We start from the raw sequence: 57,671 nt of genomic DNA on the forward strand, positions 1-57,671 counted from the left end.
GCCAGATCAGGCCGGCGGCAAGATCGGAAATGCCGAGCGGAATGGCGAAGATATAGAGCGCTGCACTGCGCCCCGTCTCCAGTCGCGACACCACCGAGGCCATCAGCAGCGCCATGACGAGCTGGATCGGCACGACGATGGCTGCGAGCAGCAGCGTGTTGCGCACCGTGACCGGGAATTTCCAGCTGCCGGCCATGGCGCGGAAATTGTCGAGGGTGAAGGCACCGTCGCGGGTCACCGCTTCGAAGGCGACCAGCACGAAGGGGTAGAGGAAGAAGACGCACAGGAACAAGGTCGCCGGCATCAGCAGCAGATAGGGCAGAGCCTTGCCGTGCATGGTATTGATCCTTTGCGATCGGATAGCGCGGTCTGGGCGCCCGGAGTGCAACAAACTCCGGACGCCCCCTCGGGAGGATCTGATTGTTACTCCACCGGGCAAGCGCCCGTGGATGGCTTGTCGGGCGCCCAGCATGGCGCCTTGGCCTGGTCGATCAGCGCCTTGAGCGCTGTCGCCTGCTCTTCGAGCACGCCATGCACGTCCTCGCCGCCGAGCACGATGCGCTCGAAGGAGTCGGTGTAGACCTGGTTGAACTTGCCGCCGAGATCGCCAAGGCCCATCGGCAACAGCGCCGGCAGCGCATCGGGCGCGCCGGTCATGGTGGCGATCGCCGGGCCGAAGGCCTTGACCGAGGCCGGCATGTCGTCGGGCAGCTTGACGTCGATGACCGGGAAGAAATTGGTCGCCTTCAGCGTCGCGATCTGCGTCTCGGGCTTGAGCATATAGGCGACCAGCGCCTTCGCCTTGTCGACATCCGGCGAGGTCTTGGGGATGGCGACACCGGCAACCACCGGCATGAAGCCGCGACCGGCAGGACCCGCAGGCGCCGGGAAGGCGACAAACTCGTCCGGCTTCTGGTTGAAGGCATCGGCAAGCCGCGCGACATGGTCGAACGCCACCCACACTTCACCCGACAGCAACGGCTCCTGCATGAAGGCATAGTTGGTCGAATTCGGATTGGTGTACTGCCAAAGCTCCTTGAACCTGTTCCAGGCGGTCTCGGCCTCCGGCGAACGGAACTTGGTCACCATCGAACCGGTGTAGGACGGATAGAGAAAGCCTTCGAAGAAACGGTGCTTCAGCCCCTTCGGGCCGGCGGGAAAACCGAATTTCGGCGAGCCGGTTTTCTCGGCGATGTTCTTCGACCATTCGATCAACTGGTCGTAGGTGATGGTGTTGAGATCGACGCCTTGCGGCAGATATTGCAGCGCCTGCTTGTTGGCCGCCATCAAATAGGTGGCCTGCATCCACGGCATGTATTTCTGCTCACCGGTGCCGAGCGTGCCGAGCTTCTTGTAGGCCTCGTTGACCTTGACGCCGCCGACATCGACAGCGGATAGATCGACAAGGTTGGCACCGACGGTGGAGAAGTCGCCATGCAGGCCGCCAAGCAGGCCGATGGTGCCGGTGCCGGCCTGCAGTTCGGCCTGCAGGCGGGTAAGCCAGGGACCGTCCTCGGCGACCTGATAGTCGACGGCGCCGTCAAAGCCTTTCAGCACCGCGTCGCGCATCTTCTGGGTTTCCTCGACCGGGCGCGCCTGCGTCGACCAGAACAGCACCTGCTCCGCCTGCGCGGCGCCGGCGGCTAGCGACAGCGCCAGCGCGGCGCCCGCCAATGTCCTCAACATCTTCATCATGGTCTTCCTCCCTATATGCGCCGACGTTGCGGCGTCAGCGTCTTGCCTGCGGTGCTGGGCCATGGCTCGCCCGCGACACCAGCGTCGGCCGGATCAACCGCGTCAGCGGCGCGGCAGGCCGTTCGGCGATGACGGTGAGCAGCATGTCGGCGATCTCGCGCGCGCATTGGCGGATCGAGGCGTCGAAGGTGGTGAGGCCGGGCGGCGCATAGGCCGAGGCAACGACATTGTCGAAGCCGATGACCGAGATATCGCGCGGCACGCTGAGACCGGCGCGGGCCGCCTCCTCCATCACCGTCAGCGCCAACTCGTCGAAAAGGGCAATGACAGCGGTCGGCTGGTCCGGTCCTTGCAGCATGCGGTTGATCGCCTGGATGCGGGCGCCGCGATCGAAGCGCGGCGCCGTCGCCACGTGGAGGCGCACGGATGGATCGCCGCGGCGGCCGATGGCGGCGGCAAGGCCATCTTGCCGCAGATGCCGGAAGGTCATCGGCTCGGAAATCGTCACCAGGCCGAAATGCCGATGGCCGAGATCGTAGAGCATGTCGAAGGCCTCGCCGAAGGCATGCGCGCCATCGGTGTCGAGCCAGTTGTAGGCAAAGTCGCTGTCGAGCAGGCGGCCGTGGGCGACGAAGGGAAAGCCGCGCTGGCGCAGGTAGGCGAGGCGCTCGTCGACCTCGGCGATGCGGGTGACGACGACGCCGTCGGCGCGTCCGGATTCGACGACATGGCGCAGCACCGACAGTTCGGAATGGCCAAGCGCCGCGGTGGCGAGGATGAGGTCGGCGCCATGCGACACCAGCCCTTCGCCAAGCCCGGTGATAAACTCGCCGAGGAAGGAATCGACCAGATTCGGGCCTCTGACCGGCAGCACCAGTCCGACGAAGCCGCTGCGGCCGGAGACAAGCGTGCGCGCTGCGGTGTTGGGGACATAGCCGGCCTGGCGTGCCGCCTGCGCGACCCGCTCGCGCGTCTTCAGGGCGATCTGCTCATGCCCGGCGAGTGCCCGCGACACCGTCGTGATCGACAGGTCAAGGCTCGCCGCTAGCTCCTTCAGCGTGGTGACGCGGGGTGGCAACTGTTCCTCCCGGAAGAGTAGTTGAAACGTTTGTAATGCCCTCTGGGAAAATTGCAAACGTTTTAAATCGCCTCTGAAAGCGGAACAGCTGTGTCGAAAATCGGCGAAACGCTTGGATAAAAAAGGCCGGGCGCGAAAGCGGCCCGGCCAAAAGAAGGCCAAGAACCTTCAGAGGGGAACACCGTCCAGCGGAATGGGAGGAGACCGCCAAACGATAATTCCTATATGCGCACATTCGCTGCGGTTGACGACGAACGGCTTTCTAAAACAACGCGAGATTCAGAAATTTCGTTCTCGTCGTCGAAGATTCAGCCGGCTGAGGTGCCAGTCTCGAGCAGATCGGCATAGTGCCGGCGCGCCACGTCGGGATGGGAGCGCAGGCGGCTCTTCAGCACGTTGGTGCCGACATAGCGAAACAGCGGATTGTCGGGATCGCTGGCCGGCCCGCGCGCCTCAGCCGCCAGCTCCTCGGACAGGTCGAGCAGCGGGATGGTCGCGTCGAGTCGGGCGCTGAAGAAGAAGGGAACCGAGATCCGCTCGACGCCAGCCGGCGGCGTCACCACGCGGTGCACGGTCGCGCGGAGATAGCCGTTGGAGGCCAGTTCGAGCAGTTCGCCGATGTTGACCACCAGCGTATGGGGGAGCGGATCGACATCGACCCAGCTGCCGTCATATTCGACCTGCAGGCCCTTGTTCTCATCCTGCAGCAGAAGCGTCAGGAAGCCGCCATCCTTGTGCGCGCCGACGCCCTGGTCGTCGCCGGTGGCGTCGCGGCCGGGATAGCGAACGATCTTCATGCGATGGTTGGGCTCATTGCGGTAGATCGGATCGAAGGCGTCCTCGGCCTGGTCGAGCGATAGAGCGAAAGCCCTGAGCAGACGGATCGCCACGGCGGTGGCCTTGGCCTGCCATCCCAGCAGCGCCGGCTTCAGTTCGGGCAGTATAGACGGCCACTGGTTCGGCCCTTGCAACCGCGTCCAGGCGGGCACGCCGGGGCCTTGCGGGATGGCCGGGCGTTCGACGCCGATGTCGAGCTGTTCGCGCCAGTCGGCCTTGCCTTTGGTGAGCTCTCCGCCGGCGCGTGTATAGCCGCGGAACTGCGAGGACTTGACCATTTCGATCGCCAGCTTGTCGGCTTCCGGCAAGGCAAAGAACCGGCGCGCGGCGTCGAGCACCTCGGCGGTATCCGCAGCCGATATGCCGTGGCCGGTCAAATAGAAGAAGCCGACGTCGCGCGCGGCCGTGCGCAGGTCGAACAGAAACGTTCGATGCTCCGAGGCGCCCTGTTCGAGGCGGCTGAGATCGAGCACGGGTACGATCCTGGGCATGGTCAAGCTCCTTGTTTGCCGGCCCCGCTTTCACGGTGGCACGCAGGCTGGTCCAATCAAAGCAATGCGCAATCCAATCTCGAGGCGAATGAAGAAAGCCGGCGCTGCCTTTTGCAGCCGACGGGCAAAGAATGTTCGCGGCCGCTCATACGCGGCGATCCAGCTTTGCGACCAGCCGGTCACCGATCCACTGGATGCCGCAGACGAGGATGATCAGCACGATGACCACGGCGACCATGACGCTGGTCTCGAAACGCTGGTAGCCATAGCGGATGGCGAGATCGCCAAGCCCACCGGCGCCGATGGCGCCAGCCATGGCCGAGGCGCCGATCAGCGTCACCAGCGTCACTGTGAACCCGGCGACGATGCCGGGCAGCGCCTCCGGCACCAGCACCTCGCGGATGATCGTCCAGCGATTGCCGCCCATGGCGCGCGCCGCCTCGATCAGTCCACGATCGACTTCGCGCAGCGAGACTTCGGCGATGCGGGCATAATAGGGCGTCGCGGCGATCGACAGCGGCACGATGGCCGCCCAGGTGCCGATCGAGGTGCCGACGATCAGCCGCGTCACCGGGATCAATGCCACCAAGAGGATGATGAAGGGCACCGAGCGAAAGCCGTTGATGACGGCGCCGAGTGCGCGGTTCACCCATATGTTTTCAGCAATGCCGCCGCGCTCTGTGGCGATCAAGGCCAGACCGAGCGGCAGGCCGAAGACCAGCGAGATGAGACCGGAGGCGGCGGTCATCAGGACCGTCTCCCAGATCGAGCGCAGCAGAAGCTCAAACAGAACCGGCGACATGGCCAAGCACCTCCACCCGCGCTTCGCGGGCCTTCAGGAAAGCGATTACTTCAGCGAGATGGCGGGCATCGTTGCCCGCCACCGCCACGAACAGCGTGCCGACAGGCTGCTGCTGGACATGGTCGATGCCGCCATGGACGAGGCGGAATGGACCTGGCACCGCAACAGCGAGATCTGATAGCAGTGGGCCCCGCGCGGCTTCGCCTGATACATCGATTCTGAGGATGAGCTCGGCGCCGGCGCCCGGAAGAAGCCGAACGGCAATCTCGACCGGTAGCTGCGGGCGGATGGCGCCGAGCAGGCTCCTGGTGATTTCGGAATGCGGCTCGGCAAAGACCGACCACACTGGGCCCTGCTCGACGATGCGACCGGCATCGATCACGGCGACGCGGTCGGCGATCGAACGGATCACCTCCATCTCGTGTGTGATGAGCAGGATGGTCAGGCCGAGCTGCCTGTTGATGTCTTTCAGCAAAGCCAGGATCGCGCGTGTCGTCTCCGGATCGAGGGCCGACGTCGCTTCGTCGGAGAGCAGCAGCGCCGGCCGCGCGGCCAGCGCCCTGGCAATGCCGACGCGCTGCTTCTGGCCACCCGACAGCGAGGACGGGTAGGCTTTGGCCTTCTCCGACAGGCCGACGAGATCGAGCAGTTCGGCAGCACGCGCCAGGCGCTCTGCCTTGGGACGGCCCTCGATCTTGAGCGGCAGCGCGACATTGTCCTCGACCGTCTTGGCCGACAAAAGGTTGAAGTGCTGGAAGATCATGCCGATGCGCCGCCGCAGCGGCTGCAACTCACGCTCGCCAAGCCGACCGATCTCGCGGCCCTCGATGAAGACCTCACCGGAATCCGGCCGCTCCAGCCCGTTGAGGCAGCGGATCAGCGTCGACTTGCCGGCGCCGCTGCGGCCGATGATGCCGAGAATCTCTCCCTTGCGCACCGTCAGCGAAACGCCGTCGAGCGCAGGCGTCGCGCCGAAGCGGCGCTTCAGGTCGACAAGGCGGACGACATCCTCCTGCCCGGCGGCAGATATGTGGACCGGATCGGCCGTTGCGGCCGTGACGTGCTGGTTCATCTCACTGTCCGTTTCAACGGCGCTCAAATGCGACAGCGGCCCGCTCAAAAGCGGGCCGCCTGTTCCTGAAAGCCAGGCGCCGATCAATAGGCGCTGATCCCGGTGCCCTTGTAGACCTTGTCGAACTCGGCCTTGACCGCCTCGTTCTGGTAGGACGCGACCAGCGTCTTCACCCAGGCCTCGTTCTCATTGCCGGATTTGACGGCGATGAAGTTGCGGTAGGGATTGTCGGCCACCGGCTCCTGGGCGATGCGGCTGTCCGGGCCGAGGCCGCTCTTCAGCGCCCAATCGGTGTTGACGACCGCCGCGTCGAGATCCTCGACCGAGCGACCGACAATGCCGGCGTCGAGCTCCTTGATGACGACCTTCTTCGGGTTCTCGGCAATGTCGGCGGTGGTCGCCAGGATGCCGGTGCCGTCCTTCAGCTTGATCACGCCTTCGTTCTGCAGGACGCGCAGCGCGCGGCCTTCATTGGAAGGGTCGTTGGGCAGGCCGATGACGGCGCCTTCGGGCAGGTCGGCGACCTTGGTGTACTTCTTGGAGTAGAGACCGATCGGCCAGACGCCGGTATAGCCGACGCGCACGATATGATAGCCTTGCGTCTTGATCTGGTTGTCGAGATAGGGCTGGTGCTGGAAGGCGTTGGCGTCAATCTCGCCGCGCTCGAGCGCCTCGTTGGGCTGGGTGTAGTCGTTGAACACCACGGTCTCGATGGCCAGGCCCTTTTCGGCGGCCTGGGCGACGACGACGCGCCAGACGTCCTCATCCTCGCCGCTGATGATGCCGACCTTGATCGCCTTCTTGTCCTCGGCGAAGGACGGCGTCGGCTGGGCCAGGCCGACAAGTGTCACGGCCGAGGCGAAAAGTGCCGCAAGGGCAGCTCGCCGGCTGATGGCCGAAAAAAGAAGAGAATTGGAAGCGTTTCCGCGTTCGGACATTGTCGATCCCTCGTAATCCTGAAGTCATTGCGGCTTGGTGGAATACCAAGCCTTGACGACATCATCGGCAATGCTGTCTGCCGGATCAAAGAACCGCATTTCTTCTCAAACACGAAGCTGGGAATATTCTCTCAAAGATTTCACGTTCGCGAGAACGGCCACGCCCGGTCGATCAGAATGTCTCGACCCAGGGCCGCAGCTCGACCTCGAAACTCCATGCGCTGCGATGCTGGCGATGGACCGCGAAATAGGTCTCGGCGATCGCATCGGGCGACAGGTGGCTATCCGGCCGCTCGGACGTCCGCCCGGCCGCCTCGATCTGGCCGTCGATGATGAAATGCGCGACATGGATGTTTTTCGGGCCGAGTTCACGCGCCATGGATTGCGCCAGGCCGCGCAGGCCGAATTTCGGCATAGCGAAGCCGGCCGAGTTGGCAAAGCCCTTGATGCTGGCGGATGCGCCGGTGAACAGGATCGAGCCCGAGCCGCGCGAAAGCAGCCGCCGCGCCGCCTGCTGGCCGACCAGGAAGCCGCCATAGGCGCCGACGAGCAGCGCCTGCTTGACCGCATCGGCATCGATCTCGGCGATAGGACCGCGCGTGCGGCCGCTGGCATTGAAGACGGCAAGCGCCAGCGGGCCCTGCTTGTCAGCCGCCTCGAACAGGCTGGCGACGGAGGCCGGATCGGCGACATCGGTTTCGACGGCGAGCGCTCCGGTCTCCTCGACCAGCGCTGCGAGCTTGCCCGTGTTGCGGGCGGCCAGCACCACGCGAAAGCCTTCTTTGGTCAGAAGGCGGGCCAGCGAGGCGCTCAGGCCCGCGCCCGCGCCGGCGATCACTGCGACTTCGGATGGCATGTGGTTTCTCCCTGGCGATTGTGTACGGACTTCGGCATATGCCGATGTCGCTCGTCCCATAGCTGGCGTCTTGAGCCGCAAGAGACAAGAACGGTGTTGCTCCATTTTCGCTGTTCGGCGAAAAAGGCTGCCGGCATACCATCAGGATCCAAAGCAATCGCCTCGGACAGGTGGCCGATGTCAGCGCCGCCCCTCATTGCCCTGCCGGGCATTTCTCCCCGTATAGTGACGGGGAGAAAGGGCTGACCGCAGCCTCGGCGCCCTTTTTGCAACGTTGGAGATTGGCGAAATCATCAATGAGAGCGCCCCTCTCCCCGTCACTATACGGGGAGAGGATGCCGGCAGGCAGGTGAGGGGCAGCGCTAGCGCCGGGGGAATTCAAATCCTGAAACGCTTGCCTTGATCAATACAGGCAAAAGACTTGCCTGCCCGACCGATCCGTCCGACACGTGGTTCAACGGCGATTCGAGAAAGCGACCATGGAACCAATCTGGGCCGTCGGCCTGATGACCGGCACCGTGCTTGACGGCAATATCGACGTCGCGCTGATCAAGACCGATGGCGAGCGTATCGCCGATTTCGGCACCTATACGCTGGCCCCCTACCCCGCAGAGATTCGCGCCCTGCTGGAGGAGACGCTGCGCCAGGCCAGGGCGTGGAATTTCGACGGGCCGGAGCCGGCGATCTTCGGCGAGGCCGAAGAGGCGCTGACGCGGGCGCAGTCGGCGGCGGTGAAAGACCTTGTCGAGAGCTACGGCCTGACCATGACCGATATCGGCGTGGTCGGCTTTCACGGCCAGACCGTGCTGCACCGCGCCCCGCAGCCGGGACGGCGCGGCGATACGCGCCAGCTGGGCGATGGCGAACTGATGCATTCGATCCTCGGCGCCAAGGTCGCATACGACTTCCGCTCGGCCGATGTGCGCGCCGGCGGCCAGGGCGCGCCGCTGGCGGCTGCCTATCACGCGGCGCTGCTCAGGGAAGCGGACGCGAGCGGCGATACCGCAGTGCTCAATCTCGGCGGCGTCGGCAACATCACCTGGTGGGACGGCAAGGACAACATCATCGCCTTCGACACCGGTCCGGCCAATGCGCCGCTCAACGATTTCATCAAGGTGAAGGGTCTCGGCGAGATGGACCGCGACGGCAGGCTGGGTGCAGCCGGCACCGTCGACGAAGCGCGGCTGGCCAGATTGCTGCAGCATCCGTATCTGACAAAACCTTACCCGAAATCGCTCGACCGCTTCGACTTCACCGCCGATATGGCCGACGGCCTCAGCGCCGAGGACGGTGCGGCGACGCTGGCGGCCTTCACCGTCTCGGCCGTCGGCAAGGCGCTCGACCTGTTGCCGCGCCGGCCGAAGCGGCTGGCGGTCAGCGGCGGCGGCCGACACAACCCGACGATGATGGCGATGCTGGCGAGCCGCGGTGGCGTCGAGGTCATCCAAGCCGAAACGCTGGGCTGGAAGGGCGATGCGGTCGAAGCCGAATGTTTTGCTTTCCTGGCGGTGCGCGTGCTGCGCGGCCTGCCGATCAGCTTTCCCAGCACCACCGGCGTGCCGCAGCCTATGCAAGGCGGAAGGCTGGCGGGTTAGGCCACCAGCTTCTTCTGCAGAAAGATGCGGCTGCGGCCGACGGGAAAGTCCGGCAGTTCGCCGAAAGGCCGGTAGCCCTGCCGCTCATAGGCTTTGGCCGCGACGGGATTGAAAGTGTCGATCCAGGCGTTCTGACAGCCGCGCTTGACTGCTTCGCGTTCGGCGGCATCCAGCATGTCGCCGGCGATATGCCGGCCGCGCAGGCGTTCGTCGACCCAGAGCCATTGCACATAGAGCCAGCCCCAGGCGGTGTAGCCTGAAATGCCCGCGACGACGGCGCGGTCCTCGTCGCGCACGAAGACGGCAAGCGCTTTGCGGCCGGAGGCGCCGACATCGCCGTCATTGAACGCCGTCAGCCGCTCGGCCAAAAAGGTGAGTTCCTCTGGCGAGGGATCGGCGGTGGTCTCAAGCGTCGTGTTCATCCTGATACGGCTCGCATGGTGAGCCGAACCTCTAGCGAAGGACAGGACAGGGACGCAAGCTTTGCCGCCGCCGCTTATGCCCTGACGGGCGAACGCCAGGTCCCCGCCGCGGCTGCAACCAGCATCAGCAAGGCCGCGACGATCGCGCAGGCGGCAAAGCCGAATGTCGAATAAAGCGGCCCGAAGCTCGTGGTGCCGATAAAGACCGCGAGATAGGTGACCGAGCTGTTCAGTCCCATGATGGTACCGCGGCGCGACGGATCGAGCGCGGTCAGGCGCATCACCAGCACGTTCAGACCGAAATGATTGGCAAGGCCCCATATGGCGATCATGGCCAGGATCAGCGCGAAATTGCTGCTTGCGAGCGCAATCGCGACATAGACGGCGGCGACCAGCAGATAGGCGAAAGGCATGACGCGTCGCGCGCCGATGCGGTCGATGACGCCGTCGAGAAAGGCTGCCGTGCCGAAGCCGGCGCCATAGGCGAGAGCGGCGAGCGCATTGGCGCTGACGGGCTCACCGAGATCCTGGTGCAGATGATCGCCGAGATAGCCGTAGACGCCGTAAAAGGCGGTCATGAAGGCGGTGCAAGCGATCAGCAGCGGCACGATGCCGGGAATGGCCAGCGCACCGAACGGCGTCGGCGCCGGGCCGCTCTTCCTGACGTCGCTGAGCGAGGTCATCGACAGAGCGGCGAGCGCAATTGCCGAAAGCACCGCGACTACCGCGAAGACGGCGCGCCAATGGACGAGATCGGCAAGCACGGCCGACAGCGAAACGCCGGCGACCATGGAGACCGTCCAGCCGGTCAGCACGACGCCGATCGTGCCACTTTCGCGGCCGGGCGGCGCGATCGCCGCCGCACTGGCATAGATTGCCGGCATGGCAACGCCGGCGGCAATGCCGGCAACGGCTTGAGCCGCGACCAGCGCGATCACGGTCGGCGCCAGCGCACTGGCTAGAAGTGCAACCGCCAGCAACAGCAGCGCGCCCTGCAGCATGCGGCGGGCGCCGACGCCGTCGATATAGCGGGCGAGGAACAGGGCGCTGGCCGAGGTGCCGAGACCGAATGCAGCCGACGCGGCCATCACCGCCGGCACGCTGGTGCCGAAGGATGCAGCCACTGCCGGGGCGATCGGACCCAGAACCAGTGAGTTGGAGCCGATGACGGCGATGCAGCCGGTCAGGAGATAGGCCAGCGCCGGGATCGGCGCTGTTGTTGGGAGCGTTGCTGCTTGATGCGCGTTCGTCATAGGGGCATACTGGCCGAATTAAATTCCGCGACAACAAGGAATTTCGATATGGATGAAGAAACAGATGGTGTTCTGCAGAACAAGCCTGTCGCCCGCGAGCTGGACGCGATCGACCGAAAAATATTAGGCGTGCTGGTCGACGACGCCACGGTCAGCTACGCTGAACTCGGCGAGCGGGTCTGCCTTTCGCCCCCGGCGGCGCATGAACGGGTGAAGCGGCTGCGGCGCAGCGGCGCCATCCGTGGCACAGCCGTGATCATCGACCCCAAGGCGGTGAAGAAGCCGCTGCTTACCTTCGTGCATATCGACACCAAGGGTTGGGGCAAGACGCCGGAGCTGATGGCGGTTTCCCAATATCCTGAGGTCGAGGAGATCCATTCGGTGGCCGGCGACACCTGCATGCTGCTCAAAGTCCGCACCGAGGACACCAGGGCGCTTGAGGGCTTGTTGGCGCGTCTCTACGAAACGCCCGGCGTCACCTCGACGCGAAGCTATGTCGTGCTGTCGACCTATCTCGAACGGCCGGTGCAGCCGGGCGTCACGACGGAATGGCCAACGCCCCGGCACATGGCAACGCCGCTGTACTAATCTGGGCCATCTTTGTCTTGCCGGAGCCACAACAATCCTTCACAAACGGCACCCTATACTGATTTCAGGCATTGATTTGGGGTGACGAGAGGCGCGGCTTGGAATTCGACCTGAAAACCATCGAGGCGCTGGCCCCCGATCAGGCGTCGCTGAGCGCCGCCTCGAAACTCACCAAGCGTTCGAACTGGCCGAGGCTGGAGAAGAACGAGCAGCAGGCGCTGATCTGGGGGGAATGCCAGGGCTCCGGCTCCAATCCCTATCGCACCGTGGTCGACACTGGCGACCACGGCTACAAATGCACCTGCCCGTCGCGAAAATTTCCGTGCAAGCACACGCTGGCGCTGATGTGGATCGCCGCCACCGCGCCCGCCAGCTTCACCGCTGCCGAATCGACGCCGGAGTGGGTGAATGACTGGCTTGGCCGGCGCCGGAAGACGACGGGCCAGCCGGCCACTGCAACGCCGGGCGCGGGGGCCGGCGCGTCCGGCAAGAGCATCGGTGAGGCCGCGCAGCCGGATGAAGTCACCGCAATCGAGGACGCTGCCGCAGCGGAGCGCCGCGAGGCGGCACAGCGCAAGCGGGCGGAAGACACGCGGACAGCGGTGGCGGGAGCGCTGGACGAACTCGACCAGTGGATCGCCGACCAGTTGCGGCTCGGCCTTTCCGCCTTTGCCGATGCCAGCAGCGAGCGCTGCCGCCGGATCGCCGCCAGGCTGGTCGACATGAAGGCGACCGCGCTTGCCGGGCGCATCGACGAGATACCGGCGCGGCTGATGGCGCTGCGCAGCGAGGAACGGCCGGATGCAGCGATCCGCGAACTCGGCAAGCTGGTGCTGCTGGCCAAGGCCTGGCGCTCGGCGCCCGATGATCCGGAGCTCAAGCGGATGGTGTCGGCGTCCGAGACCCGCGACCAGGTTCTGGCCAATCCCGATGCAAAACAGGTCGACAGCCATTGGGAAGTCATCGGCGAGAAGATCGAGACCCGCCGCGACGGTCTTGTCAGTCATTCGACATGGCTGCTCGACCTCAAGTGTCCGACACCGCAATTTGCGCTGCTGCTCGATTTCTTTCCCGCCTCGGCCGGCCGTCGCTCGGCTGCGTTCACGCCCGGCGACCGGTTCGATGCAAGGCTGGTGTTCTATCCGTCGCGCCAGCCGCTGCGGGCGCTGGTGGCGGAGCGCAAGGGCGATGTCGTGTCCGGGGCGTGGCCGGATTTCGGTCTCGACACAATCAAGGATCCGCTCGCCGCGCATGCATCGCATCAGGACGCAGCGCCATGGTCCACCGACTGTCCGCTGATGCTGCCGGCCGGCGCCATCCTCCTCGATGAGCGCGGCGCGGCCTGGTGGCAAGCGGCGCACGACCCGAAAGGGATTGCCCTGCCTGTCGCCGGAACCGTCGATCAGACCGTACTTGGCCTCGATCTCACGGCCACGGCAGCACTTTGGAACGGTGCGCGGCTCGATCTGCTGGCCGCGCAAAGCGGCTTCGGGAGACTCGACCTGTCATGAACGAGCTCGAGCAGACCGGCCTGGCGACGATGCGCGACTGCTGGATCACCGGCGGGACCACATTCGATCTGGCGCCGGCCGCATGGAAGGAAATCGCCGCCGGCGCAAGCCCGGACGAACGCGAACGGCAACTGCTTGCGATCGCGGCGCAAGCGCTCGACGTCGGCTTGCGGCCCGCCGCGCCGAAGACATTGAAGCGGCGCCCGCCGCTGCCAAGGCTTGGCCTGCCACTGCTGCCGGAGCGATTGCGACCACTGTTGCGGGCAGCCCTGAAGAACGCCGCCGATGCACGGCGCAAGGCGCGCGTGGCCACACTTGTCGCCAGCCGAGGCTATGTGCTCCATCCGATGGACTGGATGCCCCCGGCATCGGATCAGAGCAGCCCTGACGTCTATGCGCCGTGGATCGACTGGCAGGCCAGCGTGGAGTGGCTGAAGATCGCCCCGCAGGAGCAGCTGACGGTGCAGAACTGGGATGACTTCTATCCTGCCGCGCGCCGCATCGCGCTGGGCGAGATGCGCCGCCGCGATCCGGCGGCGGCCCGTTCGCTGATTGAGACCAAGGCGCCGGGCGAACCGGCGGAAGTCCGGCTTGCACTGATCGAACTCATGCATTTCGGCCTGACGCCCGCGGATGCGCCGTTCCTGAAAAGCCTTGCCGCCGACCGCTCCGGCAAGGTGCAGGAACTGGCGGGCCGGCTGCTGGCAAGGCTGGGTGAGCACGGCCGCGCCGGCGACGGCGGAGCCGACGATCCCGTTGCCGAACTCGCCGCCTTCATTGCAGAAGGCAAGTCCGGCTTCATCCGCCGCCGCACCACCTACACGCCGGCAAAGCTGAAGTCGGCGGCCCAAGAAAGTCGTCGCGTCGACCTTTTTGCGAGCTGCTACCTGGTCGACCTTGCCGCGCGCTTCGGTAAAACAGAATCCGATTTCATCGGGGCATGGCAATTCGGTGTCGACGACAGAGCCGATCTGTCTCTCGTTCGGATGGTCGCGGTATCCGGCAGCGATGCCACGGTGGCACTGTTGGCAGATACGCTGGCCGCCGAGGGCGGCAAATCGGCATTGTTTGTCTTCCACCTCATGTTGCGTTTGGACAGCGGCAGGAAGCGTACTCTGATCAGGCAGATCCTGAAGGACGCGCAGAATCTTGAAGCGCTCAACCTGGTCGAAGGCGCCGAAACAAGCTGGTTAGAATGGGACGATCTGACAAATGGCAAGGCGCTGTCGGCACTGCGCTCCAAGGTTGCGGGAAACGAGGAGCCCGCGAAGCGAAGCGCAGACCACGCCCTGGAAACGATAGGCTTTCTTGCCACTGCGGCGACAGCGGAACGACTGATCGGCGACATTGTCGCGGCAGGCATGCCGCCGGCGGCGGCGTCACTCGCTTTCCTGCGCCTTAATGCAGCCCTGACGGGAACAAACACATGAGCAATCGGAGAACAGCACAATGAACGCAGCCATCCGCCTCCCCGTCGAGCAGGCCTATGCGTCCGAACTGCAGGCGCTGGCGCGCAATGACGACCGCCAGAAGCCGGCGGGATGGAGCCTGTCGCCAAAGGCCGTGCTGACCTATCTGCTCGGCGGCAAGGCCAGCGACGGCACGGTGATTTCGCCGAAATATGTCGGCCGTCGCAGGCTGATGGAAACCGCGGTGGCGACGCTCGCCACCGACCGCGCGCTGCTGCTGCTCGGCGTTCCCGGCACCGCCAAGTCCTGGGTGTCGGAACATCTCGCCGCCGCCATCATGGGGGACTCGACACTGATCGTGCAGTGCACGGCCGGCACCGATGAGAACCAGATCCGCTATGGCTGGAACTACGCGCAGCTCTTGGCCAAGGGACCGAGCCAGGAAGCGCTGGTGCCGACGCCGCTTTACCGCGCCATGGAGAGCGGCAAGCTCTGCCGGCTGGAGGAACTGACGCGCATGGGGTCGGACGTGCAGGACACGCTGATCACCGTGCTGTCGGAAAAGATGATGCCGATCCCGGAACTCAACACCTCGATCTACGCCCAGCGCGGCTTCAACATCATCGCCACCGCCAACAACCGCGACAAGGGCGTCAACGAACTGTCCTCGGCGCTCAAGCGCCGCTTCAATGTGGTGGTGCTGCCGCTGCCCGAAGACATGGCCGAAGAGGTGGCGATCGTTTCCAAGCGGGTCGACGAGATGGCCGGCGGGCTCGACCTGCCGGTGCCCAAAAATGTCGGCGAGGAGATCGCCCGCGTGCTGACCATCTTCCGCGAGTTGCGCTCGGGCGCGACCGCTGACGGCAAGGTGACGCTGAAGACGCCTTCGGGCTCGCTCTCGACCGCCGAGGCAATCGCCACCATGGTCGGCGGCCTCAGTCAGGCGGCATGGTTCGACAGCGGCAAGCTCGGCGCCGAAGGCCTTGCCGCCAGCCTCGTCGGCGCCATCATCAAGGACCCGGTTCAGGACAAGGTGGTGCTGGAGGAATATCTCGAAACGGTGCTCAAGAAGCGGCCGGACTATGCCGGCTATTACGCGGCGCTGAACGCAGCGATCTGAGGCATGAGCGACGTCGCCTATTTCGGCATCCGCCATCACGGGCCGGGCTCCGCCGCCAGCCTGGTGCAGGCGCTCCGGGAGTTGCAGCCGGTCGCGGTGCTGATCGAAGGGCCGAGCGACGCGTCATCCCTGCTGCCGTTCCTGGCGCGTCCGGAAATGCAGCCGCCGGTGGCGCTGCTTTGCTATCCCGAGGACGATCCGGCCGCGACAAGCTTCTGGCCATTCGCCGAGTTTTCGCCGGAATACCAGGCGGCGGTGTGGGCGGTGGAGAACAAGGCGGCTTTGCGGTTCATCGACCTGCCGTCATCGGCGCGCTTCGCGTCGGCGACGGAGAGCGCCGACAAGACCGATGAGGCCGACAAGGCCGAGCCCAAGGAGGAAACCGGCGAGGATGGCGAGGCGGCTTCGCATCGCGATCCGATCGGCACACTGGCTGCGGCCGCCGGCTATGAGGACGGCGAGAGCTGGTGGGCCGACATCATCGAGCAGAACCCGCAGCCGGGCCCGATCTTCGCGGCCATCGCCGATGCGATGACGACGCTGCGCGATGGCGAAGGCACGATCGCGCCGTTCGAGGCCAAGCGTGAAGCGCATATGCGGTTGGAAATCGCTGCCGCGCGCAAGGAGTTCGACGGACCAATCGCCGTCGTCTGCGGCGCATGGCACGTACCGGCCTTGCAGGCCGCGCACACGCAGAAGAACGACCAGGCGCTGATCAAGGGAATTGCCCGGCGCAAAAGCACGATGACATGGGCGCCATGGACGGGACCGCGCCTGGCGCTGGGCTATGGCTATGGCGCCGGTGTCGTTGCGCCGGGCTGGTGCAAACATCTGTGGCGCACGCGCGAGCGGCGCGATGCCGCGACGCTTTGGCTGGCGATGATCGCGGCGGTGCTGCGGGCGAAGGGCCATCTGGTCTCGACGGCGTCGCTGATCGAGGCCGAGCGGCTTGCCCGCACGCTGGCTGCCATTCGCGACCGGCCGAAACCCGGCTTCGAGGAATTGCGCGACGCGGCGATCGCGGCGCTGTTCAACGGCGAAGCGGTGCTGTGGTCCCTCGTTGAAGCCGAGCTGCTTTTGGGCGCGGATGTCGGCGAGATCCCACCCGACACGCCGCTGGCGCCGCTGATCGAGGATCTGCAGCGTAACCAGAAAGCGGCACGGCTGAAGCCGGAGGCGCTGGAGCGCGAACTGTCCGTCGATTTGCGCAGCGAAAGCGGGCTGTTTCGCTCGACATTGCTGCACCGGCTGAACGTGCTCGGCGTACAGTGGGGCAGGCTGGCCGACGCCGGCCGCAGCCGCGGCACCTTCCGCGAAAAGTGGACCCTGGCCTGGGAGCCGGAATATGCCGTGCGCCTGGTCGAGAACCTGATCTATGGGCCGACCATCGAAAAGGCGGCCAATGGCCGCCTGATCCAGATGCTCGGCGCCGCGGCCAGCCTCGACGCGCTTGCAGCGCTGGTTCAAAGCGCCATCACGGCTGACCTGTCCGAGGCCGCGAGCGCCGGTCTTGCGGCGCTGGAGGCACGCGCCGCGCACAGCAGCGAGTGCCTGGAAATCCTGGCCTCGGTGCCGCCGCTTGCCGACATCATCCGCTACGGCGAGGCGCGCAAGACCGAAACCAACCGGTTGTCCGGTTTGTTGGAACGGCTGATCGTCGAGGGCGCAATCGCCTTGCCTTATGCGGTGCGCGACCTGGACGAACAGGCCGCCACGACATTGGTCGGCGCGGTGCGCAAGGCGGACGCGGCGATCCGCTTGGTCGAGCCCGGCGAAGGCGTGCTCGATGCCTGGCGCAACGGGCTGACAGGCGTGCTGGAGGGGCAGCGTTCGACGGCGTTGCTCGCCGGCTGTGCCGCGCATCTCCTCTACGAAGCCGGCCAGCTGTTGGCCGAGGACGCCGCCGGACTGCTCGGGCGCAGGCTGTCGCCGGGGACGCCGGTTGCACAGGCGGCGGGTTTCTTCGAAGGTTTCTTCAGCACTGCCGGCCAGCGGCTGATCTATGACGAAGGTCTGCGCGGCGCCGTCGATGCGTGGCTCAAGTCGCTCGACGAGGACGCATTCATCGCGCATCTGCCCCTGCTGCGCCGCGTCTTCTCCAATCTGGACAGCATGGAGCGCCGGCGGCTGATCGAGGCAGTGCTCGGCCGCACCGCAAGGCTGCCGGCCGGCCTGACGCCGGCGCCGGATGGCGGCGAAGGCTGGCGCCGGCACCTGGAGCGGCTTGGCCCCCTGCTTGCGAGCGGAGCGTGACGATGGAAGACGAGAAAGACGCGGATGGCGCCGCCGCATCTGTCGATGGCGAGCGCGAGCGCCGCTGGCGGCTGGCGATCGGCGCCGATGACGAGGCTTCCTCAGCCCTTTCCAGCGACGACAAAAAACTGTCGTCGGCGCTCGATGCGCTTTACGGCGATGGCGCCAATGCCGATGCCGACCCGCGCAAGCGGCGTGGCGGGCTCGGCCGCTCGGCGCCGCGCGTGGCGCAGTGGATGGGCGATATCCGCTCCTTCTTTCCAGCACAGGTGGTCCAGATCGTCCAGAAGGACGCCTTCGAACGGCTGAACCTGAAGCAGATGCTGATGGAACCGGAATTCCTCAAGGCCATCGAGGCCGACGTCAATCTCGTCGCCGACCTGATTTCGCTGCGCTCGGTGATGCCGGCCAAGACCAAGGACATTGCCCGTACCATCATCGCCGACATCGTCGCCAAGCTGATGCAGCGGCTGGAGCAGAAGACCGCCGAGGCGATCCGCGGCGCGCTCGACCGCTCGCGGCGCACCAACCGCCCGCGCCAACGCGACATCGACTGGCCGCGCACCATCTCGGCCAATCTTCGCCACTACCAGCCCGAGCACAAAACCATCGTGCCGGAAAAACTCGTCGGTTTCATGCGCAAGCAGCGCCGGCTGGTCGATCTCGACGAGGTGGTGCTGTGCGTCGACCAGTCCGGCTCGATGGCCAGCTCGGTGATCTATGCCTCGATCTTCGCCGCTGTCATGGCGTCGCTGCCGGTGGTGCGCACCAAGCTGGTCTGTTTCGACACGGCAATCGTCGATCTGACCGAAGAGCTCAGCGACCCCGTCGAAGTGCTGTTTGGTGTGCAGCTCGGCGGCGGCACCGACATCAACCAGGCGGTCGCCTATTGCGCCGACCGGATCGAGCGGCCGACCAAGTCCCATTTCGTGCTGATCACCGACCTCTATGAAGGCGGCAACGGCCAGGACTTGCTGCGGCGGCTGGCGGCGCTGGTGCGATCCGGCGTCAATGTCGTGGTTCTGCTGGCGCTGACCGATCAGGGCCGGCCGGGCTACGATCCGGCGATGTCGGCCTCGGTCGCAGCACTCGGCATACCGGTCTTCGCCTGCACGCCGGACCTGTTTCCCGACATGATGGCGGCGGCATTGCGGCGCGAGGATATCGGCGCCTGGGCGGCGGGCGCAGACATCAAACTGATCCGCGCCGAGACGGAGACACCGCAACAATAGAGCCGGCACAGGCTCGCTGTGGCACCTATTCGAACGAATAGGCAAACCCGTCCGCGGAAGCGCTGACCGTCACCTTGGTCATCTTCTCGCCGTCGAGCGAACGGTTCAGCACGCCGCGGCTGAGTTCCGGCAGCAGCGTGTTGGTGAGGATGGCGTCGATCATGCGGCCGCCGGACTCGATTTCGGTGCAGCGCGCCTTGACCAGCGCCATGACGCCGTCGCCGATCACCAGTTCGGCGTCGTGGCTGGCGCGCAGCCGCCGCGCGATCTTGCCGAACTGATGGCGGGTGATGGCCTCGATCATCGAATCCGACAGCGGGTAGTAGGGAATGGTCACGACGCGGCCGAGGAAGGCCGCCGGGAATACCTTCAGCAACGGGGCGCGCAAGGCTGCGTCGAGGCCGTCGAGCCCTGCCCTCACCGTGCCGTTCTGGGTCCGCTCCATGATGACTTCGGAGCCGACATTGGAGGTCAGCAGGATCAACGTGTTCTTGAAGTCGATGCGCCTTCCCTCGCTGTCATCCATCATGCCCTTGTCGAAAACCTGGAAGAAGATTTCGTGGACATCGGGATGGGCCTTCTCGACCTCGTCGAGCAGGATCACCGAATAGGGTTTTCGGCGCACGGCCTCGGTCAGGATGCCGCCCTTGCCGTAGCCGACATAGCCGGGCGGTGCGCCTTTCAGCGTCGAGACGGTGTGCGCTTCCTGGAATTCGGACATGTTGATCGAGATCAGGTTCTGCTCGCCGCCGTAAAGTGTTTCGGCAAGCGCCAGCGCCGTCTCGGTCTTGCCGACGCCCGACGGGCCGCAAAGCAGGAACACGCCGACCGGCTTTTCCGGCGCGCCAAGGCCGGCGCGGCTGGTTTGCACGCGCTTGGCGATCATCTCCATCGCGTGGTCCTGGCCGACGACACGCTCGGACAAAGTCTCGGCGAGCTTGAGCGCCTTCTCGGTCTGGCTGGACAGCATTCTCCCCGTCGGGATGCCGGTCCAATCCTGGACCACGGCAGCCACCGCATTGCGGTCGACGGAGGGCAGGATCAGCGGTGTCTCGCCCTGCGCCGTGGCAAGCTCGGCCATGAGTTCACGCAGCCGCACGAGATCGGCGGCCGGGTCGGCTGGAGGGGTGTCGGCAACCGCCGCAGCCGTTCCAGCCTTGGCCTTGGATTTTTTGCTCTTGGCCGTTTCAGCCTTTGCCGTTTCAGCCTTGGGCGGCTCGACCCTCGGCACCTTGGTCTTTTCCGCGTCCGGCGCTGCCGTTTCGGCGTCGGCCTCGGCGGTTGCTACCTCATCGAGCGGCACGCCCTCGCCGCGCAGCCGCGCGCGCAATTCGAGGATCTCGGCTACCAGCGCCTTTTCGCGCTCCCAACGCTCCTCGGCGGCGGCGAGCGTCGTCTCGGTCTCAGTAAGTCCGGCTTCGACCCGCGCCTGCCGATCGGCCACCTCGATGCCGATCGCGGCTTCGCGGCCGATGATGCCGCGCTCGACTTCCAGCGCCTGGCGGCGGCGCAAAATGTCCTCGACCTCGGCCGGCGTGGCGTGCTGCGAGACCGCGACCCTGGCGCAAGCGGTGTCGAGCAGGCTCACCGCCTTGTCAGGCAATTGCCGCGCCGGAATATACCGATGCGACAAGGCCACCGCCGCCTCGATCGCCTCGTCGAGGATCTGCACCTCGTGGTGCTGTTCGAGCACCCCGGCGACGCCGCGCAGCATGAGAACGGCGACCGCTTCCGACGGCTCGTCGATCTTGACCACCTGGAAACGGCGGGTCAGCGCCGGGTCCTTTTCGATGTGCTGCTTGTATTCGGCCCAGGTGGTCGCCGCGATGGTGCGCAGTTCGCCGCGCGCCAGCGCCGGTTTCAGCAGATTGGCGGCGTCGCCGGTTCCAGCCGCACCGCCGGCGCCGATCAGCGTGTGCGCCTCGTCGATGAACAGGATCACCGGCGTTTCGGAGGATTGAACCTCGTCGATGACCGCCTTCAGGCGCTTTTCGAACTCGCCCTTGACGCTGGCGCCGGCCTGCATGAGGCCGACATCGAGCATGCGCACGCTGATGCCTTGCAGCGGCGGCGGTACGTCACCCTGGGCGATGCGCAAGGCGAAGCCCTCGACCACCGCGGTCTTGCCGACGCCGGCCTCGCCGGTCAGGATCGGGTTGTTCTGCCGGCGCCGCATCAGGATATCGATGATCTGCCGGATCTCCGGGTCGCGGCCGACGACCGGATCGATCTTGCCGTCATGGGCGCGCTGGGTGAGGTCGGTGGCGTATTTGGCCAGCGCGGAATCCCCGCCCGGGGCCCGCCGTGGCGCCTCGGCGGCGGGAGGAGCCGCAGCCGCAGCGCCGGCTTCGAGTGAACCCCCCACCACCTCGGCGAAGCGGGCGATGACCGCGTCGGCGTCGATCTTGTCGAACTCGGCGCTGATCTTCGACACCAGGCCTTCCAGCACCGGCGTCTTCAGGCAAGCGAGGACGATATGGCCGCTGCGCACCTCCTCCATGCCGAATTCCAGCGTCGCCAGGTTCCAGGCTTCCTGGATGGCGTGGAAGATGTGGTCGGAAAATTCCTCGATCGAGGTGGCGCCATAAGGCAGTTTGTCGACAGCCCGCGTCATGTCGCTGGTCAGCCGGCTGGCATCGATGCCGGCATCGGCAAGGATCATCTGCACATCCGAGCGCTCGGACAGCACCAGCTGCTCGATGAAATGGACAAGTTCGACGTAAGGATTGCCGCGCAGCTTGGCGCTGTCGGCGGCGGCCTTGAAGGCGCGCAGGCAGACCGGATTGAGCTTGCCCACCAGTTCCTTGCGTTTGAAACCCTGCGATGACCGGCGCTGTTCCATCGAACGTGCTCCTGCAATCTGCCCGTCGACAGCCTGCCACATAAGCAGCCGCTTGACAAAGCGCGTCATTCAGCCGGCCGCTTCCCGTTGTGGAAAGTCCCGCGCCACCAAATGCAGACAACCACGATTTTTTCCAATTCTATGCGATGCGCTTCACATACGGGGCTGGGCAAGCACGCCATAGATTGCGCCATTCGAGATGCAGTTGCACTGGCTCGCATTAGCGCCCGTTAACTTTTGAGCGGTTTGCCGAATTGTGGTAGGGTGCAACCGTGTGCTAACGTTGGGTCACGTACGGTTTTAGAGCCGGTCGCTGGGGGTAGCTGTGATCGATCTCGCACTCTGGCTTGCTCCGTTGGACGGTGAAAATCCGTCAGGCGGAGACTTGCGCAACGATCCGGCCTTTCACGAGCTCGAGCGCCTCACCGAGCCGCAGGTCAAGGTTGTCCATGACGGGCGCAACAAGCCTGCCGCGCAATCGACGATTCCCGTCGATTGGCCTGCCGTTCTTGGCAAGGCCGAGGAATTGCGTTCGCATGGCCGCGACCTGCGCCTGCTTGTCATCGTCGCCCGGGCGCTCGCCAATGAAGAAGGGCTCGCCGGGCTGGCACAAGGCCTGACGCTGATCGCGCGGACTTTCGAGGCCCATTGGGAGACGATGCACCCGGCGCTGCGGCCCGGCGGCCAGCCGCGCGACGCAGCCTTGCGCCGCCTCAACGCGCTGGCCGACCTGCAGAATAACCAGGACGGGCTGCTGGCGAACCTCAGGCAAATGGTTTTCTTCGCCCCACGACCCATGGGGCCGATCACTGGACGCGATCTGGAACAGGGCGCGCTCGACGACCGCGTCATGCTTCAGGAAGCGGCGTCGGGATTGAATGCCGCCGAAAAGGCAGCGCTGGTCAGCGCGCATGGGCAGCTTCTGAACCGGGTGGGCAGCGGATGCGCCGCGCAGCTGGATCAGGCCGGCGAACAGATGAATGCACTGATCGCCGATACTCACGCCGCGATCGGAGCGCTCGACGCGGTGGACACGGCGCTGAATGCCCGTCTTGAAGGCCACGGCGCGGCGGTTCCGGACCTGAAGCGCTTTTTGCAGCGCGTGCTGACGACGTTGGAACGCAACACGGCGGTGGAAACGACGGCCCCGGCGGCGACGAATGGCGCTGCCAGCCCGGCGCCTGCCACGGCAAGCCCGGCAATGCCGGCCAGAAACGGTCATGGAGCCGAGACGATGGCAAGCTACGCAGAGCCAAATGCGGGGCTCCCCGACAGGATTTCCTCGCGCGACGATGTGGTGAAATGCCTCGACCTTGTGGTGGCCTTCTACGACCGCACCGAGCCGTCGAGCCCGATCCCGCATCTCGCCCGCCGGGTGCGCCGCATGGTGCACATGGATTTCGTTGAACTGATGGAAGATCTCGCCCCGTCGGGGCTGAAGGAATTCCGGCTGCTCGCGGGCGTTCCCGACGCCAAGAAGACTGCCCAGAAGGATGAAAGGTAGCAACACATGCCAGCCGAAAGCAAAGCGAAGGTCATCGAGCGAAATCGCGCCCCGCGCGTGCAGATCGCCTACGATGTCGAAACCTACGGCAGCCCGACGACGATCGAACTGCCGTTCGTCATGGGCGTGATGGCCGACCTGTCGGGCGCATCGCAGACCAGGGAAGCGGCAAAGACGGTGCTCGACCGTTCCTTTGTCGAGACCGATGCCAACCGCTTCCCCAAATTCATGGAAGCGCTGGGACCCAGGGTCAAGGCGCGGGTGAAGAACACCCTGCCGCAGGCCGAAGGCCAGGAGCGCGACGAAGAGCTCGCGCTCGACCTGACCTTCACCAAGATGGGCGATTTCGCCCCCGACAAAATCGCCGAACAGGTTCCGCAACTGGCCGAGATCCTCAAGATGCGGCGCCAGCTCGAGGAACTGCTCGGCTTCATGGACGGTCGCGTCGATGCCGAAAAGCGCATCGCCCAGCTGCTGAACAATCAGCCGCTGCTGGCACAGATCGCCAGCCAGGCGATGTCCGACGACGACAAGGGCGAGGAATAAATCATGGCCGAACAGCAAAAGACCGCAGCATCCGTCGCCGAAGCCGAGGCAGTCGATCTCGGCGAATTCAGCCAGCTGCTGGAGAAGGATTTCAAGGTCAAGAAGGACGACAGCGAGAAGCTGCAGCAACTGGTGCGCAACCTAGCGCTGGCGGCGCAGTCGCGCTCCGAGACAACGACGATTTCGTCCAACTCGATCAAGTCGATCAAGTCGCTGATCGCCGGCATCGACAAGATGCTGACGACGCAGGTCAACGAAATCCTTCACGCCCCGGAAGTGCGGGAGATGGAAGGCACATGGCGCGGCCTTTGGTATCTCATCAACAACACCGAGACGGATGCGAAGCATCTCAAGATCCGGGTGATGAACATCTCCAAGGAGCAACTGGCCGACACGCTTGAAGACTATGAAGGCCAGATGTGGGACCAGAGCCCGATCTTCAAGAAAGTCTATACGGACGAGTATTCGATGCTCGGCGGCGAGCCGATCGGCTGCATCGTTGGCGCCTATGAGTTTTCGAACCATCCGCGCGACGTCGGCCTGCTGCGCAACATATCCGGCATCTGCGCCTCGGCGCACACGCCGTTCATCGCCGCCGCCTCACCGCGGCTGTTCCGTATGGACAGCTGGCAGGAACTGCCCAACCCGCAGGACCTGCAGATGATCGTGAACAATCCGGCCTATGCCTCGTGGCAGTCGCTGCGCGAAAGCGAGGACGCCCGCTATATTGGCCTCACCATGCCGCGTGTGCTGGCGCGGCTGCCCTACGGGTCCGAGACCGTTCCGGTCAAGGGCTTCTCCTTCGAGGAGGAGGTGCATGGCGACCACAACAAATATGTCTGGATGAACGCCGCCTTCCCGATGGGCGTCAACATCAACCGCAGCCACAAATTGTTCGGCTGGGGCACGCAGATCCGCGGCGTCGAGAACGGCGGCACGGTACTCAACCTGCCGGTGCACGCTTTCCCGACGGATGACGGCTCGATCGCGATGAAATGCCCGACGGAAGTCGCCATCGATGACCGGCGCGAGGCGGAACTGGCCAAGCTCGGCCTGATGCCGATCCTGCACCGCAAGAACACCGATCTGGCCGCCTTCATCGGCGCCCACTCGCTGCAGGACGACGAGACGCGTGCCGGACGTCTGGTCGATCCCGACGCCCAGTCCAATGAACGGCTCTCCGCCAACCTGCCGTATCTGTTCCCGGTTTCCCGTTTCGCGCACTACCTCAAGGCCATTGCGCGCGACAAGATCGGCTCGTTCAAGGAACGCTCCGACATGCAGATCTGGTTGACCGAATGGATCAACCGGTACGTGCTGGCCAACCCGGCCTTCGCCGACGACAAGGCGCGCGCCAAGCGCCCGCTTGCCGCCGCCGAGGTGCAGGTCGACAGCGTGGAGGGCCGGCCGGGCTACTACAACGCCCGCTTCTATTTGCGCCCGCACTACCAGCTGGAAGGCATCAACGCCTCGCTCAGGCTGGTGTCGGAACTGCCGTCTGTGAAGACTTGATTGCAGCAACCAAACCTTTTCGTTTGAAAGCGGTGGAGAAAGAAAATGCCGACCATGAAAATCGATGGTTTTTTGAAAGTTCCGGACATTAAAGGCCCCAGCACCCGCGACGGCCACGACGACGAGATCGAGATCCATGGCGTCGACTACAAGATGGTGGCGCCCTATGACCCGAATTCGCTCTCGCGCCGCGGCCGCGTGTCGATGGGCATGATCAAGTTCACCAAGCACTATGACAAATCTTCGCCCTATCTCGCGAAGGCCCTGTTCGAAAACAAGGCGCTGGACGAGGTCAAGTTCTCTGCACGGCGGACCATCGACGGCGAGAGCAAGGACTATCTGGTCGTCACCCTGACCGATGCTTCGATCATGGAATACGACATGTCGCAGGCCGACGATGAAGCCGACCTGATCCAGGAGGAGGTCTCCTTCGCCTACAAGAAGATCAAGTTCGTCTATGACGACAATGACGAAGCCGAAATGGATGTCTATGTCGGCAAGTGAGGGGCGTGCAAAGCGCCCTGCCGCGGACAAGGCACAGGCGGGCGGTTCACGGGCCAAGCGCGAGGCAGTACAGCCTTCGCTCTGGGACCGCCTCGTCAACGATTTGCCCGGCCTGAGTTCCGAGATAGACGGGCTCAGGCAGACTCTGCACGACGAACTCGGCGAGGAGCGCCTGGACGAGCTCTTGGCGGACGGACCGAGGCGCATCGACGCCGACGATACGCTGAACCCCGATCAGAAACGCCGGCTGCACAGGCTGGCGTTTCAGAACCGGCATCGCGGCGAACTTGAAAGCCGCGGCATCGTGGTGTCGCCCGATGTGCTGCGCGAGGCCGTGCGGCGCGACATCGAGGCGTTGTTCAACACCGAACGCTTCGAGTCGACGCCCATGCTTTCCGATCTCGAGGCCGAGCAGATGACCGACAGTCCGACAGCGCTGGACGACTTTCCGGAGGTGCGCCGCAGCGTGGTCAATTATGGCGTGCCGTCCTTCTCAGGCCGCTCGTCGCGCGACTTCGATCGCGATGTGCTGGCGCGCGAGATCCGCGCGGTGCTCGCCACCTTCGAGCCGCGACTCAAGGAGAGCGCGACGAAGGTCTCGGTCAATCTTGGCGACAAGACCGGCCTGAAAATCGAGATCGACGCCGTGCTGATCATGACGCCGACGCCGGAGCGCATGCGCCTGCGCACGACGATCAATCTCGACAACGGCTTGGCGCGCACCGAGTTCAGGGAAGCCTGAGATGGACCGGGTCTTCGTAGAATATTACGAGGAAGAACTGTCCCACATACGCGGGCTGGCGGCGGAGTTCGCCGACATGCACCCGGCTGTCGCGCGCAATCTGTCGCTGGATACGGTGCCGTGTCCCGATCCCTATGTCGAGCGGCTGCTCGACGGCGTCGCCTTCCTCGCCGCACGCACGCGGTTGAAGGTGGACGCCGAACGCTCGCGGTTTTCGCGCGCCATCCTCGACGTGCTCTATCCCGATCTCGTCACGCCGGCGCCGGCCACCGCCATGGTGGTGCTGAAGCCCGGCCAGCAGGTGCAGACCATGCTTGCCGGGCACGTCGTCAAGCGCGGCACGCGGCTGGTCTCCAGCCTGCAGGCCGGCCTGTCGACACGCTGCACCTTCACCACCGCGCAGGACATGACGCTGTTTCCGATCGCGATCAGTTCGGTTGGCTATTTCCAGGACCGCAGTGCGCTTGCCGCCGCCGGTATTGGCCCGATCGGCGGCAAGGCCGGCGAAGCGGCGCTGCGCATCACGCTTGCTCCGATTGGAAAGGTCCAACTGGGCGAACTGGCGCTCGACCGGCTTGACCTCTACTTCGCCAACCGCACCAAGGCGCCGCTGACGTTCGACGCGATCTTCGGCGTCTGCGCGAGCGTCGGTGCAAGACCTGAAGGCAAGACCAATCCGCTGTCGCCTCTGCCGGCGCCGGAGATGGTGGGCATCGCCGATGCCGAGGCGATGATGCCGCGCACGCGGCCGACCTTCGAAGGCTACCGCCTGCTGCGCGAATATTTCATGATGCCCGAGCGCTTCCACTATGCGCGCGTAACCGGCTTGCAGCCGGTGGTGCGCAAATGCCAGGCGGGGCTTGAGATCGTCTTTTTGTTCAGGCGTCCGGTGCCCGAACTCGCCGATCTGACCCCGGCGGATTTCGAACTTTTCGCGACGCCGATCATTAATCTCTTCGAGCGCGAATGCAACGTCATCGAGCTCGACCAGCGCAAGACGCGACAGGTGCTGCACGCCGACCGCACGCGGGCGCGCGACTTTGAAATCTACCGGGTCATCCGCGTCGAGGACGCCGATGCGGAAGGGCCAGATGCCGAAATACCGGAGCTCTTCAGCCTCGGGCAGAACCGCGGCAGCGGCTGGGTGTACTCGACCGAGCGGCGGCCGCGTCGGCCAACCGAGGACGAGCGCAGCCAGGGCGTGACGCGCACCTCCTATGCCGGCGACGACGTCTTCCTGGCGATCTCGCGCCCGGTCCACAGCCAGGCCAACCGGCCGCTGAAGCGCGTCGACATCATGGCGCTTTGCACCAACCGCGACCTGGCCATCCTCGACGACACGCCGACCCTGACGCTGGAGGCCGGCGACCCGGTGGAGACGGTCCGGCTGCTGGGCGCGCTGCGGTCGCCGCAGCCGGCCATTCCGGCAGCGCTGCCGGCCGGCGCCGACGGCGAGTCGCGCGCCGATGACCTGGCCTGGCGGCTGGTGTCGCAGCTGGCGCTCAACTTCCTCAGCCTGGCCAAGGAGGGCCGCGGCGTCGATCCGTTGCACGCGCTGCTCGATCTCTATGCCGAGCGCGGCGATCCCGGGCTTGCCCGCAATGTGCGCTCGATCGTGCGCATCGACTCGCGCGCGGTGATTGAAAGGCTGGCGATCGAAGGACCGATGTGTTTCGGCCGCGGCACGGAAGTGACGCTGCATGTCGACCAGTCGGTGCTGGCGGGACAAAGCACCTTGCTGCTGTCGGGTCTGCTGTCGCGGCTGTTTGCCCGTCATGCCGGCATTAATGGGTTCGTGCGCACCCGCACACGTTTGCTCCAGAAACAGGAGGATGTGCCATGGCCGATGACGCCCGGCAATCGCTACCTGATCTAGAGCGAGCCGCAACCCTGTCCGAGAGTTTCGACTTCTTCGAACTGCTGCGCCGGCTGGAACGGCAAGGCGGCCTGTTCGGCCATTCCGGCCGACCGGATCGCGAGCCGGCAAGGCTCGGCCAGAATGTGCGCCTGTCCTTCGCGGTGCAGGACGTGGTGGATTTCCGCGAGCCGACGGACAAGTCGCCGGCACGCGTTACGGTCAACAATCTCGGCCTGCTCGGACCCGAAGGGCCAATGCCGCTGCATCTGACGCGCTGGGTGCTCGATCGCCTGTCGCAACGCTGGTACGCGGGTGCGGAGGCACGGCAGACGAGCGACACGACCTTCGTCGATTTCGTCAACATCCTGCAGCACCGGATGATCGCGCTCTACTACCGCGCCTGGGCGGATGCGCATCCGGCGGTGCAGGTCGAACGCGGGGTCGGGGGCCGCGTCCGCTCCATGCTGGAAGCGATGGCCGGCATCGGTCTGCCGGGTACGCAGAATGCCGAACTCGACGCGGTGAAGCTTCGCCAGGCCGCCTCGCTCGCTGCCCAAGTCGACGGCCCCGAGCGGCTGACGCTGTTCCTGGCCGAAGCCTTCAAGGTGCCGGTGGTGCTGAAGGAGTTTGTCGCCGCCTGGCTGACCATCCCGAAGGTGTTGCAGACGCGGCTTGCCGGCAGCTACGCCACGCTCGGCCGCAGCGCCACCATCGGCCCGCGCAGCTTCAGCCGGCAGAGCCGGATCGAGCTGCGCATCGGCGCGCTGAGCTACAAAGACTACAAGGCCTTCCTGCCGGGCGGCGAGCGGCTGAAGCTGTTGAAGCAGGCGGTGCGCGACCTGATCGGCGAGACCATCGATGTCGATCTGAGGATCGTGCTTGCGGCAAAGGCCGTGCCGCCGGCGAAGCTCGGAACCGTCCAGCTCGCCCGCACCACCTGGCTGGCGCGCAATCCTGAGCGGGGAGATGCCGACGACATGCGGCTGCGAACCATCGTCGGCTGGCGGGAAGAGGTGGCGGCATGAGCCTGCTGCTGACGCTCGAACAGGGACCACGCGCGCAAGTCACGCGGCAGGCCCGGCTGGACGAGGGTGAACTGGTGATCGGCCGCAGCGCCGACGCCGACTGGCAGATCAACGATCCTGACATGTTCGTCTCGCGCGCCCACTGCAAGATCACCAGCAAGCAGGGTGGGTATTTCGTCACCGATACCTCCAGCAGCGGGTTGTTCATCGACGATGCCGCCAGCCCGCTCGGCGCGGGAAATTCGGCGCGCCTGCAAAGCGGCATGCGGCTGCGGCTGGGCGACTATGTCGTATGGGTCGACCTGCAGACAGCGACGACCGAACCGCCGGCCTCCAGGCCCTCAGCGCCTGCCAGCAAGCCGGCGGCGTCGCGGGCACCGGTCAGTCTCGGCGGCGACGATTTCTTTTCATCCACGACGGAAGAAGAACCGGGACGGCCGCGACCCGCCGACCTGCCCGATCCGTTCGAGAAGCCGGTGCCCGGCGCATTCGCGCGCGCGCGCTCCGACGAACGCAGCTCGCAGGCGTTCGACGATCCATTCAGCCTCGACCCGGTGGCGACGCCGGCGCTCGAGGCCGCCCCCGACAAAGGCGGCGGCAAGCCGCTGTTCGACGACCCCTTCGGCCTCGACTCTGCGCCGCTGTCGAGAGGGCCGATCAGATCCAGTTCCGAGAAGCCGCCGGCCTTTGATGACGGGTTTGGTTTTGGCCCTGCCGAGTCCACCAGCCTCGACGCCGGCGTGACGGATGGCGGCGGAAGCGATGCGCCCTCGCCTGCCCCCTCTCCTGCGCCTTGGGACCTGCCCGTCCGCGCGGCCGAGCCATCGCCACGGCAGCCACCACCAGCCCCGTCTCCATCGCCGCCGCGCGCTCCTGTCCGGCAAGCCGCGGCGCGGCCGCCAGCCGGACAGTCGAACGCGGAATTGCGCGCGGCTTTCCTGCGCGGCATGGGAATGGACGAGGCAGATTTTCCCGGCCGCGACCCGGTGGCCGATATGGAGAAGTTCGGCCGCGAATACCGGCTGATGATGGAAGGGCTGATGCAGCTTTTGCGAAAGCGCGCCGAAGAGAAGGGCAATGCCCGCGTCGCCCAAACCGTGGTTGGCGCATCCGAGGTCAACCCGCTCAAATTCCTGCCCTCGGTCGACGATGCGCTGGTGACCATCCTGGCCGAGCGCAGCCCCGGTTTCCTAGGCGCCGAGGCGGCGATCCAGGACGCGGTGCGCGATCTGGCGCAGCACCACGTTCGCGCCTGGCGCGGCGTGCAGGGCGCGCTCAAGCGCATGATCGATCGCTTCGATCCGGCGGCGATCGAGCAGGAACTGAAGTCGAGTTCTGCGATCGGCAATCTGCTGACCGGCGGGCGCGGCGCCAAGCTCTGGGAACTGTACCAGAAACGCCACAGTGAAATCGCTCACAGCGCCGAGACGCGCTTTCTGGGCGAAATCGGCGCTGATTTTCGAGACGCATATGAGGAGGACTAGGACATGATCGACAGACGCGAATTCATTCTTGCCTTGGGCGCGACGGGACTGCTGACGGCTTGCCAGAGCGGCCCGCCGAAACCGTCCGTCATAACGGTCAATCTTGCCGGCGGCGCCGGCATGAACCCGGGACCGGGCGGTGGCGACAGGCCGGTTACCGTAATGATCCTGCGTCTGAAGAGCACTGGCGCCTTCAATTCTGCCGATTATTTCGCACTGCAAGGCGGTGCCGGCTCGGCACTTGGCGGCGATCTCATCGGCTCCGACACGATTTCCGTCGGACCCGGCCAGACCGCGTCGAAGACCATCACGGTCGAGCCGGAGGTGGCGGCCCTGGGCTTCGTCGCGCTGATCAGGGAACCCGGTGGACGCAACTGGCGCACGACCAAGTCGGTGTCGCCGGGATCGAAGTTCACCGTCAATGTGAAGCTCGGCAGCGGCGGCATTTCCGCCTAGCGGCGGCATTTCCGCAAAGCCGCACCAGGGTGATGAGCAGGAAGCAGAGAGTGCCGGCATGAGCGACGCAAACAGGGTGCTGTGGTCGGAGGGGCTATTCCTGCGCACCCAGCATTTCCAGCAACAGGACCGCTTCTTCGAGGCGACGGTGCGCGGCGCCTTGCAGGCCGGGCATCTGCACACGTTCGGCTTTCGAACGCTGACGCTCGACCAGGCACTGCTCGATGCCGGCCAGATTTCGGTGCTTTCGGCGCGCGGCATCTTTCCCGACGGGACGCCGTTCTCGATCCCCGAGACGATGGATGCGCCGCGGCCGCTGGCGGTGACGCCGGAGATGGGCGCAGGACCTGTGCTGATCGCGCTGCCGCTCGAACCACCCGGCGGCGTCGGCTTCGACCCGGCGCACGCCGAGCCGTCCGGCGCGCGCTATCGCGGACGGATCGTGTCGGTGCGCGACGCCGTGCATGGCGGCTCCGACCCCGAAGAAATCGAGATTGCACGACCGCAGGCGCTGTTGCTGGCGCCGGGTACAGCGGTCGGCGGCTACACCGCGCTGCCAGTGGCCGAACTCAAGGGCGTGCGCGCCGATGGCGGGGTGGCGCTCGACGACACCTTCCTGCCGCCGACCTTGGTCATCGGCGCGGCCTCCTGGTACAGCCGCCTGCTGCAGGAGGTGGTCACCGGCCTCGACCAGATCGCCGAGGCGCATGGCAAGATGGTGCTGGGTGGCCCCGGGCGCAGCGTCGAGGATCTTTTGATCCTCAATTTGGTCAACGCCGCGCGGCCGCGGCTGGCGCACATGCTGGCGCAGGACGTGTTCCATCCGGCCGAGGTCTATATGGAGCTGGCCGGCCTCGCCGGCTCGATGGCGACCTACGGCTCGAGCGCGCGGCGGCTCGGCGAGCTGCCTGTTTACGACCACATGGCGCCGGGCCCGGCCTATTCGGCGCTGGCCGACGCGTTGCGCTCGCTGATACTCAGCCTGCGCTACATCGAGCCGAAATCGCGGGCGCTGCCGGTCATGCGGCATGCCACCAATGTGTGGAAGATCCGCATCGACAACCCGAAGCTTCTGGTGGCGAGCCGGATCGTGGTGCGGATCGGCTCCGAACTGTCGGAGGATGCCTTGCGCAAGATTTTCGTCAACCAGGCGACGGTCGGCTCGGCGAGCGAATTCGAAGGGCTGTGGAAATCGCGCCTGCCCGGCATTCCGCTGAAGCCATTGCATTCGCAGCCGCGCGAAATTCCCTATGACGGCGACCGGCTGTGCCTCGAACTTGACCAGAAAAGCGAGCATTGGGCCTCGCTGCTCGAAGCGCCCGGCTTTGTGATCGGCGTTTCGGGCGTGCTGCCCAGCGAACCGCAGGTCGACTGCTACTCGGTCAACAGGTGAGATGATGAGCAGGGACGATCCATTCGGACTGTCCGAGGATCGGGAGCGCACGCGCATCCGTCTGAGTGGAGCGCCGACGCCGCGCGCCATGCCCCTGCCGGCATCGGGCGTCACAGCCAACCGTTCCTCGCGTGCGCATCCGAACGTTCTCGTCAACGCGTTCTCACCCTTGCTGGAATTTGCGCCCGAACTGGAAAACGCGCTGCCACCGGAGAACCCGGAAGCGCTGCGCACGAGGCTGCTCGATGAACTCGTGCGCTGCCGCGATGCCACCATGGCGCAAGGCTCGTCGCTCGAGCGCGCCGACCAGGCGGCGTGGCTGGTGGCGGCGCTGCTCGATGATCTGGCGTTGAACACGCCGTGGGGTGGCGCCAGCGCCTGGCCGCGCCAGCCGCTGGTGGTGATGCTGCGCGGTGACGTCGACGCGGGCGCGCAATTCTTCGCCCGCCTCGAAGACCTCGAGCGCCATCCCAACCGCGACCGCGAAATGCTGGAGCTACAATATCACTGCATGGCGCTGGGCTTTCGCGGCAAATACCGCGTGCCCGGCCGCTCCGGCGACCGTTCGCTCAATGCCGTTCGCGTAGCGGCGGCGCGTTTCCTGCGCGACAACGACGCCGAAGGCGCACCTTTGTCGCCCAACTGGAAGGGCGTGATCGCGTCCGACGAACCGCAGCGCTTCATCGTGCCGATCTGGGTGATGGCGGCGGCCGCAGCAGTGATCGCGACAGCCATCCATGTCGGCCTGTCGATGGGCCTGAGCAGCCAGGCGGTCGAGCTTTCGGCGCTGGTGCGTGCTTTGCCGCCGCCGACACGCGCCGACGTCACCCGCGCGGCACCCAAGGCCGACGCTCCGCCACCTCTGCCGGTTGCCGTCGACTACGCGCTGCTACCGGAATTCCAGAAGGCAGCGCCAGCGGAAACGAGCAAGGCGCTGAGCGGCACGGAGAGCGTCTCGCTGGCCAAGCTGGTTGTCCAGGCTTCCAGCCCCGAACTTTTCCAATCGTCGCGTCCGACACTGACCCAGGGCTATGAGCCCCTGATCGAGTCCATCGCCAAGGTGATCCTCGACAACAAGGACCTGATCGGAAAGATCACCGTCGTTGGCCATACCGACAATGTGCGCCTGCAAAGATCCAACCCGCTTGCCAGCAACCAGCGCCTGTCGGAAGCGCGCGCCGAAACCATAGCCGAGCTTCTGATACAAGCCGGCGTGCCGAAGGAGATCATATCTTCCGAAGGCCGCGCCGAAAGCGATCCGGTGGCCGACAACTCCACGCGGGAAGGCCGTGCGCTCAACCGCCGCGTCGAAGTGCTGGTCGAGAAGAGGCTGTGACATGTTCATCCTGCGCTTCCTCTGGGCAGTCCTGACCTCGCGTTTCCTGTGGACGCTGATCGGGCTGGCGCTGCTGTCGCTGATCATCTGGGTGTTCGGCCCGATCGTGCGGGTCGGCGACTATGTGCCGATGGCCTCGGAGACGGTGCGTATCGTCTTCATCGCGCTTCTGGTGATCTTCTGGCTGATCTGGCTGATCGTCGCGCAGCGCCGGGCGATCCGCGCCAACCGCATGTTCGTCGCCGAGATTGCAGCACCTGTCGAGGAAAAGCGGCTCAGCCCCGGTGAGGAGAACGTCGCCGCGGTCGGCGCCAAATTCCAGGACGTGATGGTCGAGCTGAAGCGACGCAAGCTCGGTGGCCGCAAATTCCTGCGCGAGATGCCGTGGTATGTGATCGTCGGCCCGCCGGCGACCGGCAAGACGACGGCGCTGCGCCAGTCCGGCCTGAACTTTCCGATCGACCTCACCGACGATCTGCAAGGGGTGGGCGGCACGCGCAATTGCGACTGGTTCTTCTCCGAAAACGCGGTGATGATCGACACTGCCGGCCGCTATGTGCAGCAAGAAAGCCAGCCCGACGTCGACGCCGCCGAATGGCTGGGCTTCCTCGACCTGTTGAAGAAGCACCGCGGCCGCCGCGCGCTGAACGGCGTTATCGTCGCGCTTGGGATCGATGCGCTTTCGGAAGGCGACGAAGCCGTCAAGGCGCATGGCCGCAAGATCCGCAGGCGACTGGCGGAGCTTGAGGAGCGGCTGGAAATCCGGCTGCCGGTCTATCTCATGCTGACCAAGGCCGATCTGATAAGAGGCTTCGAGGCTTTCTTCGGCGGCCTGTCGACGCAGGCGCGCGAACAGGTTTGGGGCACGACCTTCCCTCTCGACGCGCGCGTAGACGCCAAGACGATCGCGGGCGAAATCTCGACGCTTTCGAGGGAGCTGGAAAAGCGGCTGGTGCCGCGGCTGGAGGATGAGGACAAGCTGGCCGAGCGGGCCGAGATCTTCCGTTTTCCCGCCCAGCTGCAAAGCCTCTCCGAGCCGATCCAGGTGCTGGTCGAGGCGATGTTCGGCGAGAGCCGCTACGAGGAAGCCGCCTGGCTGCGCGGCGTCTATCTGACCTCGGCCACCCAGGAAGGCGCGCCGATCGACCGGCTCACCGCCGCACTCGCCTCTTCCTTCGGCCTGCCGGCGCGACGCTCGATGCCGACGCAGCGTTTTGAGAAGCGCAGTTTCTTCCTGAAGAACCTTTTGACCGACGTGATCTTCAGGGAGGCCGGGCTCGGCACGTTCGATCCGCTGGCGCAGCGCCGCCGCAGTTGGATCTGGCGCGGTGCCGCCGCTGCCTGCGCGGCCGCCGCTATCCTGGCCGGCTCGCTGTTCACCTGGTCCTACTACGACAACCGCAATGCGATTGCCGCGCAGGCCGGCCAGTTCGAGGCGCTGCAGGCGCCACTGACCTCGACCGCCGCGACGCCCGCCTCGGTGCAGCAGCCGGCGATGGACGTTGCCCTCAACGCCATGGACGAGGTCGCCAGTGCCAGGACCGCGCCTCCCGACAAGGCGCAGGATCTGCTCGGGCCATCGGCTTCCGCCGAGCTGATGCGGGCGCAGACCGACACCTACGACCACGCTTTGCGCAACGTGCTCGAGCCTCGCATGGTGGCGCTGCTGGAAGCGACGATGTGGCGGCAGATCCGCGATCCGGATTTCATGCTGGGCGCGCTCAAGACCTACCGTATGATGACCGGCCTGTCGCAGATGGATTCGGATTTCGTTGAGAATTGGTGGGTTAACGACCTGCCCGAATTCGCGCCGGCCGCACCCTTCCCGACCGCCGATGCGGAGGAGCACCAGCTGGCCGCGATCCGCCGCATGGCGGTCGACGACAGCTACATCGCGCCCGACCAGGCGCTGGTCGCCGAAGCGTTGAAGACGGTGTGCACGATCTCGCTGCCGGCGCGCGCCTACAAGCAATTGCTGGCCGATCCGGCGGTGGCCGGATTGAAGGAATGGATCCCCGCCAATTTCGCCGGCCCGAACGGCGCCAAGGTGTTTTCGCGGCGATCCGACAAGACGCTGCGTGTCGGCATATCAGGCGCCTTCACCTATGACGGTTTTCACGATGCGATCCTCGACCGGGTCGAGGATGTCGCCGCCCAGGCGGCACTCGACCGCGCGGTGTTTGCCGGCGGCTGCTCGGAGAATTCCGAAACGTCCGTGTCGGCGCTGTCGGAGGATATCCTCAAGCTCTACTATGACGACTACATCGCGCAGTGGGACAGTTTCCTGCGTGACATGCGGCTGGCGCCGCTGAGCGACCTCAACATTGCCAGCGAGAATCTGAAGGACCTTTCCAGCGCCGATTCCGCGTTAAAGCGGCTGTTGACGGCCGTGGTCCAGGAGGTCGACCTTACCCGCTCCGACGAGGCGCCGGCGACCGACGACAAGGCGGCGGCGAAGGGCGGCTCCAAACTGCTGGGCAAACTCGGCAAGCTGGGCAAGATCGTCAAGACCGGCGCCAAACTGTTGCCGCGCGCCGGCTCGGCCAGCGAGGTCGACCTGACCGGCACGCTGGTGGCCGAGCACTTCAAGCCGCTCAAGAGCACGATTGCCGAGGTCGATGGCCAGCCGCCGGCGCTTGACGCCGCGGTGGTGGCGCTGACGGCGCTGTCCAATGTGCTGCAGACGGTCACCGCCAATCCCGATCCGCAGGACGCGATCAAGAAACAGGGCGGGCTTGCCGAGTTGACCGGCGCCGTCGCCCGGCAGGCGCAGATCCTGCCCGACCCCGTCAACACCTGGCTGAGCGGCATTGCCGGCGACACCAGCGGGCTGACGCAGAAGGCCGTTGCCTCCGAGCTCAACGCCATATGGCGTGCCGACATCCTGCCCTTCTGCCAGGCTGCGCTCAACGACCGCTATCCGTTCAGCCCCGACAGCGCGGTCGACGTCAACGTGCGCGACTTCGCCCGCCTGTTCGGACCGGCGGGCATGATCGACGGCTTCATCAACGACCATCTGATCAGCTATGTCGACACCTCGGCGCAGCCGTGGAAATGGCGCGCCGATTTCGGCCTCGACCCGTCAGCACTTGCCGCCTTCGAACAGGCCAGGCGGATCCGCGACGATCTCTTTCCCGGTGGCCAGGGCCCGGTGATGGCGTTCACGCTCGAGCCGACGGACCTGTCGCCCAACGTCACCCGCGTCACCCTGAATCTCGATGGCCAGAGCCTCGTCTACTTCAACAATGCGACGCGTCCGCAGCCGATGACCTGGCCTGGCAAGGACGGCACCGGCGTCATCTCGCTCGCCTTCCAGCCGATCGACGGCTCGCCCGAAATCATGCTCAACGAGACCGGCAGCTGGGCGTGGCTGAGAATGCTGCGCGGCGGCCGCTTCACCGGCACCTCGCTGTCCGATGTCTACAGCCTGCGGCTGGGTACGAAAGGCATGTACGCCGACTTCAAGCTCAAGGCGGCAAGCGTCGAAAATCCCTACAACCTCCAGATGTTCAAGAAGTTCTCATGTCCGCCGCAGATATGATCCTGCCCGGTTTCTACGGCAAAATGCCTGCCACCGGCGATTTCGTGACGCGGCGGCTGACGGGTGAGTTCGTGCGCCTGTGGGACCGCTGGCTGGCCCAGCATCTGGTGCCGCTGTTCGGCCAGGACATCTGGCCGGCCGCCGCCGCGCTGCGGTTCCTCGCCGGCCCGAATTCCTTCGGCGCGTCGGCGGGCATCATCGTGCAAAGCGCCGACAAGGTTGGCCGGAAATTCCCCTTGAGCGTCGTTGCCCTGCTACCCGAAGCGCCTGTCGCGCTGACGCATGCCGAGGCATGGTTTGCCGGAATCGAGGAGGCCGCCACCGCCGCCCAGCGGGGCGAGCTGACGGCCGACGAACTGGACGCAGCGCTCGGCGGACTGCCTGTGCCGTCGGTCGAGCCGGGCGAGGAACTGATTGCCGACATGGTGATGTGGACGGCGCACTCCGACATTTTCGACATCGACCCGCAATCGCCGCAAGCGACGCTGGAGAAGATCTTCGCCGCCAGTTGGGAGACAAGCTGATGCAGATCTGGAACCAGATGGGCTATCCGCACCAATTCACGGCAGCAACCGATGTTGCAGGGCACGATTGGCTTGTCGTCGTGGTGAAGGGGACCTTCGATTTTCCGGAGACACCTGGCGGAGACGTGCGCAAATCGGCGGAACAAATTCCTCTGGTTTTCGCTGACACGCAAACTGGGGAACCGGGTTATTCCGCCACACTCTGGGAAACCGATTTTGCATTCCGCAAACCTCGCTGCGACGTGATTGCCAACGGCTGTGCCTACGCGCCTGGCGGCCGCCCGGCCGAGCGTGTGCCTGTCGGTATCAAGATCGGCAACTGGTCGAAATTCTTCGAGGTGCTGGGCAATCGCGAATGGCGCGCTATTGGTCCGGTCTTCACCGCGACCTCCCCGCAGCCGTTCCTGAAGATGCCGATCAGCTATAACAATGCCTGGGGCGGCGTCGATAAGCTCGACCCCGATGACAAATTGCCGGGGGTCTATTCCACCAACCCGGTCGGCACCGGCTGGTCACGCACAAAGAACCAGCGCTTCATTCCGGGTTTGCGGCTACCCAACACACAAAAAGTCGGCGAGGAAATCCGTTCGCCTTTCGGCGGCTACACGCCCATGAGCTTTGGACCGATGGGGCGCGGCTGGCCCGGGCGCATCGAGTATGGCGGCACCTACGACGACAACTGGACCAAGAACATTTTTCCGTTCCTGCCGCCGGACTTCGACGAGCGCTACTTCCAGATGGCGCCACCAGACCAGCAAATAGACCGCCCGCGCGGCGGCGAAGAGGTGCAACTGGTGAACCTGACCCCGGAGGGGCGCATGAGTTTCCGCTTGCCGAACACGGCTCTGCCCATGGCGCTGTTCAAGGACGGAGCCAAGGTGGTCGACACGCCCGTTCTGGCCGACACAATCCTGCTTAATCCGGAGCGCCGGAAGTTCTCGCTAGTCTGGCGTCTGTCCCAGCGGCTGCAGCGCACGATCCTTGATTTTTCCGAATGCTGGATAGGGTTGCCTACGCCCGGCATGTTGTTGGCTCGAGCGACCGGCAAGCGCTATATCCGCAAATTCGATACTCCGTTCCACGACGACGACGGCGCGGAGGCGGCATGAGTGCCAGGCTCGATGTCGTTTCAATAGGCATGGTGACGGCCGTTGGCCTCGATGGCCCTTCAAGTTGTGCCGCGATGCGGGCGCGGCTGAATGGTTTTCAGGAGACGCATTTTCACCAGTCGCCAGGGGCCTGTTTGACCGGCGCGCCGGTGCCGCTTCCGCGCAACTGGATTGGCGAGAAACGTATGGCTCATCTTGCTGCCGGTGCGATCTCCGAGGCCTTCGAAGCAGTGCCACAGGCACGTGGCCAAACCGCGCTCATTCTTTGCCTGCCGGAAGAAGACCGACCCGGCCGACCGGTGCGCGACAATTCGGCCTTGTTGCGGCGGATCGGCGACATCATCCAACTCGCCCCCCACAACCACTCCCGTATCGTGGCGCATGGACGTCCGTCTGGACACGCCGCCTTCGACCATGCCCGACGGCTGCTGGCTTCCGGTGAGGTGTCCTACGTGATGATCGCCGGCGTGGACAGCTACCTGACCGCGCCGACGATCTCCCACTATCACATGGGGGGCCGTCTGCTGACGGCCGACAATTCCGACGGTTTTATTCCAGGAGAGGCAGCCGCGGCCGTGTTGTGCACACGCTCGAACGGCGGGGCCTTTCAGCTTTTCGGACTTGGCCTCGCGCGCGAAGCGGCATCGATCTACAACAAGGAGGATCTGCCCCTGCGTGCGTACGGCATGACATCAGCCTATGAAGCGGCCTTTCGTGAAACCGGCATCGAGATGAGCCGGCTTGGCTATCGCATCTCCGATCTCGTCGGTGAGCAATACTGGTTCAAGCAGGCCGTGCTCGTGACGCTACGCCTACTGCGTGGCCGGCACGAATTTCAGGATCTTTGGTCACCAGCTGAATCCCTTGGCAACATTGGAGCTGCCGTTGTGCCGTTGATGGTCGGTATGGCCTGGACCGCCGCTCGAAAGGGCTACGCTGCAGGCAATCCAGTCCTCATTGAAGCTTCTTCAGACGCTGGAGCTTGCGGCGCCGCCCTGTTCGGCTCGAGGAACGCAGCATGACTGTCTTCGCCAACGGACTGGAGATTGCCTGCAAAGCACAGGCAAACCAGGTTATAGCGGCATTTCCCTATGTCTGTTTCACGCCGCCACAGACACCGGCAACACCACCGGGCGTGCCTGTGCCTTACCCTACCTTCGGCTCCGATAGCGATACCGATAGCGGCACTAGCACCGTGAAGATCGGCGGCAAGACGGTTACCCAGAAGAACAAGTCCTACTACACCAAATGCACCGGCAACGAAGCGGGTTGCGCGCCGAAGAAGAACGTCATTACGTCTGTGAACACGGGCAAGGAGTACGCCCACGCCTGGTCCGGCAACGTGTTCATGGATGGCGAGCCGATCAGCCGTTTCTCCGACATTTCGTCGAACGACCACGCGTCACCCATTGCCGGTGGCCCTCCCTTGCCCAAGGTTGGCATCCTCGACGAATCCGACCCCAGATGCGCGTTCCTCGGCATCAAGCCATACAACAAGCTGAAATGCGATCCGGGCGAGCAGAAGGAACACACGGTCGAGGTTCAGTTCTTTACAGCGGGCGGCGTGCGCGACCTCGTGCTGAAATGCTGCGAGAAATACGACGACAGGGAGGCACCATGCATCTGCATGAAGGCGAAATGGGTCGCTGGCGAAGGCGCAACAGCGCGTTCGGAAGGCGTCGAGGGACGTTCCGTTCTCGGCAGGACGACCAACACGCCTCACTACTACAAATCGGCAGAGGCAAGAAACTGGATCTCCAACAACCCTGAGGGGAAGCTGGGCGACTTCGTGAACACCTGCGTTGCCGCAACCGTCGACAATCTGGACATCCCGCCGGCACAGGTACCGCTCGCGACCGAATGTCTCGAAGTCGCAAACATGAACTACCTGAAAAAGAGCATGAACAAGAATGAGCAAGAGGTAAAGGACAAGAAGATGTGCCACACGACTTGCACGCGCGCCTACGCGGAAGAAGAGCGTGTGACTGCAGCCAAGAACAAGCTCGGCAAGACCAAGGTTTCTGCCCGGCAGGTGGAGAAGGCAATGAAGCAACGCCCCACGGTCGGGTGCAAGCGACGCGCGGGCACGTGAAAGGGGTTCAGATATGAGAATGGACCGAGCGCTGCTCGACATCTTCGCACGGGATAGCGACACGGCATACCAGTGCATTCAAGTCGCGCCGATGCGTGACGGTCGTGCCGCAATCCTCTTCCTCGTCAGCGATCCAGATTTTGAAAACACCGTGTCGGTCGTCTTCGCCGTCGATGATTTCCATCCGGCTTCCGCCAAGCGCATTCTACTGTCGGACGCATGGCTGATGTCCCTTTCCGCGACGCCGTCGGACGAACTGCTTGCGCTTGAGGCAACCACCCGGGTTTGGCGTTTTGCAGACGCCAACTGGTCACAAGCAAAGGTCTCGGACATCAGCCTCAGGCGCATCTGGGCAAAGGACCCGAATGGGCCCATTGCCGTGGGGAACAAAGGGATGGCTCTCCGGTTCCAAGGGGCTGCCTGGCGCCCGATACCACCCGTTGCCCCGATACAATATTTCGACGTTCACGGCACGCCTCGGCACGGCTTGTTTGCCTGCGGCAAACAGGGCAGCCTCCACCGATTGACTGATGCAGGTTGGCAGCCGGTGGAACTTCATCGCCATGACCAATTCCGCGGCATCGACGTCGCTCCCGACGGTACGATCCGGCTTGCCGGAGACGGTGGCGCCTGCCTCAGAGTGGCCAACGAGGAAGCGACGGAGCTTCAAGCGCCCGAACATACCTTTTTTGCCGTGCGTAGTTTCAAGGGCCGCGCTTATTGGGGCGACGAGGTGGGGGTAAGTGTGGAAGCGGGGGACGTGCTACAGCCCTTCGAGGATACCGGCATCGGCTCGGACCTGCGCAGCGATGGCGACTATCTCTATGTCGCCGGCATCGACGCTGCCTGGCGCTTCGACGGCAAAATGTGGAAGAAGCTGACGCTTGTCTATGACAATGGATTCCGACTGGCGTGACGGCCTGAACGTCGTGTTCGTCTACTTCTGGCCGCCATTGCTCGACAGATACGCCCTGACCTTGGGTAGGTCGAGTTCCGCGATCCTCGATGGTGCGCCCTTGACCAGCATGCGCAAAACAAACAACTCGCCAGCTTCGGGATACTCGGCATAGAGCGTTTCAGCGATCTCCTGCCCGACCTCTCCTGCGATGCGCAGACCGTCTAGATGCGAGTCAAGCCGTTCCACAAGTCGCGCCAGCCGCTCCTCGTCCATGTCGGGATTCTCGTCCGGATGCAGGAGATGATGGTCGTAGACCGTCCATAGAAACGCTGCCATTTCGGCATGCTGGCGAACAATCTCGCGCAAGACGATCTTGGGCATCAGTTCAGATTCACTGACCCGCCACGGACCCTGTTCGTGGCGCTGGCATGGCTCGTCACATAGGTGCCACGGATGGTGATGTGGCCATCCTTTTCCATGATGATCGTCGCCTTGCCACAGCGAAGCTCGATCCGCTCGTCGCCAACTATCGTCACCCGCTCACCATCGCGAATGACCTGCGGCGTCGGAGATTTGCGGGCAGTTTCGACGATTCGACCCACGATCAAGGGCCGCGCCGGGTCACCCTCCTGGAAGAGCAATGCGACTTCCGCCCCGATCATCGCCGAGGTGAGTTCAGTCAGGCTGCGTGCGGGAACTGCCGCATCACCTGGATTGCCGGGAAACACGACCAGTGGCGAATCTGAATTGAAGCCGAGAAACTGGCCGATCACCACACCTTCTATGCGCTCTCGAACCTCGGTCATACCGGAATTCCTAGTTCTGATTTATCTTGCTGCCCTTCATAGTGATGTCGCTAGACGCCTTCACATTGATCTTGCCGGACCCCTTTATCATAATGTCCTTGCCTTCTATGGTGATTGTGCCGTCCTTCTTCATCGTAATGGACGACGAACCGCATTTCAGGGCGATAGCGTCGCCTGCTTCGATCAGGAATGTCTTGGCGACGGTGATTTTGCCGTCCTCGCCGATCTGTACCATACTGGCCTTGGCTATCTCCAACTGGAAGGCGCCACCGACCTTGGTGCCGTCGTCCTTGGCAATTTCCGTGCGCCTCCCCGCGCCAATCTGGCTGTTCTGATCTTTGGCGATACTGAACTTCTGGGTTCCTCCGATCGTCACGTCCTGATTTGACGCGATGTTCCAGCTGTCGCTGGAACCGATGTGATGGCTCTGAGCGGCACCTACGGTGACAGAGCGTTTTGACCCGATCGTGTTGGTCTGCGCGGACCCTACCGTGCGGGTCTCGGTCGCACCGACGCTGTCGACTCGCGCCGCGCCGACGGTCACCGTCTGGACGATCGCCACCGTCTGCGTGTGATTGGCGCCGATGGTCTCGGTGGAGTTCGAACCGATGCCTATCGTCTCGTTGGACCCCACCGTCAGTGAGCGGTTCTTGCCGACCGTCTCGGTATCGTTGCTGCCAATGTCGGTGGTCTGGTCGACGCCGACCTTGACCGTCTTGTTGTTGCCGACGTCCTCATCGAGGTTGTGGCCGACGGAGTGCTTGGCGTCGTGGTCGATGCGGTCGGACTGGTCGTGCTGGACCAGCTTCTGGCGGTCATTCTTGATCAGAAGGTGATGGTCCTTCTGCGCCTGGAAGTTGACCAGTTCGGACCCGGCCTTGTCCTCGAACATCAGCTCGTTGTAGCCGCCACCGCCCTTCGACGAGTTGGACTTCCAGCCCGACTGCGTGGCGTTGCCGGGCAGTCCGTAGGGCGGCATTTGCGAGGCGTTGTAGACCCGCCCGGTGATGATCGGCAGATCCGGATTGCCTTCGATGAAATCGACGATCACTTCCTGGCCGATGCGCGGGATCTGGATGAAGCCCCAGCCGCTGCCGGCCCAGGTCTGCGACACGCGCACGAAGCAAGAGCTCTTCTGGTCCTTCTTGCCCAGGCGGTCCCAGTGGAACTGCACCTTCACCCTGGCATATTTGTCGGTGAAGATTTCCTCGCCCGACGGACCGACCACCGTCGCCGTCTGCGGCCCGCGCATGATCGGCCGCGCCGTGATCCTTGGCGGCCGATAAGGCACTGAAGTCGGCGCCACGCCAAGCACGACCTTGAAATTCTCGCCATCGGTGTCGACGCCGGCGCGATAGCCCGGATCGAACAGCCGGTATTCGGCGCTGACCACCAGATATTCCTTGTTCTGGTCCTTGCGCGGAAAGCCGTCGAGCTTGAAGGTGCAGCCGGAGAACAGGCCGCGCACGGTGCCGACAGCGGCAATGCGCATATGCGGCGCCTGGATTTCCTCGCGCCTGATCGCGGCCAGGCTGTCGCCGCGGCCGACTTCCAGATGCGCGCCGGGGTGGCGATAGTTCTCGCCGGCCGCCTGCTTGTGGCCGAAGGGCTGCGCCGACTTCGCCATCAAATCGGCGGCCGGCTTCTCAAAGTCATAGTCGGTGTGGGCATAGGCGCCCGGGCGCACCGCGCTGCCCGGAATCCATTCGGTGATGTATTCGACGTCGCGGCGCGAGCCCTGTCCTTCGAACTGATAGAGCACGGTCTCATAGCCCGGCGCTGGCTTCAGCTTGCTCATGGCGTCGGCCAGGATCAGTTTATGCTCGCCCTCGGCGTGCTCGAAGAAGTACATGATGCCTTCGTGCTCGAGCAGCCGCTGCACGAAATCGAGGTCGCTCTCGTCATATTGGACGCAATATTCGCGCGGCGGATAGGACCCCTGCAGCCGCTTTTCGAACTTGGCGATGCCGCCATATTTGGAGAAAATCTCCTCGACGATCTCGACGGCGGTCTTGTCCTGGAAAATGCGGCAGTCGGTGGTGTTGCCGAGGAACCACAGCCACGGCCTGACGACCGCCTCGTAATAAGCTAACCTGTCTTCGATGCGGGTGAGGCGAAACTCGGCGATGAGGCCGCTGAACCAGCGCTTGGGATCGGACTCGCCTTCGATCGAGACGACGCCGCCCAGCATCTTCAGCGGATCGATATCCGCATTGGTGCTGACAAATCCCACGGTGTAGGCAAGGCAGCGGCTGATCTCGTCCCGGCCGACGAGATGCGTGAAGGTCAACAGCTCGGCGCCGACCGGCGTCTGCACAAGTGCGGCGCGTTGTTCACTCGGCATGGGTCGTGCCCCTCCTGGACGCTAGTGTGGCAGGTTCGCAGCCCTTCTTGTGTTAACGATCTCACGTTCAGGGACATTTCGCACCTTGCCACCCCAGGCCGTGTTGAGCCTACCACATGTTCCGTGGCAGACCAAAGAGGACAAGCGGCAGGCAGGTCCTGTTTGCGCCGCTTTCGCCAGTGTGAAACGCCGCTCTCCCGCTGTGCCCGCAAGCTGCTAGACTGCGGCGCATCGGATCAATGAGAACGCCAGCGGTCGACAGGCCATATCGCATGTTCATCAGTCTGCAGATCAACAATGTCGATGTCCTGCCTGCCGGGCTGCCACCCGGCTACGCGTCGCGTGACCGCGGCTTCGAGATCGGGCGCGAGAACTGCGCCTGGACCTTGCCCGATCCGGACAAATTCATCTCCGGCCGGCACTGCGAAATCCGCTATGAAGGCGGCGCTTTCTTTCTCTACGACGTCTCGCGCAACGGCACCTTCGTCAACGGCTCGAGCCAGCGCCTGGCCGGCCCGCACCGGCTTGCGCAAGGCGATCGGCTCCGGATCGGGCGCTATATCGTCTCGGTTTCGATCGATGACGCGAACGCAGCCTTCGGCGGCCATGGCTCGACGCAACGGCAGATGCCCGTGGCCGGATCCTTTCCGGACCATGTCGCTGCGCCACGGTCACCGACCGCGCCACCGGCTTCGGTCTCCAGCCGGCCACAGCAAGCCGACGAGATCCTGCGCGCGATTGCCGCCGGTGCCGGAATCCCGCCGGAAGTGCTTCTGCTGCGCCAGCCGAATGAGGTGGCAGGCGAGATCGGCGCCGTATTGCGGATCGTCGTCGACGAACTGGTGCTGCTGCTGAAGGCGCGCGCCGCGGCGAAAGTCCTGGCCAAGACCAGCGATCGAACGATGATCAACGCCGCCGACAACAATCCGCTGAAGTTCGTGCCCGGGACGGACGAAATCCTCGACATCATGTTTGCCCGCCGCAGGGCCGGCTATCTCGACGCCAGGCACAGCATCGAAGACGCCTTCCACGACCTCAAGACGCATGAGTTTGCCACCTTCGCCGCCATGCAGGCAGCGCTGGCGCGGCTGCTCGACGATTTGTCGCCCGAGGCGATCGCCAAGAAACTGCCGCCATCTTCCTTTGCCTCAAAGAAAACGCGCGCCTGGGACGCGCTGGTCGCGACATGGCGGGCCAAGGAGGAAGCGCACGAAAACGGCCTCCTGGACATATTCCTCAGCTATTTCAGCGAAGCCTATACCAAGGCCGCCAAACAGAAACCGCCAGGCAAGAGCTGACCTCGCCTGCCATCAAGCCAATCCGGCAACTGGCGACCAAAATTGCACCAGGTTTCAATCGGAACCTTCTGAGACTACAATCACATACGACAATTGAGCACGCGGGTACGGTTGGTCGACCTCGGGGGTCTGCGGCGAATGTCATGTCACGGCGAGATAGCGTCCTGCGGTCCGCGTTCGCGCGGGCGCAGCGCTATGCGTCGCCTGGCCGTGCGGGCGTAGAGGCGGGGATCGGCGATGAGCTCGAAGGACGATCCTTTCGATCCGGCCGGCAAGACCGTCATCCGCCCCAGCCGCGCCAACCCCGGCCGCAAGCAAAAGACGGTTCTCGCCCGCGATGCGCCGGCGCCCGACAGCACCGTGATCGCCCCTGCCAGCATCCCGGAATCGACGGTTTTCGATCCCAACGCCGGCCGCCAACCGCCACCGCAGGCGGACGTCACGGGGACTGTGATCTATCAAGGCGCGCCTTTCGACGCAGCGCCCGCCGGTCCGTCGTTTCATGGTTCGGCCGGGACGGCAGAGAAAACGCCGTGGGATGTGTTGCTCGGCGCCAGCGACGGCGTCGACTACGGAACGGCCAACCCGATCGTTGCTGCCGCGGCGCCCTTGCTGATCCTGCTTGGGCACCTGCGGCTAGTGGCCGTCGAAAGACAGGCTGAGCCGCTGGCGGAGCATGTCGCCGGCCTGATCGAGGAGTTCGACCGCAAGATCGCCAGGACCGATACCTCGGAAGAGGATGCGCGCATCGCCAGCTATGTGCTTTGCGAAACCGCCGACGATATCATCGCCAACCTGCCCGGCTCCGGCCGGGAGACGTGGGCACAGCACGCCATGCTGTCACGCTTCTTCCAGGTCAAACCCACCGGCGCCGGTTTCTTCCAGGCGCTGAACACAGTGCTGGCGACGCCGGAACCTCACCGCAATCTGATCGAGCTGATGCATGTCTGCCTGTCGCTTGGCTTCGAAGGCCAGTATCGCGGCCAGGCGCGCGAGGGCCTGGAGCGTGTCCGCCGCGACGTCTACGAAACGCTGGCCTATTTCCGCGTCCCCGGTGACGACGACATCTCGCCGCGCTGGCAAGGCCTGTCGCTGACGTCAGCGCAAGGCTCCAGGCGAATTCCGCTCTGGGCCATCGCCGCCGCGACGGCGGCGGTTTTGACAGCAGCCTTTTTCACGCTGCGGGTTCTCATCACCAATGATGGCGAGGCCGTTGCCGGCGAATTGCTGGCGCTCAATCCGGCGACGCCGGTCACCATCGAGCGCGCCGGTTTCGTGCCGCTGACGGAGGAGGTGAAAGTCGTCGCAGCACCAGCGGCGATTGCGCAGGTCGATCGCATCCGCGCCGCGCTGGGCAAGGAGATTGAAGCCGGCGGCATCAGCGTCGGCACCAAGGGCGATTTCATCGTCGTGGAAATCAGCAACGCACTGCTGTTCCAGTCAGGACGAGCCGACGTCAAACCAGAATTCGAACCCGTGGCGATCAGCATTGCGGCGGCGCTCAATGCCGAGCGCGGGCCGATCCGGATCGTCGGCCACACCGACAACGTCAGACCGAAGAAGACCAGCGCCTTCAAGTCGAATTTCGACCTCTCCGTCGCCCGCGCCCAGTCGGTCGAAAAGATGATCGCGGCGCATTTCAGCGATCCGTCGCGGACAAAGGTCGAGGGCAAGGGCGAGGACGAGCCGATCGCCGACAATGCAACGCCGGAGGGCCGCGCCAAAAACCGCCGTGTCGATGTGATGATCCCGCGGGAGGAGACGCTGTGACCGGCTGGCTGCTGCGCCTCTTCAGCACGCTCGCGCTGGCCGGCTTTGCCGCGGCGGTCTGGTTCGCGGGCCCGTTGATCCGCTTTGCCGGCGACCGGCCTCTGGACCCAGTCTGGCTGCGCGCAGTGATCATCGGCGTTGTCGTTGGAACGGCGGTGGTCATTTATGCAGTCCGTTTCTGGCGAAGGCGCAAGGCGCAGAAAGCGCTGGAAGCCGCCATGGCCAGCGCAGAGGATGACGGCAGCGACGCAAAGCTGCTGGAAGCCCGCATGGGCGAAGCGGTTGCCACGCTCAGGCAGGCGAGCGGCAGGCGCAACTTCCTCTACGAGGTCCCCTGGTACATCGTCATCGGCCCGCCGGGTGCCGGCAAGACCACCGCACTGGTCAATTCCGGGCTGAACTTTCCGCTTGCCGGGTCGGGCCAGGCGCAGCCTGTGGCAGGCGTCGGCGGCACGCGCAATTGCGACTGGTGGTTCACCGACGAGGCGGTGCTGATCGACACGGCCGGGCGCTACACGACGCAGGATTCGCATGCTGGGACAGACAGCAAAAGCTGGCTCGCCTTCCTGTCGCTGCTCAAGCGGCATCGGACGCGGCAGCCGATCAATGGCGTCATCCTGGCGATCAGCCTTGCCGACCTGATGGCGGACGGCGAGCAGGCCGCCCGTGTCGCCGAGATCCGCACCCGATTGCAGGAAATCCACGCGGTCCTGAAGGTCCGCTTCCCGGTCTATGTGCTGTTCACCAAGGCGGACCTGGTCTCCGGATTCATGGAGACTTTCGGCGGTTTCGACGAAGCACGCCGGCGCAAAGTATGGGGCGCAACCTTCCAGACCGCGGAGCGCGGCCTGAACATGGTCGGCGAGGCGCCGGCCGAATTCGACGCGCTGGTGAAACGCCTGAGCGAGGAGATGAGCGAGCGGCTGCAGGCGGAGACCGATCCCGTCGCCCGTATCGCCATTTTCGGCTTCGCTGCGCAACTCGGTGCGCTGAAAGGCCGGATCGTGCATTTCCTCGACGGCGTCTTTGAGCCGACCCGCAAGCAGCTGAACGCGCCCTTGCGCGGTCTCTATTTTTCCTCCGGCACCCAGGAAGGCACACCGATCGACCAACTGCTCGGCAGCATCGGCCGCAGTTTCGGCAAGAACGCCCAGGTGCATCTTTCCGGCACCGGCAAAAGCTTCTTCCTGCACGATCTGTTGAGCCGCGTGATTTTCGCGGAGTCCGGCTGGGTCTCCTATGACAGGGCAGCCGACAGGCGGGCGACCATCGCCCGCTATGCCGGCCTGGCAGCGATCGCGGCCATAGCGGCTGCCGGACTTGGCGTTCTCGGCCTGAGCTTTACGACCAACAAATCGCTGATTGCCGCGACCAGCCAGGCGGCCGGTCAATACCGCGAGACGGCAGCCCCGCTGCTCGCAAGCACGACGGTGTCGGACGCCGACCTCGAAACCGTCATCGGTGCGCTCGATGCGCTGCGCAGCCTGCCGGCCGGCTATGACGCAAAAGACCAGCCGACGCCGGCCAAGGCGACGTTCGGCCTCAGCCAGCGTGAGCGTATCCTGTCCGCCTCCGAGACCGCCTACCGGCAGGGGCTGGAGCGGATGTTCCGCTCGCGCCTGCTGTTCCAGCTCGAACGCACGATCGAGGCCAGGATGGCCGATCCGATGGCGTTGTACGAGCCGTTGAAGATCTACCTGATGCTGGGCGGCAAGGCGCCGAAAGTCGATGACGAACTGGTCGTCACCTGGCTTAAGCGGGACTGGGAAAAGAACCGCTATCCCGGCGCCCACAATCGCGACGGGCGGGCGCAATTGGAGAAGCATCTGCGCGCCATGCTGGCACTCGACGACGACCAGGATCCCTCGTTCGAGCTCAACCGTTCGCTGGTCGAATCCGCCCAGCGCTCGCTCGGCCGCATGAGCCTTGCCGACCGGGCCACCGCGCTCATCCAGTCGGCCACCTATGCGGCGGCGCTGGACGATTTTTCGGTGTCGCAGCAAGCCGGCCCAGAAGCGCCGGTACTGTTCGAGCGCAATGACGCCAACGACCTGGCCTCGCTTCGCGTCCCCGGTCTCTACACACATGCCGGCTTCGATTTCTATCTGGCGCAGCTCGCCAAGGTGGCGCAGGCGCTGGTCGACGATCAATGGGTGATCGGCAGCGGCGGAGAGCAAGGCGGCTTCGACCAGGAGTTACTCAAGCTCGGCCCCGAGCTTCTCGATCGCTATGGCAAGGGTTTTGCGGCGGCGTGGAGCGAGGTCCTCGACAGGTTGAAGTTCAAGGCGATGGCCGCCGACAAACCGCAATATCTGGCGCTGTCCGCGGCCGGCTCGCCGAGCTCGCCGCTGATGCTGCTGTTCGAGGCGATCGCGCGCGAAACGGCTTTGACGCAGGAGCGCAATCCGGCTGCGTCTCAAGACAGCGATCAGGAAGCCGTCGCCCGCGCCAAGGGCCTCGCCCGCATCGGCATCGAGCTCGCGGCGCGCAAGTCGCAAAGCCGGGCCGGGACCGCCTTTGTGAGCACACAGAGTCAGGATCCGGGCGCCAACATCGAAGCCCAGTTCCGGTCCGTTCAGGCTTTGGTGGCCGGAGCGCCCGGCCAACGGCCGCTCGATGCCCTGACCCAGAATTTCCGCGAAATCTATCAAAGCGTGCGGCTGGCAGCCGATGTCCCCGCGCAGACGGACCAGGCCAACGCCAATCTGCAGCTGCAGATCTCGACGCTGCGCGCCAATGCCTCGCGGCTGCCGAAGGCGCTGGCCAGGATGGTGAGCGCGGCGGCGGATGATTTCGAGGGCACCGTCGCCGAAACATCGACCACGCATCTCAATGAAATGCTGGAGGAGACGGTCGGCCGTCCGTGCGAGGAGGTGATTGCCGGGCGCTTTCCATTCGCCCCCGCCGGCACTGACGATGTCGCCATGGCGGATTTTGCCAGATTGTTTTCTCCGGGCGGGATTCTCGACCGGTTCTTCGCGCAGAACCTGGCGTCGCTGGTCGACATGAGCGGCCAGGACTGGGACTGGAAACAGGACACCAAGTTCGGCCGCAATCTGGCGAAATCGACGCTCAGGAACTTCCAGCTTGCGGCACAGATTCGCGCCGCCTTCTTTCCGCTCGGTGGCCCGGTGCCGTCGATCAACATCACCTTCACGCCGCTGTCGCTGCATGGCGACGCCGACATGGCGCTGCTCAACATCGATGGCCAGGTGCTGCAGGCCACCCAGGCCGGCAACACGCCGGGCTTGATTCCGTGGCCGGGCAAGACCGGTTCGGCCAGTCTCAGCCTGACGCCGGAGCTGCCGGGACGCGAGTCGGCAATCAAGTTCGACGGACCCTGGGCGTTGAAACGATTGCTGGACAAGGGACAGGTCACCGCCAATGGAGACAGTCTCGAAGCGCATTTCGTCATCGGCGGGCGCGATGTCGCCTACACGATCAAGACCGGGGAGGACGGCAACCCATTCACGCTGCCGGCGCTCTCGGCCTTCAGCTGTCCCAAGGCCTTCTGATGGGGAATTGCATGGCAGGATCGGCGATCGCGGCGCGAAGAGACAGCGGCGGCACCACACCGTCCGTCATCGGCGGCTTAGATTTCGATACTCTAATGGATGGGGCTGTGGCAGACTGGTCAGCTACGTCAGCCAAGGCGTTGCGGAGGGTAGGCAAGTGAGCGGTGCCGCCTTTGAGAGCTACGGCGTGAGCCACAAGGGCTGCGTGCGCGACCACAATGAGGACAGCTATCTGGTCGAGCCGCAGATCGGTCTCTGGGTCGTGGCCGACGGCATGGGCGGGCATGAAGCCGGAGAGGTCGCCTCGGCGAGCATTGTCGAGCATCTGGCAACGATCGGCATCGCCAGTTCGGCGCCGGATCTGCGCGCGCGCTTCGAGGACCGGCTGAGCCGGGCCCACGCCGAGATCCGGCGTATCTCGCGCTCACGCGGCGTGACCATCGGCTCCACCGTTGCAGCACTTCTGGCCATGGACGGCAGGTTCGCCTGTCTGTGGTCGGGCGACAGCCGGGTCTATCTCGTGCGCGATGCCGCGATCTCGCAGATTTCGCGCGACCACACCGAGGTACAGGAGCTGCTGGACAGCGGCGCGATCAGTGCGGCCGAGGCGGAGAACTGGCCCCGACGCAACGTCATTACGCGCGCCATCGGCGTCAACGACGAGATCGCCATCGACTTCCAGCAAGGCGAGACTCTGGCCGGCGACATTTTCATCCTCAGCACTGACGGGCTGACGGCGCATGTCAGCGACGCGGAGATTGCGACAGCAGCACTGTCGGCAGCACCACAGGCTGCCTGCGAAAAGCTCCTGGCAATGGTGCTTGAGCGCGGCGGAACCGACAACGTCACCATCGTGCTGGTCAAGATCAGAGACAAAGGCAACGGCCTGTCCCAAGCAGGAGGCCACGACCGATGAGCTCCGACGACAAGACGCGGCTGTTGCCCAATATGGCGGATACCAGCGTCGGCACGCAGCTCAGCGGCATCTACGAGCTCGACGAACGCATCGCCTCGGGTGGCATGGGCGAGGTCTATCGCGGCCACAACATCCAGACCGGCGATCATGTCGCGATCAAGATCGTGCTGCCGGAATTCGCCCGCGACCAGACGATCCTGTCGCTGTTTCGCAAGGAAGCCTCGATCCTCAACCATTTGTCGCATGACGCTGTCGTGCGCTATCACGTCTTCACCATCGATCCCGGTATAGGGCGGCCCTATCTGGCGATGGAATTCGTCGACGGCCAGTCGCTGTACGACGTCATGCGCGGCGGCGCGATGGCGACGCAGGATGTGCGCAAGCTGTGCCACCGGCTGGCGTCGGGCCTGAGCGCGGTGCACCAGGCCGGCGCCATCCACCGCGATCTTTCGCCCGACAACATCATCCTGCCGGGCGGCCGGGTCGATCGCGCCAAGATCATCGATTTCGGCATTGCGCGATCGGCGACGGTCGGCGGCGAGACGCTGATCGGCGGCAAGTTCGCCGGAAAATACAACTATGTCTCCCCAGAGCAGCTCGGGCTCTATGGCGGCGAGGTCAGCGAACAATCCGACATCTACAGCCTGGGGCTGGTGCTGGCGGCGGCGCTGCTCGGCAAGCCGATCGACATGGGCGGCTCGCAATATGAGATCGTCGAAAAACGGCGGACCGTGCCTGATCTCTCCGGCATCGATGCCGATTTCAGGGACATCGTCGAAGCGATGCTGCAGCCCGACCCGAGTGATCGACCGGCCAGCATGGCCGAGATCGCCCGGTTGACGCGCGATGACAGCGACGCCACCCTGCCGCCAGCCTCGCTTGCGCCCCGGCCGGGTCTGCCGCGAACCGGGCAGACCGCCGGGCCGGTCTCGAAGGTCGAGGGCTCGCAGACACAAGGGCTCAGTGCGGTCCCCGCAAGCGACACGGCAGAGCCATCCTTCGTGCCGCACGTGCGCCCAGCGCTTCTGTCGCAACCGAAGCCGGCAGCTGAAATTCCCAAGCGAGCAAGCACACCGACGAAGCCTGCTACTACAGGCCGAAGCCTGACGATCGCGGCGCTGGCGGCGGTTGTCGTGGCATCGCTGGGAGGACTCTATGCATCGGGCATCCTGGGATTCGGAGACCGGCCTCTGGTCACCGACACCGGCAAGACACCGCCGCTCCAACCCGAGCTGACCAAGCCGATCGTCGCCGACAAGCCCGCTCCGGACACTGCGCCGGTGGAAGAGCCGAAGCCGCAACCAGCAGAGACTCCGGCCGAAGATCAGGCCAAAGCGCCGGTCGCGCCGCAGCCGACGCCTCCGGTCGCGTCGAGCACTACGGCCCCGCAGCCATCCGAACCAACCGACAAGACGGTCTCGTTGCAACCGCCTTCCAACCCGACGCAGCCCGATGCTGCAGAGAAACCCGAGCCTGTCGGTCCGCCGGCAGAGACCAAGGCAACCGCACCTGGGCCGACCACGCAAACGCCTGAACCAACAGCCGAAGCACCTAAACCCTTAGCGCCGACGCCTCAGCCCACCGTCCAAGCCCCCGAGGTGCAGGCGCCTGAACCGAACGCGCAGGCGCCCAAGCCCGACACGCAGGCGCCGGAACCAATCGTGGAGCCCAAGCCAAGCCAGCCCGATATTGCCAGCGGTCCGCAGGCCGACAAGCCGGCAGAGCCCGACATTGCCATGAATGTGCCCAAACCGGCGGTGCCGCCGCCCGCCGCTGCGGCCGCGGAGCAGGTCACCTGGGTGAGCGCCTTCAATGGTGGCGACTGTTTTTATGCGACGGTGACATCGGCCACCGACAAGAGTGCCGCGATCGAGGGCTTCGGCACGTCGGTGCCGCCGTTCGAACAGCTGCTTGGGGAATTCCAGGCGAAGTTCCATGTCGAGCCGGACATCAGCGTCCGCCTCATCCAGCCGACGCAATGCGGGATCACCGACTTCCTGCGTTTCATGGGGGCAAGCACGGCCGACAGACCGCAGTTGGTGCTCGACCAGACATCGGTGCCGGACGGTTCTCCGATCGACGGCACGCTGGTGACGCATGGCGGGCTGGTGTCCAGCGTGATTCTGATTGACCACAGGGGCATTGCCTTCAACCTCGACGACCGGGTTGTCGTACAAGCCGACAAGGCGACCTTCAGCATCCCGATCGGGCTCGGCGCCGCCGACAAAGCGGCAGGCAAGGCCCTGCCGCAGATCATCATGCTGATCACCGGTCCGGACGAGATCAAGGCGGCGGACTTCTCGACGCCGACGCCGGCCTCGGTGCTGTTGCCCAGGATCCTCGACGAGATCGGCGCCAGGAGCTCGGAATTTTCGGCGACCGCCAAATATTTCCGCCTCGGCGGGTAGCACGGACGCCGATGCAACGCCGTCGCCGTGATCCCGTCCTGCTTGCCCTGAATGCGCGCGCGAAGCTCGCCGCGATTGCGCTTGCGACGCTCTTGCTGGCGCTTCTTTCCACCGGGCAAGCGCGCGCCGAATTCACCGTCTGCAACCAGACGCTCGACGTCGTCAATCTCGCCGTCGGCCAGAAGGTCGACGATGCCGACCAGACCGATGGCTGGTGGACCATCGGCGCCAATCAATGCGTCAACGTCATCCGTGAGGAGCTGACCAACCGCTACATCTATATCTACGCGACGGATGTGTTCGGCCACGCCATCCTGGCAGGCTCCACCGAGATGTGCATCGAGCGGCGGCGGTTCTCGATCCGCGGCATCACTGAATGCTGGCAACGCGGCCATATCGCCGCGAAGTTTCTCGAAGTCGACACGCAGGAACAGGTGCGTTGGACCTTCTTCCTGACCGGAAGCGCGCCGTGACGCACAGCATCGATACCAGCTTCAAGGCAAAGAAGCAGGCGCGCGCCGCGCTGCGCAGGCGCAGGATCTGGCTCGGGCTGGCGGCTGGTCTGGCGACAATCGTCCTTGCCGCGATCGCCATCGGTTTCTATCTCACCGCCGATTACTGGTCGTTTGGCGACGAAGACGAGGAGTTGCACGCCGTCGAAGGCTCGGACGACGTGCCGGCCGACGCATCGGTCTATGTTCCCGCCATCATCGATCTGGCCGGCGACCCGATGTGGATCACGCTGGCACCCGAGGCCGGCGCCGCCAAAAGCCGCGAGATGCCGCGCCCGGCCGAGCTCGACCAAGCCGGCATCTCGCCGCAGATCGTGGTTCTCTCCGACGTGATGCTGAGCGCCAGCGAGAAATTCATGACGACGATCCCGTCGACGCAGGAGGATTTCGCCTTCTTCCAGGCGCAGCGGAAGACCGCAGTGGCGCCGCCGACCGAACCCAGCGATCCGCAGAATGACCTGCAGAACGATCTTCAGCCCTCGCCCGGTGCCGACGAAGCCCCGGCGGCTCCCGGCCCTGCTCCTGATCCGCAGGCCGCTCCGGGTGCCTCGGCGGCAGCCGATGACCCCGAAGCCGGCTGGGGCGAGACCATCGATGAAGGCGAAGCGGCGCTGCCTGCCTTTCAGAAGACGGCGGTCGAAAACAACACCAGCGTTGCCATCGTCACCTCGGAATACCAGCGCTTCGAGGCGACCGAGGACATTTTCGTGAAGATCCTCAACGACCGCAGCCTGGACAGCGTAGCACTCGATGCGCATTTTTCCGCCGAGGACGCAAAGCTTGCCGGCGAGGCACTGAAGGCGCTGTTCGACAAGGACGGCCTGCAGCCCGGCTATGTCGTGGCGATGCGCGGCTTCAGGCCGACGCGCGAGACCACGATAATGTCGCTGATGCAGGTCTCGGTCTACGCCAAGAATGTCTTTGTCGGCACGCTGACACGCAACGCGGCCGGCGCCTTCGTGTCGGGTGTCGACCCCTGGGTGCGCGAGGATCTGTTCAACTATTCGGGCGCCGAGACCGAAGGCACGCAGAAACGGCAATACCGCCTGCTCGACGCGATCTATTCGACCGCGGCGCGCAACAATGTGCCGAGCGGCATCATCGGCGAGGCCATCATGTATCTGTCGCGCGGACAGGATCTGGACGCTTTTGCCAGCGAGGACCAGCGCCTGGTGCTGATCTATTCGCAAACGCCGCGCGGCAAGAACGAGACCGACGGACGGGTGCTCTATGTCGGCGTGCAAGGCACACAAAAGAACCTCGACTGTTTCGTCTTCCAGCAGAGTGATGGCCAGTTTTCCTGCGTCTCGGGCGACGACCAGGTGCGCTCGCTGACGGTGGCCAACGGCATGGTGACGCCGGTCAGCGGCGTCATGACGTCGACCTTCGGGCCGCGCAAGCATCCGATCCTCGGCGTGGTCCGCATCCACAAGGGTGTCGACTGGGCAGCCCCTGTCGGTACGCCGATCGCCGCCGCCTTCGATGGCGAGATCATCTTCCAGGGCGACGGCGGCGGCTACGGCAATGTGGTCAAGATCGCGCATGCCGGCGGCCGCGAGACGCGCTATGCGCATATGTCGAAAT

Annotated in this window: 45 protein-coding genes (2 of these 45 only partly in view); 31 read left to right on the top strand and 14 right to left on the bottom strand. The window is 64.8% G+C overall.

Going from position 1 to position 57,671, the window contains the following annotated elements; genetic code table 11:
• The 8 genes from AC1D1N_RS17260 to AC1D1N_RS17295 all read right to left on the bottom strand — a co-directional run.
• Window positions 1-337: the 5' end (the start) of a carbohydrate ABC transporter permease gene (locus AC1D1N_RS17260; RefSeq protein WP_352588974.1), read on the bottom strand. It extends 509 nt beyond the left edge of the window; the window shows 337 of its 846 coding nt (coding positions 1-337); it begins with the start codon at window positions 335-337; its stop codon lies beyond the left edge, outside the window.
• Window positions 338-423: 86 nt separating this feature from the next.
• Window positions 424-1,695, bottom strand: a complete 1,272-nt coding sequence (locus tag AC1D1N_RS17265; RefSeq protein ID WP_477349901.1) for an ABC transporter substrate-binding protein — start codon at window positions 1,693-1,695, stop codon at window positions 424-426.
• Between the two features lie 34 nt (window positions 1,696-1,729).
• The gene (locus AC1D1N_RS17270; protein WP_436258745.1) at window positions 1,730-2,773 is read right to left on the bottom strand and encodes a substrate-binding domain-containing protein; all 1,044 of its coding nucleotides are present in this window, start codon (window positions 2,771-2,773) and stop codon (window positions 1,730-1,732) included.
• A 308-nt stretch (window positions 2,774-3,081) separates the two neighbouring features.
• Window positions 3,082-4,101 carry an isopenicillin N synthase family dioxygenase gene (locus AC1D1N_RS17275; protein WP_436258744.1) on the bottom strand — a complete coding sequence of 340 codons (1,020 nt, stop codon included), beginning with the start codon at window positions 4,099-4,101 and terminating at the stop codon, window positions 3,082-3,084.
• Window positions 4,102-4,246: 145 nt separating this feature from the next.
• The gene (locus AC1D1N_RS17280) at window positions 4,247-4,903 is read right to left on the bottom strand and encodes a methionine ABC transporter permease (protein WP_436258743.1); all 657 of its coding nucleotides are present in this window, start codon (window positions 4,901-4,903) and stop codon (window positions 4,247-4,249) included.
• Window positions 4,884-5,975: a methionine ABC transporter ATP-binding protein gene (locus AC1D1N_RS17285; RefSeq protein ID WP_477349904.1), complete on the bottom strand. Its 1,092-nt coding sequence runs from the start codon at window positions 5,973-5,975 to the stop codon at window positions 4,884-4,886. The genes AC1D1N_RS17280 and AC1D1N_RS17285 overlap by 20 nt, the downstream gene beginning before the upstream one ends.
• Window positions 5,976-6,058: 83 nt before the next feature.
• On the bottom strand, window positions 6,059-6,913 hold the full coding sequence (locus AC1D1N_RS17290) for a MetQ/NlpA family lipoprotein (protein ID WP_436258741.1): 855 nt from the start codon (window positions 6,911-6,913) through the stop codon (window positions 6,059-6,061).
• A gap of 172 nt (window positions 6,914-7,085) precedes the next feature.
• Window positions 7,086-7,769: an SDR family NAD(P)-dependent oxidoreductase gene (locus AC1D1N_RS17295; RefSeq protein ID WP_477349906.1), complete on the bottom strand. Its 684-nt coding sequence runs from the start codon at window positions 7,767-7,769 to the stop codon at window positions 7,086-7,088.
• 479 nt (window positions 7,770-8,248) lie between these two features.
• Between AC1D1N_RS17295 and AC1D1N_RS17300 the strand changes: the two genes are divergently transcribed.
• A complete protein-coding gene (locus AC1D1N_RS17300) occupies window positions 8,249-9,364 on the top strand; it encodes an anhydro-N-acetylmuramic acid kinase (RefSeq protein WP_436258739.1) in 1,116 nt (371 codons plus the stop codon).
• Here the strand turns inward: AC1D1N_RS17300 and AC1D1N_RS17305 are convergent.
• Window positions 9,361-9,786, bottom strand: a complete 426-nt coding sequence (locus AC1D1N_RS17305; RefSeq protein WP_436258738.1) for a GNAT family N-acetyltransferase — start codon at window positions 9,784-9,786, stop codon at window positions 9,361-9,363. The genes AC1D1N_RS17300 and AC1D1N_RS17305 overlap by 4 nt on opposite strands.
• A gap of 74 nt (window positions 9,787-9,860) precedes the next feature.
• A complete protein-coding gene (locus AC1D1N_RS17310; RefSeq protein ID WP_436258737.1) occupies window positions 9,861-11,039 on the bottom strand; it encodes an MFS transporter in 1,179 nt (392 codons plus the stop codon).
• Window positions 11,040-11,087: 48 nt separating this feature from the next.
• On the opposite strand from AC1D1N_RS17310, the gene AC1D1N_RS17315 reads away from it, so the two are divergent.
• The 6 genes from AC1D1N_RS17315 to AC1D1N_RS17340 all read left to right on the top strand — a co-directional run bounded on the left by AC1D1N_RS17315 (window position 11,088) and on the right by AC1D1N_RS17340 (window position 19,152).
• A complete protein-coding gene (locus tag AC1D1N_RS17315; protein ID WP_112565886.1) occupies window positions 11,088-11,627 on the top strand; it encodes an Lrp/AsnC family transcriptional regulator in 540 nt (179 codons plus the stop codon).
• 98 nt (window positions 11,628-11,725) lie between these two features.
• Complete coding sequence (locus AC1D1N_RS17320) at window positions 11,726-13,138, top strand: SWIM zinc finger family protein (protein ID WP_477349909.1); 1,413 nt, start codon at window positions 11,726-11,728, stop codon at window positions 13,136-13,138.
• Between the two features lie 29 nt (window positions 13,139-13,167).
• Window positions 13,168-14,568 (top strand): DUF5691 domain-containing protein, encoded by a 1,401-nt coding sequence (locus tag AC1D1N_RS17325; protein ID WP_477350102.1) that lies wholly within the window; start codon window positions 13,168-13,170, stop codon window positions 14,566-14,568.
• Between the two features lie 19 nt (window positions 14,569-14,587).
• On the top strand, window positions 14,588-15,667 hold the full coding sequence (locus AC1D1N_RS17330; RefSeq protein WP_112565895.1) for an ATP-binding protein: 1,080 nt from the start codon (window positions 14,588-14,590) through the stop codon (window positions 15,665-15,667).
• 3 nt (window positions 15,668-15,670) lie between these two features.
• Window positions 15,671-17,920, top strand: a complete 2,250-nt coding sequence (locus AC1D1N_RS17335) for a DUF5682 family protein (protein ID WP_477349912.1) — start codon at window positions 15,671-15,673, stop codon at window positions 17,918-17,920.
• A 2-nt stretch (window positions 17,921-17,922) separates the two neighbouring features.
• Window positions 17,923-19,152, top strand: a complete 1,230-nt coding sequence (locus AC1D1N_RS17340) for a VWA domain-containing protein (RefSeq protein ID WP_477349914.1) — start codon at window positions 17,923-17,925, stop codon at window positions 19,150-19,152.
• 25 nt (window positions 19,153-19,177) lie between these two features.
• On the opposite strand, the gene tssH is transcribed toward AC1D1N_RS17340, so the two are convergent.
• Window positions 19,178-21,994, bottom strand: a complete 2,817-nt coding sequence (tssH, locus tag AC1D1N_RS17345; protein WP_477350104.1) for a type VI secretion system ATPase TssH — start codon at window positions 21,992-21,994, stop codon at window positions 19,178-19,180.
• Window positions 21,995-22,319: 325 nt separating this feature from the next.
• On the opposite strand from tssH, the gene tssA reads away from it, so the two are divergent.
• Genes tssA through AC1D1N_RS17430 form a run of 17 tightly spaced genes read left to right on the top strand, consistent with a single transcriptional unit; the run spans window position 22,320 to window position 42,536 of the window.
• Window positions 22,320-23,498, top strand: a complete 1,179-nt coding sequence (gene tssA, locus AC1D1N_RS17350) for a type VI secretion system protein TssA (RefSeq protein ID WP_477349916.1) — start codon at window positions 22,320-22,322, stop codon at window positions 23,496-23,498.
• Window positions 23,499-23,504: 6 nt separating this feature from the next.
• Complete coding sequence (tssB, locus tag AC1D1N_RS17355) at window positions 23,505-24,044, top strand: type VI secretion system contractile sheath small subunit (RefSeq protein WP_112565907.1); 540 nt, start codon at window positions 23,505-23,507, stop codon at window positions 24,042-24,044.
• 3 nt (window positions 24,045-24,047) lie between these two features.
• Entirely contained in the window at window positions 24,048-25,556 is a 1,509-nt protein-coding gene (gene tssC / locus AC1D1N_RS17360; protein ID WP_112565910.1) for a type VI secretion system contractile sheath large subunit, read from the top strand.
• 54 nt (window positions 25,557-25,610) lie between these two features.
• Complete coding sequence (locus tag AC1D1N_RS17365; RefSeq protein WP_192256823.1) at window positions 25,611-26,060, top strand: Hcp family type VI secretion system effector; 450 nt, start codon at window positions 25,611-25,613, stop codon at window positions 26,058-26,060.
• Entirely contained in the window at window positions 26,047-26,802 is a 756-nt protein-coding gene (gene tssE / locus AC1D1N_RS17370; RefSeq protein ID WP_477350106.1) for a type VI secretion system baseplate subunit TssE, read from the top strand. Before AC1D1N_RS17365 ends, tssE begins: the two co-directional genes overlap by 14 nt.
• A gap of 1 nt (window position 26,803) precedes the next feature.
• Window positions 26,804-28,678 (top strand): type VI secretion system baseplate subunit TssF, encoded by a 1,875-nt coding sequence (gene tssF / locus AC1D1N_RS17375; protein WP_477349918.1) that lies wholly within the window; start codon window positions 26,804-26,806, stop codon window positions 28,676-28,678.
• Window positions 28,642-29,685 carry a type VI secretion system baseplate subunit TssG gene (gene tssG / locus AC1D1N_RS17380; RefSeq protein WP_436258730.1) on the top strand — a complete coding sequence of 348 codons (1,044 nt, stop codon included), beginning with the start codon at window positions 28,642-28,644 and terminating at the stop codon, window positions 29,683-29,685. Before tssF ends, tssG begins: the two co-directional genes overlap by 37 nt.
• Entirely contained in the window at window positions 29,682-31,169 is a 1,488-nt protein-coding gene (gene tagH / locus AC1D1N_RS17385; protein ID WP_477349920.1) for a type VI secretion system-associated FHA domain protein TagH, read from the top strand. The genes tssG and tagH (AC1D1N_RS17385) overlap by 4 nt, the downstream gene beginning before the upstream one ends.
• Window positions 31,170-31,172: 3 nt before the next feature.
• Window positions 31,173-31,625 carry a type VI secretion system lipoprotein TssJ gene (tssJ, locus tag AC1D1N_RS17390; protein ID WP_436258728.1) on the top strand — a complete coding sequence of 151 codons (453 nt, stop codon included), beginning with the start codon at window positions 31,173-31,175 and terminating at the stop codon, window positions 31,623-31,625.
• Between the two features lie 58 nt (window positions 31,626-31,683).
• Window positions 31,684-33,018 carry a type VI secretion system baseplate subunit TssK gene (gene tssK, locus AC1D1N_RS17395; RefSeq protein ID WP_436258727.1) on the top strand — a complete coding sequence of 445 codons (1,335 nt, stop codon included), beginning with the start codon at window positions 31,684-31,686 and terminating at the stop codon, window positions 33,016-33,018.
• A 4-nt stretch (window positions 33,019-33,022) separates the two neighbouring features.
• Entirely contained in the window at window positions 33,023-34,354 is a 1,332-nt protein-coding gene (gene icmH, locus AC1D1N_RS17400) for a type IVB secretion system protein IcmH/DotU (protein ID WP_477349923.1), read from the top strand.
• 1 nt (window position 34,355) lies between these two features.
• Window positions 34,356-37,895 (top strand): type VI secretion system membrane subunit TssM, encoded by a 3,540-nt coding sequence (tssM, locus tag AC1D1N_RS17405; protein WP_477349925.1) that lies wholly within the window; start codon window positions 34,356-34,358, stop codon window positions 37,893-37,895.
• Window positions 37,877-38,419, top strand: a complete 543-nt coding sequence (tagF, locus tag AC1D1N_RS17410) for a type VI secretion system-associated protein TagF (protein WP_477349927.1) — start codon at window positions 37,877-37,879, stop codon at window positions 38,417-38,419. Before tssM (AC1D1N_RS17405) ends, tagF begins: the two co-directional genes overlap by 19 nt.
• Window positions 38,419-39,528 carry a DUF2169 family type VI secretion system accessory protein gene (locus tag AC1D1N_RS17415; RefSeq protein WP_477349929.1) on the top strand — a complete coding sequence of 370 codons (1,110 nt, stop codon included), beginning with the start codon at window positions 38,419-38,421 and terminating at the stop codon, window positions 39,526-39,528. The genes tagF and AC1D1N_RS17415 overlap by 1 nt, the downstream gene beginning before the upstream one ends.
• Window positions 39,525-40,550 (top strand): beta-ketoacyl synthase N-terminal-like domain-containing protein, encoded by a 1,026-nt coding sequence (locus tag AC1D1N_RS17420; RefSeq protein WP_477349931.1) that lies wholly within the window; start codon window positions 39,525-39,527, stop codon window positions 40,548-40,550. The genes AC1D1N_RS17415 and AC1D1N_RS17420 overlap by 4 nt, the downstream gene beginning before the upstream one ends.
• Window positions 40,547-41,620 carry a PAAR-like domain-containing protein gene (locus tag AC1D1N_RS17425; RefSeq protein WP_477349933.1) on the top strand — a complete coding sequence of 358 codons (1,074 nt, stop codon included), beginning with the start codon at window positions 40,547-40,549 and terminating at the stop codon, window positions 41,618-41,620. Before AC1D1N_RS17420 ends, AC1D1N_RS17425 begins: the two co-directional genes overlap by 4 nt.
• Before the next feature lie 19 nt (window positions 41,621-41,639).
• On the top strand, window positions 41,640-42,536 hold the full coding sequence (locus AC1D1N_RS17430) for a hypothetical protein (RefSeq protein ID WP_477349935.1): 897 nt from the start codon (window positions 41,640-41,642) through the stop codon (window positions 42,534-42,536).
• A 21-nt stretch (window positions 42,537-42,557) separates the two neighbouring features.
• Here AC1D1N_RS17430 and AC1D1N_RS17435 read toward each other — a convergent pair whose 3' ends face one another.
• From AC1D1N_RS17435 to AC1D1N_RS17445, 3 genes are read right to left on the bottom strand one after another with little or no spacing between them, the layout of a single operon-like run.
• Window positions 42,558-42,899, bottom strand: a complete 342-nt coding sequence (locus AC1D1N_RS17435) for a hypothetical protein (RefSeq protein ID WP_477349937.1) — start codon at window positions 42,897-42,899, stop codon at window positions 42,558-42,560.
• Window positions 42,899-43,324, bottom strand: a complete 426-nt coding sequence (locus AC1D1N_RS17440; protein ID WP_477349939.1) for a DUF6484 domain-containing protein — start codon at window positions 43,322-43,324, stop codon at window positions 42,899-42,901. Before AC1D1N_RS17440 ends, AC1D1N_RS17435 begins: the two co-directional genes overlap by 1 nt.
• A 10-nt stretch (window positions 43,325-43,334) precedes the next feature.
• The gene (locus tag AC1D1N_RS17445; RefSeq protein WP_477349941.1) at window positions 43,335-45,668 is read right to left on the bottom strand and encodes a type VI secretion system Vgr family protein; all 2,334 of its coding nucleotides are present in this window, start codon (window positions 45,666-45,668) and stop codon (window positions 43,335-43,337) included.
• 272 nt (window positions 45,669-45,940) lie between these two features.
• Here AC1D1N_RS17445 and tagH (AC1D1N_RS17450) point away from each other — a divergent pair, with 272 nt between their 5' ends.
• The 7 genes from tagH (AC1D1N_RS17450) to AC1D1N_RS17480 form a co-directional block, all read left to right on the top strand.
• Complete coding sequence (gene tagH / locus AC1D1N_RS17450) at window positions 45,941-46,966, top strand: type VI secretion system-associated FHA domain protein TagH (protein ID WP_477349943.1); 1,026 nt, start codon at window positions 45,941-45,943, stop codon at window positions 46,964-46,966.
• Between the two features lie 237 nt (window positions 46,967-47,203).
• The gene (gene tssL / locus AC1D1N_RS17455; RefSeq protein ID WP_477349945.1) at window positions 47,204-48,736 is read left to right on the top strand and encodes a type VI secretion system protein TssL, long form; all 1,533 of its coding nucleotides are present in this window, start codon (window positions 47,204-47,206) and stop codon (window positions 48,734-48,736) included.
• Window positions 48,733-52,251, top strand: coding sequence for a type VI secretion system membrane subunit TssM (tssM, locus tag AC1D1N_RS17460; RefSeq protein WP_477349947.1), 3,519 nt, complete (start codon window positions 48,733-48,735; stop codon window positions 52,249-52,251). The genes tssL and tssM (AC1D1N_RS17460) overlap by 4 nt, the downstream gene beginning before the upstream one ends.
• A gap of 157 nt (window positions 52,252-52,408) precedes the next feature.
• Entirely contained in the window at window positions 52,409-53,167 is a 759-nt protein-coding gene (locus AC1D1N_RS17465; protein WP_436258715.1) for a PP2C family protein-serine/threonine phosphatase, read from the top strand.
• Entirely contained in the window at window positions 53,164-55,575 is a 2,412-nt protein-coding gene (locus AC1D1N_RS17470; protein WP_477349950.1) for a serine/threonine-protein kinase, read from the top strand. Before AC1D1N_RS17465 ends, AC1D1N_RS17470 begins: the two co-directional genes overlap by 4 nt.
• An 11-nt stretch (window positions 55,576-55,586) precedes the next feature.
• Window positions 55,587-56,048 (top strand): DUF1036 domain-containing protein, encoded by a 462-nt coding sequence (locus tag AC1D1N_RS17475; RefSeq protein WP_436258713.1) that lies wholly within the window; start codon window positions 55,587-55,589, stop codon window positions 56,046-56,048.
• On the top strand, window positions 56,045-57,671 hold the 5' portion of the coding sequence (locus AC1D1N_RS17480; RefSeq protein WP_477349952.1) for a M23 family metallopeptidase. It continues 770 nt past the right edge of the window; only the first 1,627 of its 2,397 coding nucleotides appear in the window; its start codon is at window positions 56,045-56,047; its stop codon lies off the right edge, out of view. The genes AC1D1N_RS17475 and AC1D1N_RS17480 overlap by 4 nt, the downstream gene beginning before the upstream one ends.

Source organism: Mesorhizobium sp. P2_B5, assembly GCF_056404775.1.

Excerpts from the sequence above, each read along its gene's own strand:
- AC1D1N_RS17265 (WP_477349901.1), bottom strand. The coding sequence starts at position 1,695 with ATGATGAAGATGTTGAGGACATTGGCGGGCGCCGCGCTGGCGCTGTCG.
- AC1D1N_RS17275 (WP_436258744.1), bottom strand. The coding sequence starts at position 4,101 with ATGCCCAGGATCGTACCCGTGCTCGATCTCAGCCGCCTCGAACAGGGC.
- AC1D1N_RS17280 (WP_436258743.1), bottom strand. The coding sequence starts at position 4,903 with ATGTCGCCGGTTCTGTTTGAGCTTCTGCTGCGCTCGATCTGGGAGACG.
- AC1D1N_RS17285 (WP_477349904.1), bottom strand. The coding sequence starts at position 5,975 with ATGAACCAGCACGTCACGGCCGCAACGGCCGATCCGGTCCACATATCT.
- AC1D1N_RS17290 (WP_436258741.1), bottom strand. The coding sequence starts at position 6,913 with ATGTCCGAACGCGGAAACGCTTCCAATTCTCTTCTTTTTTCGGCCATC.
- AC1D1N_RS17295 (WP_477349906.1), bottom strand. The coding sequence starts at position 7,769 with ATGCCATCCGAAGTCGCAGTGATCGCCGGCGCGGGCGCGGGCCTGAGC.
- AC1D1N_RS17300 (WP_436258739.1), top strand. The coding sequence starts at position 8,249 with ATGGAACCAATCTGGGCCGTCGGCCTGATGACCGGCACCGTGCTTGAC.
- AC1D1N_RS17305 (WP_436258738.1), bottom strand. The coding sequence starts at position 9,786 with ATGAACACGACGCTTGAGACCACCGCCGATCCCTCGCCAGAGGAACTC.
- AC1D1N_RS17310 (WP_436258737.1), bottom strand. The coding sequence starts at position 11,039 with ATGACGAACGCGCATCAAGCAGCAACGCTCCCAACAACAGCGCCGATC.
- AC1D1N_RS17315 (WP_112565886.1), top strand. The coding sequence starts at position 11,088 with ATGGATGAAGAAACAGATGGTGTTCTGCAGAACAAGCCTGTCGCCCGC.
- AC1D1N_RS17325 (WP_477350102.1), top strand. The coding sequence starts at position 13,168 with ATGCGCGACTGCTGGATCACCGGCGGGACCACATTCGATCTGGCGCCG.
- AC1D1N_RS17330 (WP_112565895.1), top strand. The coding sequence starts at position 14,588 with ATGAACGCAGCCATCCGCCTCCCCGTCGAGCAGGCCTATGCGTCCGAA.
- AC1D1N_RS17335 (WP_477349912.1), top strand. The coding sequence starts at position 15,671 with ATGAGCGACGTCGCCTATTTCGGCATCCGCCATCACGGGCCGGGCTCC.
- AC1D1N_RS17340 (WP_477349914.1), top strand. The coding sequence starts at position 17,923 with ATGGAAGACGAGAAAGACGCGGATGGCGCCGCCGCATCTGTCGATGGC.
- tssH (WP_477350104.1), bottom strand. The coding sequence starts at position 21,994 with ATGGAACAGCGCCGGTCATCGCAGGGTTTCAAACGCAAGGAACTGGTG.
- tssB (WP_112565907.1), top strand. The coding sequence starts at position 23,505 with ATGCCAGCCGAAAGCAAAGCGAAGGTCATCGAGCGAAATCGCGCCCCG.
- tssC (WP_112565910.1), top strand. The coding sequence starts at position 24,048 with ATGGCCGAACAGCAAAAGACCGCAGCATCCGTCGCCGAAGCCGAGGCA.
- AC1D1N_RS17365 (WP_192256823.1), top strand. The coding sequence starts at position 25,611 with ATGAAAATCGATGGTTTTTTGAAAGTTCCGGACATTAAAGGCCCCAGC.
- tssE (WP_477350106.1), top strand. The coding sequence starts at position 26,047 with ATGTCGGCAAGTGAGGGGCGTGCAAAGCGCCCTGCCGCGGACAAGGCA.
- tssF (WP_477349918.1), top strand. The coding sequence starts at position 26,804 with ATGGACCGGGTCTTCGTAGAATATTACGAGGAAGAACTGTCCCACATA.
- tssG (WP_436258730.1), top strand. The coding sequence starts at position 28,642 with ATGGCCGATGACGCCCGGCAATCGCTACCTGATCTAGAGCGAGCCGCA.
- tagH (WP_477349920.1), top strand. The coding sequence starts at position 29,682 with ATGAGCCTGCTGCTGACGCTCGAACAGGGACCACGCGCGCAAGTCACG.
- tssJ (WP_436258728.1), top strand. The coding sequence starts at position 31,173 with ATGATCGACAGACGCGAATTCATTCTTGCCTTGGGCGCGACGGGACTG.
- tssK (WP_436258727.1), top strand. The coding sequence starts at position 31,684 with ATGAGCGACGCAAACAGGGTGCTGTGGTCGGAGGGGCTATTCCTGCGC.
- icmH (WP_477349923.1), top strand. The coding sequence starts at position 33,023 with ATGAGCAGGGACGATCCATTCGGACTGTCCGAGGATCGGGAGCGCACG.
- tssM (WP_477349925.1), top strand. The coding sequence starts at position 34,356 with ATGTTCATCCTGCGCTTCCTCTGGGCAGTCCTGACCTCGCGTTTCCTG.
- tagF (WP_477349927.1), top strand. The coding sequence starts at position 37,877 with ATGTCCGCCGCAGATATGATCCTGCCCGGTTTCTACGGCAAAATGCCT.
- AC1D1N_RS17415 (WP_477349929.1), top strand. The coding sequence starts at position 38,419 with ATGCAGATCTGGAACCAGATGGGCTATCCGCACCAATTCACGGCAGCA.
- AC1D1N_RS17420 (WP_477349931.1), top strand. The coding sequence starts at position 39,525 with ATGAGTGCCAGGCTCGATGTCGTTTCAATAGGCATGGTGACGGCCGTT.
- AC1D1N_RS17425 (WP_477349933.1), top strand. The coding sequence starts at position 40,547 with ATGACTGTCTTCGCCAACGGACTGGAGATTGCCTGCAAAGCACAGGCA.
- AC1D1N_RS17430 (WP_477349935.1), top strand. The coding sequence starts at position 41,640 with ATGGACCGAGCGCTGCTCGACATCTTCGCACGGGATAGCGACACGGCA.
- AC1D1N_RS17435 (WP_477349937.1), bottom strand. The coding sequence starts at position 42,899 with ATGCCCAAGATCGTCTTGCGCGAGATTGTTCGCCAGCATGCCGAAATG.
- AC1D1N_RS17440 (WP_477349939.1), bottom strand. The coding sequence starts at position 43,324 with ATGACCGAGGTTCGAGAGCGCATAGAAGGTGTGGTGATCGGCCAGTTT.
- AC1D1N_RS17445 (WP_477349941.1), bottom strand. The coding sequence starts at position 45,668 with ATGCCGAGTGAACAACGCGCCGCACTTGTGCAGACGCCGGTCGGCGCC.
- tagH (WP_477349943.1), top strand. The coding sequence starts at position 45,941 with ATGTTCATCAGTCTGCAGATCAACAATGTCGATGTCCTGCCTGCCGGG.
- tssL (WP_477349945.1), top strand. The coding sequence starts at position 47,204 with ATGAGCTCGAAGGACGATCCTTTCGATCCGGCCGGCAAGACCGTCATC.
- AC1D1N_RS17470 (WP_477349950.1), top strand. The coding sequence starts at position 53,164 with ATGAGCTCCGACGACAAGACGCGGCTGTTGCCCAATATGGCGGATACC.
- AC1D1N_RS17475 (WP_436258713.1), top strand. The coding sequence starts at position 55,587 with ATGCAACGCCGTCGCCGTGATCCCGTCCTGCTTGCCCTGAATGCGCGC.